Genomic DNA, 56,621 nt, shown 5'->3' on the forward strand with positions numbered 1-56,621 from the left:
TACCGGCCCTACAGCTGGGAGGAGGGCAGCCAGGTGATCGGCCTGGAAGTCGATCTGCTGGAAGAAGCCTTGCGCAAGCGCCTCGGAATCACCCTGGAACACAAGGTGCTGCCCTGGGAGCGCGCCCAGCAACAGGTCAGGAGTGGATTGGCGGACGCCTTCGTCGCCAGCCCAAGCCCGGCACGCCTGGTCTATGCCGTGGCCAGCCGCGAGCCGGTGTCCTACTGGGATCTCTCATTGTTCTTCCGCAAGGGGGACCGGCGCCTGGCTGGTATCAGATCGCTGGAGCAGCTCGCCCCCTTGCGCATCGGTACCCTGCTGGGCAATGCCTGGGTCAAGGACAAGCTGGGCAATCTGCAGGTGCAATACTTGGCGAAGATGGAACAGCTGCCACCCACGCTGTTGGCCGGGCGTTTCGACGTGATTCCCGACAATCCCTACGTGATACACCATCTCCTGAAGCGCGGCGGGTATGCCGCCGAGATCGGCGAGACATCGCTCTCCGGCCATCGAACCGAGATGCTGCTCTACATCGGCAAGGCGTCGAGTTTCGCGTCGCGGCTCGAAGAGGTCGACCAGGTACTGCAGGCAATGCGCGCCGACGGTACCTGGCAGCGCATCCATGCCCAGTACAGAGTCGACAATTGAGCGCGGCCAGGCGGCGGGCTTCTATCAGGCGGCTACGGGCTCAGCGCGGCTCGCTCGCGAGGATGGCGCCCGCCAGTTCCATGTCGCTGGCCTGCAGGTCCGGATGCTCGCGGCGCACCTGCTGCAGCGCCGCCTCCAGGTAGGGCCCGCGAATCTGCCCGGCGCTGGCGATAAAGCTGCTCGCATCGTCCTGGGCCGGCACGATCAGCTTCTTGTCCTTGAAGGTCAGGTAGGTCGAGGCCGTGGTCGCCCCGGACGAGAGAATGTCGCGCCAAGTGGTTTCGGCGAATGCCGGCGCGGTGGCCAGGGACAAGGCGGCAAGGAGGGGCAGGCTGAAACGGTGCATGCGAATGACTCCCGGGCGGTGGTGATATAGCTCAGAGTCCCAAGTGAGTCGCGGGTTCCGGCGGCATGACCAACTGCGCACTGTAGCCGGTTGAGGTTGGCTTTTTTCAGCGCGAACCGCTTTCCCAGGAGAGCTGGAGGTAGTGCTGATGCAGACCAGATATGTGCAAGTCGGCGCTCCGTTGAAAACCTAGGCGGTGGTATAGCGGCAGGTTTCGCGGCTCACCCGTTTCAAGGGCCACCGCGAGGCTGCCATGCAGCTTGCAATGGCTCAGGGTGTGATTGAGTAACAGGCCCCCGAGACCTTGGCCTCGGTGCTCGGGAGCCACTGCTATGAACTCGATTCGGGCGACGCCGGGCGAGCCCCCTTGCAAGTTGAATGTTTCTAGGAGATGGTCCAAGCGGGCCAGGCAGTCCTCGCCGCACTGCTCGCGAATGGTCATTCCAAGCGCTTCCGAGCTGGCCGCTTCGGGCTGTTCATTGCCCAGGCTGAAATAGCTCACGCCGAGCAGGTGATCGTCCTTCCAAGCGGCAAGGGCGGGTAATGCCTGGCCGTGATGGAAGCGCTGGTAGGCGGCGAGATAGGAGCGACGGCGTTGGTCGAAGCCAGGGCGCTCGCGAAACAGGAACCAGCCGATTGTTGGATCACGAGCGAAGGCCGTATCGAGCAGGTCGAGCGCCGCCGCATGCTGTATGTCCGACAGCAGTGTGAAACGTAGAGCCCTCATGCCGCCGCTTCGACCTTGAGCAGCACGCCCTCCTGGCCGATCACCTTGACCGTGCTGCCGGCCGGCAGGTCCGGGCCGCTGACCAGCCACAGCGAGTCGCCGGCCTTGATCTTGCCGCGCCCGCCGCTGATCGCCTCGTGCAGGACGAACCGGCGGCCCAGCAGTTCACTACCGCGATCGTTCAGCCCGGGCTGATCGGACGGCTTGGCCGCGGTGCGCTGGCGCCGCCACCAGAACACCGCGGTGAGCACCGAGAGGCTGCCGAACAGGAGAAACTGCACCGCCCAGGGCAGGGCCGGGAACAGGTAGGTGAGCACGCCGACGCCGGCGGCGGCCATGCCGATCCACAGCAGGTAGCCGCCGGCGCCGAATACCTCGAGGATCAGCAGCAGGGTGCCGAAGGCCAGCCAGTCCCAGAACGACAGGTGTTGCAGGTATTCCCACATCGCTTAGCCCTTCCGCTCGCCCGGGGCCGCCCCGGCATGGTCCGCCCCGGCGAAGGTGGCTCTGACGATCTCGCCGATGCCGCCCACCGCGCCGATCACCTGGCTGGCCTCCAGTGGCATGAGGATCACCTTGCTGTTGTTGGCCGAAGCCAGCTTGCCCAGGGCGTCGACATATTTCTGCGCGACGAAGTAGTTCACCGCCTGCACATTGCCGCTGGCGATGGCGTCGGAGACCACACGAGTGGCTTCGGCTTCCGCCGCCGCGGCGCGTTCGCGGGCCTCGGCTTCGAGGAAGGCGGCCTGGCGCTCACCCTCGGCCTCGAGAATCTGCGCCTGCTTCTTGCCTTCGGCGGTGAGGATCGCGGCCTGGCGCAGCCCTTCGGCCTCGAGGATCTGCGCGCGCTTGATGCGCTCGGCCTTCATCTGCCCGGACATGGCGGCCATCAGGTCTTCGGGCGGGCTGATGTCCTTGATCTCGATGCGGGTGATCTTGATGCCCCAGGGCGCGGTGGCCTCGTCGACGGTCTTGAGCAGGCGCTCGTTGATCGCATCGCGCTGGCTGAGCATGGCGTCCAGTTCCAGGGAGCCGAGCACGGTGCGGATATTGGTCATCACCAGGTTGCGGATGGCATGTTCGAGGTTATTCACCTCGTAGGCGGCCTGGGCCGCATTGATCACCTGGAAGAAGCACACCGCATCGATCTGCACGGTGGCGTTGTCGGAGGTGATCACCTCCTGCGGCTCGATGTCCAGCACGCTCTCCATGACGCTGAGCTTGCGGCCGATGCGGTCCATCACCGGCACTATGATGTTGAGCCCCGGTTTCAGCGTGGTGGTGTAGCGGCCGAAGCGCTCCACCGTCCACTGGGAGCCCTGGGGCACCACCTTGAAACCCATGAAGACCACGGCCACGGCGAGGCCGACGAAGAGAAAGATGACACTGCCGATTTCCATTAAACGCGAACTCCTTGTGCTGTGCGGATCGGGCGCGATTGTATGCCTATAGTCGCTGCTTTGCCGGAGCGCCAGGCCGGGCTGTGATTCAGTGCCCAGGCTTTTGCAGGGCGGCGAGCAGGCGGGCGTCGCGGGCATAGATGTCGTTGCGCAGAATCAAGGTGCCGTCCGGGTCCACGTGGGCGGTCCAGTAGGCCATGACGATCGGCAGGCGCCGCTTGATCGGGTAGTTCTGCGTGCGCTTGCTGGCCAGGCGCCGGAGGATCTCCGCGCAGTCCTCGGCCGGCAGCAGGGTCTGCAGCAACTGCAGAATCCCTTCGATGCGCACGCAACCCGAACTGAAGGCCCGTGGCGACTTGGCGAACAGGTGCTGGCTCGGGGTGTCGTGCAGGTACACGGCGAAGGGGTTGGCAAAGCGGATGGCCAGCTGGCCGAGCGGGTTATCCGGCCCGGCGTCCTGGCGCAGGATGATGCGCCCCGGGTTCTCCCAGTCGATGCCGGCCGGGTCGAGTGGATTGCCGGCATAGTCGAGCACGCGCATGTTGTGCTGTTGCAGATAGTCCGGGTCGCGGAGGATCTCCGGGACCTTGTCCTCGCGCAGGATGGTTGGCGGCACGCTCCAGGTGGGGTTGAGCGTCAGGCGGCTGACCAGCGACTTGAGCTGCGGCGTCTGCCGGTCCGCGCGGCCGACCACGGTGCGGCCCTGCCAGCGCAGCTGCCGATCGCGGTAATAGCTGAGCAGGCCGCCGGCGATATCCACCAGCAGGGTCTCCGCCTCGATGTCGCCGGCCAGCCAGCGCCAGCGCTCCAGGTTGACCCGTAACTGACCGAGGCGGTCGGCGGCAGGGGTGTTCAGCGCGCTCAGGGTGTAGGGGCCGACCAGGCCATCGGCCTGCAGGCCGTGGCGGCTCTGGAACTGTTCTACTGCCGCCAGCACGGCAGGGTCGTACAGCGCGTCGTCGGCCTGCGGGCGCTCCCCGAGGTAGCCGCCGGCCTCCAGGCGCGCCGCCAGCAGTGCCACCCGCTCGTCACGCATGCCCGGCCGCAGCAGGCGCCCGGGTGGAACCGGCGTCCATTCGTTCAGGGGCTGGCGCCGACGCTCGGCGTAGGCGCGACGCAGTGCCTGGTACTGCGCCAGTTGTGGGCGCGCGGCGGCGAAGGCCGCCGCCGGCTCATCCAGGCCGCGCCAGGCCAGCTCGAGCAGCGTGGGCTGCGGCGTTGGCGAGGCGCTCTGCGGGGCGCGCCAGAATGGCTCGAGGGCGTCCTGCGGCAGGCGCCCGCGCGACAGGTGCTGCAATGCCTGCAGGTAGCTGCGACTGGCCAGCAGCTCGGCGCAGGCGCTGTGCTGCTCGGCGGATGAAGAGGCCGGGGCGGCTCGGTCCAGGGGATAGTCAGCCGGGTCGAGACCGTCGTCGCGCAGCTGCTCCAGCTCGCGCAGCAATGCCGCTCGTCGGCTGGGCTCCTGCCAGAGCGGGGTGAAGGCGCGGCGCTGGTAAAACTCATGGAGCTGGCTTGAGACCCCTGGCTCGCTGGCTGCGAGCCAGGGCGCGCAGGCTTCGGCACGTTGTTCGAGCGTCAGGCGGATGCGCTCCTGCAGCGGCTCGCTGGCCGCGCAGGCGAGGGCGACGACGGCCAGCAGACAGCCGGTGATGAGGCCATGTGCGGTTTTTTTGTACACTTGTCGACTCCAGCCCATGGTTCGCTAGCAAGCCTAGTCGAACAGGCTTCCATCCATTACGCAAACCATGGCCGCAGTCGATCGGAGCCCGGCGCCCACTGGGGGCGGGACCAGGAGCAAGGCTTAGTTGGGGGGAGTGTGACCAGACTGCTTCGGCGCCTGTGCCTTTACGGTGCGTGGCTATTCCTGTTTTCGTCGCCACTGCAGGCTGGCGGAGTCCCGGCTGCCGGTCTGTCGGATAGCCTGGCACGGGTTGCCCCCGGCCTGGACCGTCAGGTTCTGCAACATGCGGTGGCGGCCATGCAGTGCGCGGTCAACCATGGCGCCGCCCCGGCGCGGCGCCTGGCGGTGATCGACTATTCGCTGCCGTCCACGGCCAAGCGCCTGTGGATCTTCGACCTGGAGCGCAAGAAACTGGTGCTGCACGACCTGGTCGCTCACGGACGCCAGACCGGGGAGAACCACGCCAGGCGCTTCTCCAATGTGGTCGACAGCTACCAGTCGAGCCTGGGCCTGTTCCGCACCGCCGAAAGCTACCGCGGCAAACATGGCTATTCATTGCGCATGGATGGCCTGGAGCCGGGGGTCAACGATCGCGCCCGGGAACGGGCCATCGTCATCCACGGCGCCGCCTACGTCGATCCACGCCTGGCCAGCACCCAGGGGCGCATCGGCCGCAGTCTGGGCTGCCCCGCGGTGCGCCCGCAGGTGGCGCGCCTGGTGGTCGACCAGCTCAAGGGCGGGCAGTTCATGTTCGCCTGGTATCCCGACCAGGGCTGGCTGCGCAGTTCCGCCTACCTCAACTGCCGGCCCCAGCAGCTCGCCACCCTGCGCTGATTCCGGCGTTCAGCTGTAGCTCGCCTGGGGGCCGCAAACCCGGTTACGGCCGTCCTGTTTGGCCTGGTACAAACGCTCATCCGCGGTGTTGATCAGCTGTTCCAGGTGGGGCTGCTGCTCGCGGCTGACCACGCCGAAGCTGGCGCTCGGGGTCAAGGGCGCATCGCGGCCATGCAGGCTCAGGCTGGCGATGGCCTGGCGCAGTCGCTCGGCCAGCACCAGGGCCTCGTCGAGGCTGGTATTGGGCAGCAGCAGCAGGAATTCCTCACCGCCCCAGCGCGCCAGCAGGTCGCCGGTGCGGCATTGCTGGGTGAGCAGGCGGGCGGTGGCGATCAGGCAACTGTCGCCCGTGTCGTGACCATGGCGGTCATTGATGTCCTTGAAGTGATCCAGGTCGAACATGATCAGCGCCAGCGGCTGCGCATGACGCCGCGTCGTGCTCCACAGGGCATTGCCCTGTTCGAGAAAGGCGCGGCGGTTGAGCAAGCCGGTCAGCGGGTCGGTGCGCGCCAGGGATTCGGCCTGACGCCGGGCGTGCTGGTGCTGGCGCATCTGGTAGGCCAGGGCCAGGGCCAGCAGGGTGGCTTCCAGGGCAATGCCGATATCCACGGCGCGGTAGGTCAGCTCGGTGAAGGGCAGCAGGCCCCATACGCTGAGATCGGTCAGGGCGGTCCCGAGCATGCCGCACAGGGTCGCCGCGAGGAAGTAACGGGCGGCTAGCCGACCGCGGCGCAGGCTGATGACGCCCAGAACCACCATCAGCAGGGTGTAGATCAGCACGCTGGCGAAGGCCAGCCAGAGGGCCGTGGCGTGCCAGTCGAAGGCGATGCAGGGCAACAGCAGTAGCACGCTGGCCGTGGCGCCACGACTGACGGCGCGGGCCAGACGCGGCGCATGGGCATCCAGGTCGAGGAAATGACGGGCGAAGTGCAGGCCGAGCCAGGCGACGGCGCTCATCAGGGCCGGGTTGGCGTAGCGTTTGAGCAGCAGAGAGTCCGGCCACAGCCAGGTCCCGGCATGGCCGGTGTAGGACAGGTTGAGCAGGATGAAGGCGGCGAGGTAGAGCGAGTAGTTGAGGTTGTTGCGATCCTTCAGGCCGGCATAGAGCATCAGGTTGTAGGCCATAAGCGCCAGCATGAAACCGTACAGGGCGCCGTAACCGTATTGCGTGCTGGTGCGCGCGTGCTCGAGGGCGCTGTCGCTCAGCAGGCGCACGGGAAGGATCAAGGGGTCCGCGCTGTAGGCCTGCACGTAGAGTTCCGAGCGCCCCGGCGGCAGCTCCAGCGTCAGCAGGTAGTCCATGCCGGGGGTGGCCTGCAGCCCCTGCAGTTGCCCGTCCCCGGCGTGCGTCTGATGCAGCACGCGGCCGTCACTCAGCAGGTGAACATCCAGCTGGTCGATCCAGGCCTTGCCCAGTTGCAGGGTGCGCCGCAGCGGCTGATCGGACGGATTGATCAGCGGCAGGTACAGCCAGTGGGCGGCTGCGCCGATGCCCAGGCGCGGCACGGCGTGCGGCGAAGGTTGGAAGGCGCCGGCCTGGCGGGCGCGGATGGCGGCCTCGAGGCCGATGGGCTCGGGCGTGCTGAGCAGGCTGAGGTGCCGGCCGAGGGGCTGCGTCTGCTCGGCGACTTCGAGCCAGGCCAGGGCCTGGGCTGGTAGACACAGCAGCCAGGCCAGGCAGAACAGCCGGAGCAGGTGTGCGCTCATGGGGCGCTCCGCCTGCTCATCAGCGCTGCTCGCTCTGCGGGGTGACGCGCAGCACTTCCTCGATGGTGGTCAGCCCCGCGGCGATCTTCTGCGCGCCGGACAGCCTCAGGCTGCGCATGCCTTCCTTGAAGGCCTGGCGGCGCAGGGCGATGAGATCGGTGTCGGCGGTGATCAGCGGCTTGATCGAGTCGCCGAGGAGCATGATCTCGTAGACCCCGGCGCGACCGCGGTAGCCGGTGTCGCGGCATTCCAGGCAGCCCACGGCCTGGTGCGCGCCGCTCGGCATGGGGGTTTTCCACGGTTTGGTCAGGCTCAGCCAGTCGCTCTCGTCCAGGTCGTGCGGCGCCTTGCAGTGCGGGCACAAGGTGCGCACCAGGCGCTGGGCCATGACCCCGAGCAGGGTGGCCTTGAGCAGGTAGTGCGGCACGCCGAGTTCGAGCAGGCGGGTGATGGCGCTGGGGGCGTCGTTGGTGTGCAGGGTGGAGAGCACCAGGTGGCCGGTGAGCGCCGCCTGGATCGCCATCTCGGCGGTCTCCAGGTCGCGGATCTCGCCGATCATGATGATGTCCGGGTCCTGGCGCATCAGCGCGCGTACGCCGCTGGCGAAGGTCAGGTCGATGTTGTGCTGCACCTGCATCTGGTTGAACGCGCCCTCGATCATCTCGATCGGGTCTTCGATGGTGCAGACGTTGACCTCGTCGGTGGCCAGCTGCTTGAGCGTGGTGTACAGGGTGGTGGTCTTGCCCGAGCCGGTCGGCCCGGTGACCAGGATGATGCCGTTGGGCTGGCTGGTCATGCTCTGCCAGCGCTTCAGGTCATCGGCGGAGAAGCCCAGCTGGTCGAAGCCCTTGAGCAGCACCTCGGGATCGAAGATGCGCATCACCATCTTCTCGCCGAAGGCGGTGGGCAGGGTGGACAGGCGCAGCTCGACCTCGCCGCCTTCCGGGGTCTTGGTCTTGACCCGGCCGTCCTGGGGCTTGCGCTTCTCGGCGACGTTCATCCGCCCCAGGCTCTTCAGGCGGCTGACCACCGCCATGGTCACCTGGGGCGGAAATTGGTAGACGGTGTGCAGCACGCCGTCGATGCGAAAACGCACGCTGCCCTGCTCGCGGCGCGGCTCGATGTGGATGTCACTGGCGCGCTGCTGGAAGGCGTATTGGAACAGCCAGTCGGTGATGTTGATGATGTGCGCGTCGTTGGCGTCAGGCTCCTGGTCCTGGGCGCCGAGGCTCAGCAGCTGCTCGAAGTTGCCGCTGCCGCTGATCTTCTGGTCCACCGCGGTGGCGCCGCTGACCGACTTGGCCAGGCGGTAGAACTCCACGGTGAAGCGCTGGATGTCCGCCGGGTTGGCCACCACCCGCTTGATCGGGCGCTTGAGCACATGGGTCAGGTTGGCTTCCCAGCTGTGTACCAGGGGCTGGGCGCTGGCGATGGTGACCTGCTCGCTGTCCACCGCCACGGCGAGGATCTTGTGGCGCTGGGCGAAGGCGTAGGACATCAGCGGGGTGACGGCGGCGACATCGATCTTCAGCGGGTCGATGCGCAGGTAGGGCTGGCCGGCGAATTCCGCCAGCCAGACCGTGAGGCTTTCCAGGTCGAGCTTCTTGCCCGGTCGCTTGAGGTCGTCGAGCTGCTGCGCGGCGAGGAACTCCAGGGGATGCTGCTGGTTCTTCACCGCGCTGCGGCGGATCGCCAGGCACTGCTCGGCGCTGTCCTGATCGACCCGGCCCTGGCCGACCAGCTCACGCAACAGGTCGTTGAGTTCGAGCACCCGGTCTTGGGTGGTGGGGGCAAAGGCGGACATGCGGGCTCCTCGGTAGCGCGGCCTGGGGTCAAGCATAGCCAGGGGGGGCGTCTTCCGTGGCTAGCGCTAGGATGCCCGAAAAACCCGGCTGGAGCGAAGTGCTGCGACGTGACCCATTACCCAGTGCGAGCGGCCCCCGGCGCCAGGCTGTGATCCAGGCGTCGCCAGTCGACCTGCCAGACGCAGACCAGGCCGCGCAGCTTGTTCGCCAGCACCCCGGCGCGGTGCAGCGACAGGCCCGGCAGCCGTAGCTGAACATGCAGGTCGCCGTCCTGCTGGTGTGCCTGCAGGTGCTGGGGCAGCAGTTGCAACTGGGCGAACAGGCCGAGCAGGCGGCACAGCACGTCGGCGTCGGCCTCGGTGCGCAGCCGGTATTCGATGCTGTGCTCGGGGCGCTCCTGCCAGGGATCGCGGCGATTGCAGGGGGTGGGCAAGGGCGTGGTGTCGGGCATGGCGGTATCTCGGGGTGACTTTTTTCCAGTTTCGTCCTTTCAGGGGCGAAAGTTCTGCCTGGTTATCTGTCATGCGGGCAGGTTTGTGGGTAGTCTTGCCGGATATTGTCGATTTCGAGGAAAATTTATGTCCGTTGTCCTGGATGCCTACGATCGGCGCATTCTCGCCCTGCTGCAGGAAGATGCCGGGCTTTCCACCGCGGAGATCGCCGAACGCGTCGGGTTGTCGCAATCGCCCTGCTGGCGGCGCATTCAACGGCTCAAGGAGGAAGGGGTGATCCGCCGCCAGGTGACCCTGCTCGAGCGCAAGAAGGTCGGCCTCAACGCCCAGGTGTTCGCCCAGATCAAGCTCAACGCCCACGGCCGCTCCAACCTCACCGAGTTCGCCGCGGCCATGGAGGAGTTTCCCGAGGTGCTGGAGTGTCACGTGCTGATGGGCTCGATGGACTTCATGCTGCGCATCGTCACCCGCGACATCGAGGCCTACGAGCGCTTCTTCTTCGAGAAGCTGTCACTGTTGCCGGGGATCCAGGAGGTCAACTCCATCGTCGCCCTGTCGGAGATCAAGTCCACCACCAGCCTGCCCCTGGGCTAGGGCAGCAGAGGGGGCGGCGCCCCCCCTTGGCGAGAGGGCGCCGGCGTGCGCCTGGGCGCAGCGTGCGGGGCTACCTGACCAGCGCTTTCCAGGCCTTCAGGCTTTGCAGGATCTGCGCCTGGCTGGCGCGCAGCTGGCGCTGCTCCTCGTCCAGCGGCTGCAGGGCCAGCAGGTGGTACTTGTTCAACTCGCCGTACAGGCGGTCGACCTCCGGCACCTCCAGCAGGTCCCTGGCCAGACGCAGCCAGACGAGCAGGCGCTCGATGCGCGGCAGCTGCTCGCCGAGGTCTTCCGGCTGCTGCTGGTAGCGCTTGAGCTGCAGCGCGGCGCCTTCCTCGGCGACCAGTGTCGGCAGCCAGTTGCCCAGCGGGGCGGCGCCCTGACGGTTGCCGCGGTTGTTGCGCTCGGCGGTCCAGCTGCGTGCCAGCAGCCAGCGCGAGGCGTGCAGGGAAAACTGGCCCCAGCGGGTGTCGTCCAGCTCGGCGGCGAATTGTCCCGGCGCGTTCTGCCGCACGGTCTCGTCGTGCTGGCCGGCCAGCAGCCGCGGGCGCCAGTCATTCAGCAGGGCGTCGAGACGCTGGCGCAGCTCGCTGCTGCTGGCTCGCGGCGCCGCCTGACCAAGGCTGCCGAGCAGCGCGCGCAAGTCGACCAGCTGCTCCAGCCAGTCCACCAGCAGGCGCCAGTGGCCGTTGAAGCGGTATTGTTCGGCCAGGCGCTGGCTGCTGCCCAGCAGGTGCCAGGCCAGGGCGGCGAAGCCATCGTCCAGGCTGGTTTCTGCCGTCAGTTGCGGTGCCGGCAGGCTGAGGGCGTAGCTGCCGGCATCGAACAGCCGGTAGCCGCGCTCGGCCTTGCTGATGTCGCACGGCATCAAGGGCAGGTCGGCCGCCAGCTCGGCGGCCAGCTCCAGCAGCGCGCCGGGCTCGCCCTGGCGCAGCTCCAGTTCCAGTTCGCAGATTTCCTCCTGCTGGTCGCCGGCGACCACCTGGCCGAGGTCCAGCGCCGCCTCGATCACCACCTTGGCCTTGCCGCGGCCCCAGGCGATCTCGGCGCGCTGGCGGACGAAGTCGGTGGTGAACAGCGGCTTGAGCTGTTGCTTGTCGAGTTCGGCCAGGCTTGCCGGCCAGCAGCTGTCGTCGAGCTTCTTCAGGTCCAGCTTGGCCTTGCCCAGGGACCAGTCCCACTCGTTGCGCTCGGACAGCCCGGCGACGCTCTGGCCACGGGTCTTCAGGGTCTGGATGAACTGCTCGCCATCGCGGCGCAGGCGCAGCGCGACCTTGGCCTGGGCCAGCGCGCGCTCGGGGGTGTCGAAGTACTGGTTGAACAGCTCGCACTGCTCCCAGCCGCTCTTGTTACGCTTCTTCAGCAACGGGTGCTCGCGCAGGGCGGTCAGGGTGTCGCGGCTGACCCGCAGTTTGATTTCGGTTTCTTTGACCATGGTGGGAAACTTAAGCGCCTACTATGAAATTGTGACGGTGCGATGACGTGCGATGGCGGGCACCGGGAACGATCCGTATACTTGCCGCCTTTGGAAAAACCAGGGTTCACCCTATGCCAGTCAATCCCTTTGTCAGCCTGTTTGGTCGTTCGCCGATCGGACCGATGCAGCAGCACATTGCCAAGGCCCACGAGTGTGCGGCGAATCTCGTACCCTTTTTCGAGGCCGTGATGGCCGAAGACTGGGCCAAGGTAGAGCAAGTGCAACAGGACATGTCGCGCCTGGAGCACGAAGCCGACAAGCTCAAGAAAAGCGTGCGCCTGCACCTGCCCAAGAGCCTGTTCCTGCCCGTACCGCGCTCGGATCTGCTCGAGCTGCTGAGTGTACAGGACAAAGTCGCCAACCGCGCCAAGGACATCGCCGGGCTCGTGCTGGGCCGCGAGATGATGATTCCTCAGGCTCTGCAGCCGATCATGCGCAGCTACGTGCAGCGCACCGTGGACGCCAGCGCCCAGGCGCTGAAGGCCATGAACGAGCTGGACGAGCTGCTGGAAACCGGCTTCGCCGGTCGTGAAGCGGTGTTGGTGGAAACCTTGATCGAGGAGCTGGGTGTCATCGAACAGGACACCGACAACCTGCAGATCGACGTGCGCCGCCAACTGTTCAAGCTGGAGAAGGAGCTTCCGCCGGTCGATGTGATGTTTCTCTATCAGATCATCGACTGGATCGGCGATGTAGCCGACCGTGCCCAACGAGTGGGCAACCGACTGGAACAACTGCTGGCGCGCTAAGCGCCAGTGTCCTTTCTGGGATCAACGGAATCTAAATTATGTCTCTGATTGCGGACTACGGCCTCGTACTCCTGTTGCTGGCCTGCCTGTTCGGCTTCTTCATGGCCTGGGGCGTGGGCGCCAACGATGTCGCCAACGCCATGGGCACTTCGGTCGGCTCCCGGGCGCTGACCATCAAGCAGGCGATTCTCATCGCCATGGTCTTCGAGTTCTGCGGCGCCTACCTGGCCGGTGGCCAGGTCACCGAAACCATCAAGAGCGGCATCGTCGACGCATCGATAATCAGCCCCGAGCTGATGGTGCTGGGCATGATGTCGGCGCTGCTGGCGGCCGGTACCTGGCTGCTGGTGGCCTCGACCCGCGGCTGGCCGGTCTCGACCACCCACTCCATCGTCGGCGCGGTGATCGGCTTCGCCGCCTTCGGCGTGTCCATGGATGCGGTGCACTGGAGCAAGGTCGGGCCGATCGTCGCCAGTTGGGTGGTCTCCCCGGTACTGTCCGGCGTGGTGGCCTTCGGCGTGTTCGTCAGCGTGCAGAAGCTGATCATCGACACCGACAAGCCCTTCCTCAACGCCAAGCGCTATGTGCCGGTGTACATGTTCCTCACCGGTTTCATGGTGTCGATCATGACCGTGACCAAGGGCCTCAAGCACATCGGCCTGAACCTGTCCGCCAGCGAGGGCTTCTTCCTGTCGCTGGCCGTCGGCGCCGCGGTGATGCTGCTCGGCATCGCCCTGCTCAGCCGGATCAAGATCGACATCGAGGCCGACAAGGGCTTCCATTACGCCAGCGTGGAGAAGGTCTTCGCCGTGCTGATGATCTTCACCGCCTGCTCCATGGCCTTCGCCCACGGCTCCAACGACGTGGCCAACGCGGTCGGCCCGCTGGCGGCCATCGTCGGGGTGATCCAGTCCGGCGGCGAAGCGGTCGGTGCCAAGGCAGCCCTGCCGAGCTGGGTGCTGCTGCTCGGCGCCATCGGTATCGTCATCGGCCTGGCCACCTACGGCTACAAGGTGATCGCCACCATCGGCAAGGAAATCACCGAGCTGACCCCGAGCCGCGGCTTCGCCGCCGAGCTGGCCACCGCCACCACCGTGGTTGGCGCCTCGGCCATCGGCCTGCCGGTGTCCACCACCCACACCCTGGTCGGTGCGGTGCTGGGCGTCGGTATCGCCCGCGGCATCGGCGCGTTGAACCTGGGCGTGATCGGCAAGATCTTCATGTCCTGGATCATCACCCTGCCGGTCGGCGCGGCCTTGTCGATCCTGTTCTTCCTGACCCTGCGCGCCATCTTCGGCGGCGTCTGATCCGACTCGGCGGTTTCATCTGTGCTGGCGATGGTCCTATGATGGGAGCATCGCCAGCGGAGACCGTCGATGACCCTGCCTTCCTTCAAAGAGCAATTCGCCGCGCTGATCGCCGCGCCCTCGGTGAGCTGCACCCAGGCGCAGTGGGACCAGTCCAATCGCCCGGTGATCGAGTTGCTGTCCAGCTGGCTCACCGATCTCGGCTTCGCCTGCGAAGTGCAGGAGGTCGAGCCCGGCAAGTTCAACCTGCTGGCCAGCTACGGCAGCGGCGCGGGTGGCCTGGTGCTGGCCGGGCACAGCGACACCGTGCCCTTCGACGCCGAGCTGTGGCAGACCGACCCGCTCAAACTGACGGAAGCCGATGGCCGCTGGTTCGGCCTCGGCAGCTGCGACATGAAGGGTTTCTTCGCCCTGATCATCGAGGCCGTGCAGCCCCTGCTGACCCAGCGCTTCCAGCAGCCGCTGCTGATTCTCGCCACCTGCGACGAGGAAAGCTCGATGTCCGGCGCCCGCGCCCTGGCCGAGGCCGGCCGGCCGCTGGGCCGCGCCGCGGTGATCGGCGAGCCGACCGGCCTGCGGCCGATCCGCCTGCACAAGGGCATCATGATGGAGCGCATCGACATCCTCGGACAAAGCGGCCACTCCTCCGACCCTAGCCTCGGCCACAGCGCCCTGGAGGCGATGCACGGGGTGATGGGCGAACTCATGCAGCTGCGCCGCGACTGGCAGCGCCAGTACTGCAACCCACAGTTCAGCGTGCCGCAGCCGACCCTCAACCTTGGCTGCATCCACGGCGGCGACAACCCCAACCGCATCTGCGGCCAGTGCTCCCTGGAGTTCGACCTGCGGCCGCTGCCGGGCATGCAGCCGGAGGCGTTGCGTGCGGCGATTCGGCAGAAGCTGCAGCCGCTGGCCGAGCAGCATCAGGTGAAGATCGATTTCGCGCCGCTGTTCCCCAGCGTGCCACCCTTCGAGCAGGCCGCCGATGCCGAACTGGTGCGCCTGGCCGAGCAGTTGACCGGCCATCCGGCGACGGCGGTGGCGTTCGCCACCGAAGCGCCTTATCTTCAACAGCTCGGCTGCCAGACCCTGGTGCTCGGCCCGGGAGACATCGACTGCGCCCACCAGCCCAACGAATACCTGGAGATGTCACGCATCGAGCCGAGCGTGCGTCTGCTGCGTGAACTGATCCAACACTACTGCCTGAGCCCGGCCCCTTGAGCCCGGCCCCGACCCTTGCCAGCGGAAGGAGAGAACGCGTGATGCTGCCCCAACTGCGACGATAAAGCGGGTGCCGCCGGCTGCTTCACCGGGCGCGTGCCGCGCTCCGTTCATGCGTTCCTTTCACGGCTTACAGGTTTCCTCAGCAATGCACGACTACGTCAACTGGCTCCGCCACGCCTCGCCCTATATCAACGCCCACCGCGACTGCACCTTCGTGGTGATGCTGCCGGGCGATGGCGTTGCCCATCCGAACTTCGGCAATATCGTCCACGACCTGGTGCTGTTGCACAGCCTCGGCGTGCGCCTGGTGCTGGTGCACGGCTCGCGACCACAGATCGAGGCGCGCCTGGCCGCGCGCGGCCTGACCCCGCACTTTCACCGCGATCTACGGGTCACCGACGGGGCCACCCTGGAGTGTGTGATCGACGCTGTCGGCCAGCTGCGCATCGCCATCGAGGCGCGCCTGTCGATGGACATGGCCGCCTCGCCCATGCATGGCGCCAGGCTGCGGGTGGCCAGTGGCAATTTCGTCACCGCCCGTCCCATCGGCGTGGTCGATGGCATCGACTACCACCACACTGGCGAGGTGCGCCGCATCGACCGCAAGGGCATCGGCCGCCTGCTCGACGAGCGCAGCATCGTGCTGCTGTCCTCGCTCGGCTATTCGCCGACCGGGGAGATCTTCAACGTGGCCTGCGAGGATGTCGCCACCCGCGCCGCCATCGACCTGGGCGCCGACAAGCTGCTGCTGTTCAGCCCCGAGCGCGGCCTTCTCGACGAACAGGGCAAGCTGGTGCGTGAACTGCGCCCGCAGCAGGTGCCGGCCTACCTGGCGCGCCTGGGCAACAGCTACCAGGCCGAGCTGCTCGATGCCGCCGCCCAGGCCTGCCGCGGCGGGGTCAAGCGCGCGCACATCGTCGGCTATGCCGACGACGGCTCGCTGCTCACCGAGCTTTTCACCCGCGACGGCGGCGGCACCCTGGTCGACCAGGAACAGTTCGAATCGCTGCGCGAGGCGACCATCGAGGACGTCGGCGGGCTGATCGAGCTGATCAGCCCGCTGGAAGAGCAGGGCATCCTGGTGCGCCGCTCGCGCGAGGTGCTGGAGCGGGAGATCGAGCAGTTCAGCATCGTCGAGCGCGACGGCATGATCATCGCCTGCGCGGCGCTGTACCAGATCGCCGACTCGGATTTCGGCGAACTGGCCTGCCTGGCGGTCAACCCGTCCTACCGCCACGGCGGCCGCGGCGACGAACTGCTCGAGCGCATCGAGGAACGCGCCCGCAGCCAGGGCATCAAGACCCTGTTCGTCCTCACCACCCGCACCGCCCACTGGTTCCGCGAACGCGGCTTCGTCCCCAGCAGCGTCGACCGCCTGCCGGCGGCGCGCGCCTCGCTCTACAACTTCCAGCGCAACTCGCAGGTGTTCGAGAAGGCGTTGTAGTCGGGCGGGGCCGCTAAAGCTCCGGCCTCTATACGTCCAGCCCGCGCTCGCGTTCAAGATCGATCAGCCGGGTGGTGGGGCCGTCGGGTTGCAGGCGCTCGGTGACGATCTGCGGCCAGCGGTTGCGCGAGCGGCGCTTGGCGACGTTGTAGGTGAACTCCTGAATCCAGTTCATCGGGTAGAAGAGCAGGTCTCCGAGGAACAAGGCGACATCGATCCCGCTGAGGTAGTTCTTGCTGCCTGCCGCCGCTTTCTTCTCCGCTATGGTCTTGCGCGAGTGCACCAGGAAACCCGTGGGTTTCGTATGGGCCGCCAGCTGGCTTTTGACAAAGGCATCCGACTCACTGTGGTTGCCGTCCTTGTCGAACCAGGGGCCGTTGTTCATATAGGCGCGGATGTATTCCCAGAAGCCTTTCTGCATGGCCAGCGACTTGCCCATGGGCGCGCCGAGGCTGACCATCAGAGCGTTGTCCGGCTCGCCGAGACGGCGCACGAGTAGCTCCAGGGACGCGTTGTTCATGCCGGCGGTGTAAGGGCCGACGATCTGAAACTCGCAGGCGACGGCTTGGATGCCGTCCCAGGGGCTGTGGTAGAGCTCGCCGTTATGGTCGAAATAGACCTCGCGGGTGCGGCGGTTAAAGAGGATAGGTAGTGGGAGGGGGCGGCTGATTTCCCAAACAAAGGGAATCACAAAGGCAGGGACGCAGAACCAGAGTGAGAAAGGTACAAGGCTCCATTTTCCGGAAAACAACGCTAAAACTAGTATGCAGAAAAAGAGCATGGCCCCTCCAATTCCGCCAAGTAAGCCTGTTGCCATGCCTCTATCACTATCGCCGCCTGCCTGTAATGTCAGGTAATGCTCGGTGTGTTCATCGGTGATAAACAGCTCCAGGGGCTGTTCGCCCGTGGCCTGGCTGGCCGTCAACACTACGCTAGGTACTTGGCCGTATCTTTCCCGCGCCTGCTGGATAAGGTCTCTTAGAGCCATGCGATGTCCTCGATGTCGACTGGGGGCAGGGTAAGGCCTTCCAGGGGTGAGTAACTTAGTTTGCCGCTGATTTTATTGAGATCGCGTCCGTCGCGGTCCTGATGGTAGACGCGCCTGTAGGTGGCGACGCCGGGTTCGGTGCTGACCCGGGTGCCCGCATGGCGGTCGAAGTCCTTGCCGGTCCATTCCACCGGCTTGCGCAGGCTGCCGAAACCGAACAGACCGCCCCAAATTTCTTCGCCCTTGAAGTGGAGCATATCGTCGGTCAGGGCGGCTTGGCCGGGCAGGCGCAGGATCAGGTAGGTGATTTCCTGTATGCCACGGTAGGGGTTCAGCTCATTCAGCCGGTAGGCGTCGAAATAAACGGGGAACAGGTCCTTGTGCAGCTTGCCGGGACACGATTGACTTTCATGTTCAGCCCCGGTGGATATTGTCGTAGTCATCGCCCTTGGGTGTGGCGTGGATGCCTTTGGCTTCCTGCTGGCGGTAATAGGTTTCGATGCTTAGGTTATGGTCGATCTTGGACTGAAGGATGCAGGGCTGCTCTTGCCAGTTGTAATCGCGGTTACGCTTTATCATCTCTGCACGGCCACGGCGCTCCCAGGCCCGATAAGGCATATCGCGCCAGCAGCGCGGGTCGCGTTTGCTCTGGCGGTCGTGTTCCGCGGTGGTGGGGTCGAGGTGGCGGAACTGTTCGAGTATGGGCAGTTCCGGTAAGGGTTGAGTTACGTCCATATAGCGTTGCAGGGTATCCCAGAACGCCAGGGCCTCTTCCAGACTCATGCCCAGGGATTGAATTTTGGCGCCGAGAAACACCTCGACCGAGGTATAGCGGTGGTGCAGCCAGATGGCGAAACCGCTGTTGCCGTGGGGGCCGGGGCGAAACTCCAGGGTGGCGTCGAACTCATAGAACGGCGCGCTGAAAGGCTTCTGAAAGCGCCGGCCAATAGTGAGCATACCGGTCTGGCGATTAAAGCCGCTGCCGTCATGGGCAAATACACGCAGGTAGAGGTCTTGTAAGTAGTCCCAGCCGATCAGGCCCATAAAGACGCTAAAGGCCATGAAGAAACATAACCAGAGACTAGTTGCATCTTCTAATTGTGGGAAATTAAGCAGCGATGCTAATAGAGCCACGACAAACCCTGCACAGGTCTGCGCCAAGTAGTTTTTATAGCGCGGCTTGTCCCGCCCCCAAATATACCAATGACTTAATCCAATCATTATGAATGCAAACAAGCCGAGCGAACTGAGTAAAACTGCTGGAGTTGTAGTGCCGCTCTGCGCTGTCATATTCTGAAGTTGCGGTGAGAATGCACCAGTCATGGCCCCCCCCATATGGCCCACGGGGCATATAAAATTGATGTCCATTTTAGGTACGGAAATAAAATCATCCATTTGCTGGCGCTATCAAAGTTCCAGCGCTTTTGATTGATATAAAGATCGTCTTCCTTTTTTTCGTCTAGATAGTCACGCATGCCGGACTGCAACTGGGCATCTACATTCTGCCACGGCTCCAGATTGGCGTAATGCCCCCAGAGCAACTGGGTGCGGGTTGGGCCAGTACGATTGGCATCCTGCGACCATTTATGCGGCGGCTGGGCGGGGATGGCATTGCTGCGATAAGCCGAAGCGGCATAGGCCGCTTCTGGAGTTATGGGGGCATTCATACTTTGGCAAAGTCCCTTTGGGTGATCAGCCAATAGGCTACGTCATCGGCGTCGTCGCGGTCTCTGGGTGTACTCGCAGCAAGCGGTTGCCAGTTGCGCGGTTTTGGTTGGGGCAAGGTGATGCGGTTATAACCGGGAAAGGGGTCGTCCGCACGGCACATTGCTTCGCCCAACTGGAACTGGCCGTAGACCTTGAGGCTGAATTCAATCGCCTGCCGGTAGCGCAACGGATCGCTTTCCGTGGGCACGGCGTAATGCGCGGGCAATACAAAGAGCAAGCGGTTGCCGTCCAGCACAACCGCCCCGAGTTTTTGCTTGGAAATGGGCTGATAACGATAGGACCAGCCAGAGGCATGGCTGCGGGTACGCAGTACTTCCCTCGCGAACAGGTTGAAGTCGACGCCATTGCGGAACTGACCGAGCAACGGGGTGCGCAGTTCCACCACCCAGTCTTTCGGCCTCAGGTATATGCGTGCTTCGTTCTGTGCATCTTGCAAGCGGGCATTGTCTGCCGCGCTGGCTTTTTCCTGCCAATGCTGCAAGCGCTCGATATGCACGCGGGGCTCACCCAGTGCGCCGAGCAGCTGTTGGTAGGCCAGCAGCGGATCGGTCATCTGTGGCAGGCGCTGCTTGGTGCCGAAGGGGCCGTGCTTGATGGCCTGTTCTACCGCGCTATCGGCCAGTAACACGCTGCCAATAACCCCGGCCACCAGCAAGCCGACCCCCAGCCCGAGCAACCAGGGGCTGGCCAGCAGGCCAATGGTATAGAGTGCCCAGATACCCGAGCCGCTGGCAGCGATCATATTGGCCATGGCGACATCGTCGTCGCCGTCACATAGAGCGCGCCCGGCGTCCCAGACAAACAAACCAGCGGTAAAAACGCCCATCGCGATAAATGAGCCGACACTCGACACATTGAGCCATGTGCTACCGGTGCGCTTTAGCAGGTTGTCTGCCCAGAAGCCGGATGTCTGGAAACGCCCCCGTTCCCAGAACACATGCCAGGGGTTTCCGGTCCTTTTTGCATCGGTTAGCAATTTAAGTGCAACGTTATTGGCAGCCAGGCCAAGATCAGCTAAGCCGCTCAAGAAGCCTCCCAAATAGCGGTAATCTTCCTTGTTTTTCAGTAGTGTCCTCGCTTCAACAGTATTGGCATACAAACTAAACCCCGCACACACGGTTGCCAGTACGGGTATCGACTTGCTGTTGGCGAGGGCCTTGGCCGTATCCAGGTGACCAGCCATGGCACGCCATTGTTTGTAGTCGGCGACCAGCGGATCGTTAGCCTCCGCAGCCACCACCATGACCTGCCCCAGGTCTTTCCGGGCAAAGCCCAAACGCTCCGCTAGCTTGTCGCTGCTGGTCGTCTGCACCTTGCCATTTTTCGCTTCTAGGTTGGCGTAGAGGTAATTGTCGCGTGTCAACGTGGCGCGTTCGGCCGCGGTGATGCCGAAACTGAAGCCGTCGCCGTGCACGCCCAGTACCACCATATTCTTGGCCAGGGCCTCGCCTTGAGGCATCAGTTTCAGCCTCTTGGCCCGGCTGTGCAGGTGGCTCAGCACATCGAAGGTCGGGGCGAAGCTGCGGTGCAGTTGTACCTGAGTAACGCTGCTGCTCGCACTGATGCGCTTGACCGCCAGCGCACTGGCCGTGGCGACATGGTTGAGCAACTCGTCGAGGGCTGCTGCCAAGTTCTGGCCGATATAGGCGTTGTTGAGAAAGCTCAGGGCACTCAGGCCTAAACGCTCAGGGTTGACGGCCATACCGCTGGCCGCAAGGGCCTGTAGGCGTTTGGCAGTTTCTGGCAGCTCACCCTGGGTATTGGCCAATAAACCTTTGGTTAGCGCATGGGTAGCTTTGATCAGCTGACGGCTGAGTTTCTCCACGTTAGCACTGACCTTCATATCCTGGGCTTCAATGCAGCGCGGGTCGCAGCCCTTGGGCGAGCGGTTGAGCACCTCCAGCAACTCGCTCAGCTGGGCATAGGGTTCCAGCAGACGTTCATCGTGGCTGTGGAGAAAGTCGTTCCACACTGCAGGCAGTCGTTCGACCACCTTGAGCACACGCTCCTGCTGACGATAGAGCTGCCCACGGGCTTGCTCGCGCTCAGCATGCAAGGTGGCTTTTTTAAGCGCGGCAATATCGATGTGCTCTTTGAACTCTTGCAGCGGACCGTTTACAGGCATGGCCTCGCTGTAAAGCACCTCGGCATAACGGCCGAAGGGCTGATGCGGAACCAAGGCGTTGAGGGTCTGCAACAGCTCAGCACATAACCGCGACTGAGCGACAGCATGGCGCAGGGCGAAAATGGGGTCATCGAGCATCACGCCAACCAGTTGCGGATGACCGCGCAACTGGTACTCCGCCAGCAAGTCTTTGCTGGGCGGCAGTACGGGCAATGGGTCGGGTGGCGTGGTCCGAATAAAACCTGCCAGTTCTTTCTGTCGCTGTTCAAGTTGTTTAACCAACGAGGTAGCTGGCAGCTCAGTGAGACCTGCATTGAATAGCAGAGGGTCTTCAAGCAGGGTTTCAAGATGCAACTCACGGGCACACATACCTTTGCTAATACGTGTGATCTGAATAATTGGCATCGCTTGAGTGGCTTTCCATTGCTCAGGACCTACAACAGCAGCAGCCCAAGCAGGTGCGATGTTCTGGCAACGTTGCTTGATCCGTCCGGAGCTGGCTTCTAGCCACTCGATGTACTCCCAAGTCCAGGGCAACTCGCTGTAGGCCATGGCAAGCTGGTCACCAACAAAACGCCCTTGTAACAACATGGGCACAAGAATCAGATGCTGCTTAGCCCCAACAGGCTTACGCTCATCCGCCTTGCCGCCGCTCTGTGCCGTTTTGCGCCAGTGCGCAACATCAACCTCAAACAGCTGGCCCTGACCATCACTTTCCAACTCGCGCCATAGCTTGCCCTGCCGGAAGATATATAGGCGACCTGGGCGCAGCAGTCCGCCTTTTGGGGCCTCATCGTATTTCTCATAACCCGGCAGCCGCGCCATGGGCACAACGGCGAGAAAGGTGTTCTGCTGAACCTCCGGCTCTTCTTCGTGACTGCGCATATCTGATTCAACGGGGATCTTCAGCGTGCCGCCATCGCTGCGCTCGATATTCAGAGCTAATCGAGCACGGCGCGTATTTTCGTACTCCGCACGTTTTCGCGTGCCCTGCTTGATGGGCTGATCTTTTAGCTCGCTCATGCATCACCTTCCGGGTCGAGCAGTTGTACTTGGCCACCCATGCCGGGGTCGCCCCAGACATCGACAATCAGTTGTTGTGCCCCTTGCTCGCCCAGGTTCGCCAGCGGCAACAGCGGATTGACGTTGGCCTTGCCGGTCTTTTCCCCGGTCGGTGCGGTATCGGCGGGCTTGGGAGTGATCGGTAATATCGGCGCTGCCCCCGAGCCACTGCCCGGCCCGCCGCCGGAGTTGATCTTGATCACCGGGCCGACCAGGGTGAGGCCGCCGGCATCCAGCTTGATAAAGCTGCCGGCGGCCTTGAGGGTCAGGTCGCTGCCGGCTTCGAGCACCACTTTCTGCCCGCTGGATAAATGAATCTCGCTACCGGCGTTGATAAATTGGCCGGTGCCGATCTTGATGTGCTGGTTGTTGCCGACGCTGAGGTGGTCGTTGGCCTTGATCTCGCTCTTGCGGTCGGCGTGGGTGGTGCGGTGCTCTTCGGCCTTGAACTCGCTGTAGCTGTTGGCCTCGACCGTGTCGTGGCGCTCAGAGCCGATGCGGATCTTCTGGTCGTGCTCGATGTTCTCGTCCCAGTCGCGCTGGGCATGGATATAGATCTGTTCCTGGCCCTTGCGGTCCTCGATGCGCAGTTCGTTGTAGCCGCCTCCGCCGGGACTGCTCAGGGTCTTGAATACAGTGCGGGTCTTGTTCGCCGGCAGGTCGTAGGGCACCACGTGTTCCTTGTGGTACAGGCAGCCGGTCACCAGCGGCTGGTCGGGGTCGCCTTCGAGGAAGGTGATCAGCACCTCCATGCCGATGCGCGGGATGGCGATGCCGCCGTAGCGGTCGCCGGCCCAGTTGCTGGACACGCGCAGCCAGCAGCTGGTCTTGTCGTCCGCTTGGCCGTGGCGGTCCCAGAAGAATTGCACCTTGACCCGGCCGTATTCGTCGCAGTGGATCTCTTCGCCCGCCGGGCCGGTGACCACGGCGCTCTGGCTGCCGAGGATGCGCGGCTTGGGGTGGCGCACGCGCGGGCGGTAGGGCACGGTCCAGGGCGTGGCGCTGAAGCGGTTGCGGTAGCCCTGCTGAAGGCAGCCCCGCTGGAAACCGTCGGCCTTATCGGTGTGGCTGGTCACGGCCTCTTCCAGCACCTGCGGCTGCTTGCCCTCGTGGTGCACTTCGGTGAGTAGCCAGAGGTCGTTCCAGCTGGGCCGTGGGTGGTCGGTGAAGGCCAGGAAGTGGCCGCTGACCAGCAGGCTCTGATCGCTCTCGCCCTCAGCCAGTTCGAAGTCGTGGCGGTGGCGTTCCAGGGCGCGCTGGCTGAGGTGCTTGCCGCGCTCACGTTCGACGAAGCGGCCGGGGTAGTCGTAGTCCTCGAGGTCGGGTACGAACGCACTCTTGGCGCCGGCCTCGAGCAGCAGCTTGGGCTTCTCGAAGTCGTAGTCGCGGCGCGTCACTCGATTCGTGCGGGTTTCCACGCGCACGCCGAAACGCTTGATCACCGGTTCGTCGGCCACCAGGCCGCTGTCCTGCTGGTAGGCGGTGGGGGCCAGTTTGGGGAAGGGCGTCTGGTCGTCGCCGAAGACCAGTACATGCCCGTCTGTGCTGTGCTGGAAGTGGTAGTGGATACCTTCTTCCTCGCACAGGCGCTGGACGAAGTGCAGGTCGGACTCGTCGTACTGCACGCAGTACTCGCGCTCGGGGTACACCGAGCCGAGTTGGAAGTGGTAGGCATTGGCCTGGATGCCGTGTTCCTCGAGCACCTGGCCGATGATCTTCACAACGGAAAGGTGCTGGAAGATGCGCTGGTTGATGCGATGGGCCAGGTAGGCCAGTTGCGGGCGCAGGCTGAGGTGGTAGCGGGTCAGGCGCTTGCCGGACTCGCCCTGGGCGATACGGTAGATCTGCCCGTGGATGCCGTTACCGGCTGGCGACAGGGCGAGGAAGGCCGGGCCATGCAGCAGGGCTTCCAGGTCGAGGTCGGGGCGTTCGCTGACCAGTTCCACCTCGAACTCGAAGGGCTGGTTGAGCGCCTCGCGGCCGCTGAACGCGAGGACCTGGAAATCGTGGGCCACGCCCGCGATCTCCAGGCTGAAATGGGTCTGGTTGGCCTGGGCGAACATCCGTTGTTCCTCTTCCATCGTTCCATGAGCCGCGTCAGTGCGCGCAGCGCCGCCGTTATAACCCAGGCGCAGCCAGGTGAACGTGCGGACTCGACTTTTTCGCGGATTTCCTTGCTGCTGAAACACCTCGGCCAGGACGATGCCTGGCCGAGGTCAGCATTACCGCTCGATCACCTTAGGCGGAGATCGGGGTACGCCAGTCGTCGGAGCCGGAGGTGCCGGAGACTTCGTGGGTCCAGACGATCTTGCGGTAGGTGAAGTAGACGTCTTCCAGGTGGGTGAAGTGGGACATGTTCGGGTCCTGGCAGTTCGGCATGCGCGACTGCACGTCGACGATCACCGCGTCTTCCAGTTCGATGGTGAAGTAGTGCTCCTGGGTACCGGTGGAGGAGGTGCGGTACCACTCCAGGCGGCACTTGCTCAGACGCTCACCGGAGGTCAGGGAGTTGAAGATCAGCGGCGAGGACTTGTCGAACACCTTGGTGATCATCAGCGGCTTGTGCACGCGCTGGCCGGTCGGCTGGCCGGACTGCGGGTCACGCGGGATGATCACCTGGTGGTTGAAGGCTTGAACCAGAATCTGATCTTCGTGACCTTCCTGGAAAATGTTGCCGACCGAGTCCTCGGTGAAGGTGCCAGCGGTGATCAGACCTTGTTTGGTGCCTTCGAGGGACAGATACGCGGGTGTTGGCATGAGTGCTCTCCTTGCCTGGTTCATGGATCCAGTTGATCCGGGAGCCGGGTCTATAGCGAGTACCGTGCCATCAATTAAAAATCATTTAAAAACAATTACTTGCGATATCTGTTCGATTGCCTTGCCAGGCTGTTGCGAAGGGCGTCACGAAATATTGCGCAGAGTCTGGCGCAGGCCTGCGCAGGAGCTTGCGCAGTACCGCTAAGGGGCAGCCAGGGCAGGCGCTCGGCGGGCTTATCCACAGTCTTGTGTGAGGTGGGGTGCGCAATAAATTGCGCACTCGGCGACAGCGCGGGGGGCTGTAGGTCTGCAGCTTGATGGGCCAGGGCGAGCGGCGTTGGTTCAGGCGCTCTTCTGCTGGCGCAGCAGTTGGCCGTGGCCGTCATCCCAGCCGGCCTCCCAGGCAGCGCTGGGAACTTCCGCGGTATAGGGCAGGTTGCTGGTGGGTTGGCCGGTCAGGCCGGCCATGTAGCCCTGCTGGTAAGCCTTGTTCAGGCTCTCCAGGCTCCACTGGCGGTCATCGTCGGGTTGGGCGTCGGACGCCATGGGCACAGCTCGCGTTACGTTCACTGTGCCCATGCTAGCCGCGCCGGCCGGTGATTACCGGGCCGCCGGTCCCGGTTTTGACGCCGCTGGCGTTTTTTGTGACCGGATCGACTAAACCGCCAGGGCCAGGATGCTGGCCTGGTAGGCCGCGGCGAAGCTGTCGAAGTCGCCTTCTTCCTGGGCCTCCAGCTCCGCCTGGTCGCGCAGCGATCGGGCGGTTGCCGCCTCCAGTGCGGCCTGTTGCTCGGCGCTCAGCGGCTGGCTACGGAAGTACTCGGCGTGCTGCTTGCTCTGGCGCAGGGCGAACTGGGTGAAGCTTTCGCCCTGCTGCAGCTGGGCCAGCACCTGGGCCGAGGGCGTCAGGCTGGTGTCGGCGACCTTGGCGCGCTGCGCCTGCAGGGCCTGTTCGTGGGCGTCGCCGCCCAGGTTGTGGTCGAGCAGTTCGGCCAGTGGCTGGATCTGCGCGAGCAGTTCCTCGGCCCACTGCTGCAGCGCCACCGGTTGGCCCTGGCGCTGCAGCTGCAGGCCGGGACGACGACCCTCCTTGACCACCGAAAGGAAGTTGTCGGTGCAGGCGTGGCACTCGTCACTCTCCAGCAGCGGGCTGTCCTGCAGGGCGCAGAACAGCAGGAAGGCGTCGAGGAAGCGCGCTTCGTTCAGGTCGATGCCCAGGGGCAGGAAGGGGTTGATATCCAGGCAGCGCACCTCGACGTACTGCACGCCGCGAGCCATCAGCGCCTGGATCGGCCGTTCGCCGCTGGCGGTGACGCGCTTGGGGCGGATATTCGAGTAGTACTCGTTCTCGATCTGCAGGATGTTGGTGTTGAGCTGCTGCCACTCGCCATCCTTGTGGGTGCCGGCTTCGACGTAGGCGGGGTAGGGCGTGGCGACGGCCTGGCGCAGGCTGTCGATATAGCTGCCGAGGTCGTTGTAGCAGGGCGTCAGGCCGGCCTGGGCGTTGCTCTGGTAGCCCAGGTCGCTCATGCGCAGGCTGGTGGCGTAGGGCAGGTACAGGGTGTCGGCGTCGAGCTGCTGCAGGCCATGGGGGCGGCCGCGCATGAAGCCGGCGTCCAGCGCCGGTGAGGCGCCGAACAGGTACATCAGCAGCCAGCTGTAGCGGCGGAAATTGCGGATCAGGCCGATGTAGCGCGCCGACTGGTAGTCGCGCGGGCTGCGCGGGTCGCCTTCGGCCTGCTGCAGCACGGCCCACAGCCGGTCTGGCAGGGAGAAGTTGTAGTGGATGCCGGCGATGCACTGCATGGTCTTGCCGTAACGCAGCGCCAGGCCCTTGCGGTACACGTACTTGAGCCGACCGATATTCGAGTCGCCGTAGCGGGCGATCGGGATCGTCTCCTCGTCCGGCAGGGCGCAGGGCATCGACGGGCTCCACAGGTATTCGCCGTCGAGCTTGCTGTAGGCGTAGCGGTGAATCTGCTCGAGGTCGGCCAGGGTGGTGGCCGGGTCGGGCTCGGCCGGGGTAATGAACTCCAGCAGTGCCTCGGAGTAGTCGGTGGTGATCTGCGGGTGGGTCAGTGCCGAGCCCAGTTTCTGCGGGTGCGGGGTCAACGCCAGCTGGCCGTCACTGTCGACGCGCAGGCATTCGCGCTCGATGCCGTGCAAGCACTGGGAAAGCAGGGAGAGGTTGGCGCGCTCGCCGAGCAGGGCCAGGCGGCGGGAGAACAGGTCGCTCAAGATTGCATTCCTTCACGCGTCGATCGGCCCAATATGGGGGTGGAACGCTTGCTCTACAAGGGGGAATCGGTAACGGCGATTTGCGCCGTGGCCCGCCGGAGCGGACTGCCGTCTGCCTACCCTAGACCAGCCGGGACGGATGCAGTTATACCCAGGCGAAGGTCGCTTGCGCCTCAGCGACCCGCTTCTCGCCCCGATCCATCCCGGCCCCAGGTGCGGCTCATTTGCAGATGAAGGTGGCCTGGGCCGTGGCGACCAGTTTGTCGCCCTGCTGCACCCGCGCCTCCAGCACATGCACCTTGCGCCCGGCATTGAGCACGCGGGCGTTGCAGGCGATCTCGCCTTCTTCGACCGCGCGGATGTAGTTGACCTTGCACTCCAGGGTCATGCTGCCGGCCTGGCCACCGAACAGGCTGTGGCTGGCCTGGCCGAGCGCGGTGTCGATCAGCGAGAACAGCGCGCCGCCGTGCATGCGCCCGTGCAGGTTGAGCAGGTGATCCTGCATGCTCATGCGCACCTGGGATTCACCGTTCTCGGCCTTGTCGATGGTCATGCCGAGCAGCTTGCTGAACGCGCTGTCCTGGCCGACCGGGGAGGTGGTGCTCATGGCTTACTTCCTCAATTGCTTGGCGTTGGCGAACAGCGCGGCCATGGCATTGTTGCCCTCGGCCGGCTTGTCCTGGCTGGAATGGCGCTCGCTGCGCGGCGTGTTGCCACGCTTGCCGCCACCGCGGGATTGCCCGCCACGCGTCCCGTCGACCTTCTCGCCGGGGGTGTCGCCCATGCGCATGGACAGGGCGATGCGGTTGCGCGGGATGTCCACCTCCATCACCTTGACCTTGACCACGTCGCCGGCCTTGACCGCCTCGTGCGGGTCCTTGATGAACTTCTCCGACAGCGCCGAGATGTGCACCAGACCGTCCTGGTGCACGCCGATGTCGACGAAGGCGCCGAAGTTGGTGACGTTGGTCACCACGCCCTCGAGGATCATTCCCAGCTGCAGGTCCTTGAGGGTCTCGACGCCTTCCTGGAACGCGGCGGTCTTGAACTCCGGGCGCGGGTCACGGCCGGGCTTCTCCAGCTCGGCGAGGATGTCGCCGATGGTCACCAGGCCGAAGCGCTCGTCGGTGAACTGCTTGGGGTCGAGGCGCTTGAGGAAGGCCGCATCGCCGATCAGCGAGCGGATGTCGCGGCCGGTGTCGGCGGCGATGCGCTGCACCAGCGGATAGGTTTCCGGGTGCACCGCCGAGGCGTCCAGCGGGTTGTCGCCGTTCATCACGCGGAGGAAGCCGGCGGCCTGTTCGAAGGTCTTCTCGCCCAGGCGCGAGACCTTCTTCAGTTCGTCGCGGGTCTTGAACGCGCCGTTGGCGTCGCGGTGCGCGACGATGTTCTGCGCCAGGGTCGCGTTGAGCCCGGAGATGCGCGCCAGCAGGGCGGCGGAAGCGGTGTTGACGTCGACGCCGACGGCGTTCACGCAGTCCTCCACCACGGCATCGAGGCTGCGCGCCAGCTTGAGCTGGGAGACGTCGTGCTGGTACTGGCCGACGCCGATGGATTTCGGGTCGATCTTCACCAACTCGGCCAGCGGGTCCTGCAGGCGGCGGGCAATGGACACCGCGCCGCGCAGCGAGACATCCATGTCCGGAAATTCTCTGGCGGCCAGCTCCGAGGCGGAGTACACCGAGGCGCCGGCTTCACTGACCATCACTTTGGTCAGCTTGAGGCCCGGCAGTTTTTTGATCAGCTCGGCGGCCAGCTTGTCGGTCTCGCGGCTCGCAGTACCGTTGCCGATCGAGATCAGGTCGACGGCGTGCTTGGCGCACAGCTTGGCGAGGACCGCCAGGGTGCCGTCCCAGTCATTGCGCGGCGCATGCGGATACACGGTGGCGGTTTCCAGTACCTTGCCGGTGGCATCCACGACCGCCACCTTGCAGCCGGTGCGCAGACCCGGGTCCAGCGCCAGGGTGGCGCGCGGGCCGGCCGGGGCGGCCAGCAGCAGGTCGTGCAGGTTGCGCGCAAAGACATTGATGGCTTCGTCTTCAGCCGCTTCGCGCAGCTCGCCGAGCAGGTCGGTTTCCAGGTGGGTATAGAGCTTGACCTTCCAGGTCCAGCGCACCACCTCGCCCAGCCACTTGTCGGCGGCGCGGCCGCGCTGCTCGAGGCCGAAGCGTTCGGCGATCATCACCTCGCACGGATGCAGGGTGCCGGGCAGTTCCTCGCCGACCTTCAGGCTGGCGCTGAGGATGCCCTCGTTGCGCCCGCGGAAGATCGCCAGGGCGCGGTGCGACGGCGCGCTCTTGAGCGGCTCGTCGTGTTCGAAGTAGTCGCGGAACTTGGCGCCTTCCTCTTCCTTGCCGGCCACCACCCGGGCGCTGAGGGTGGCGTGGTCCTTGAGGAAGCTGCGCAGGCTGCTGAGCAGAGTGGCGTCCTCGGCGAAGCGCTCCATGAGGATGTACTTGGCGCCTTCCAGCACCGCCTTGACGTCGGCGAAGCCCTTTTCCGCGTCGACAAAGCGTGCGGCTTCCTGGTCCGGGGTCAGGCTCGGGTCGTTGAACAGCGCATCGGCCAGTTCGCCGAGACCGGCTTCCAGGGCGATCTGGCCCTTGGTGCGGCGCTTCTGCTTGTAGGGCAGGTAGAGGTCTTCGAGGCGCGTCTTGGTGTCGGCCAGGTTGATCTCGCGGGCCAGTTCCGGGGTCAGCTTGCCCTGCTCCTCGATGCTGGCGAGGATGCTGGCGCGGCGATCGTCCAGCTCGCGCAGGTAGCGCAGGCGCTCTTCCAGATGGCGCAGCTGGGTGTCGTCCAGGCTGCCGGTGACTTCCTTGCGGTAGCGGGCGATGAAGGGCACGGTCGAGCCTTCGTCGAGCAGCGCCACGGCGGCGGCGACCTGTTGCGGGCGCACGCCCAGTTCTTCGGCGATGCGGTTGTTGATGCTGTCCATATAGAGCTACCCACACTGAAACGAAAAACCGGCCACGCAGACCACGGGCCAGACAAGAAGCGGCGCATTATAAACACCGCCCGCCAGGCTGCTGGGAACCGTTCGGGGAAAAATCTGCTAACAATGGCCGGCCCGCCGCGCCCGGTGGCTGAGCCATAATGCCGAGCATGCAAGCTGTCTGCGCCTCCCTCGGGCCAGACAGATCCCCGGTCAAGGAGCCTCTATGAGTAGCACCGCCCCCTCCCTTGAAGGCGAGAAAATCCTCGTCGTCGACGACGACGCCCGCCTGCGTCGCCTGCTCGAGCGCTTCTTCGACGAGCAGGGCTACCGGGTGCGCACGGTGGAGAACGTCGAGCAGATGGACCGCCTGCTGTCGCGCGAGCTGTTCAACCTGGTGGTGCTCGACCTGATGCTGCCCGGCGAGGACGGCCTGTCCGCCTGCCGCCGCCTGCGCGAGAGCAACAACCAGGTGCCGATCATCATGCTCACCGCCAAGGGCGACGAGGCCAGCCGCATCCAGGGCCTGGAACTGGGCGCCGACGACTACCTGGCCAAGCCGTTCAACCCGCGCGAGCTGCTGGCGCGGATCAAGGCCGTGCTGCGCCGCCAGGCGCCGGTGGTGCCGGGCGCGCCGGGCAGCGAGGACGAGACGGTGAGCTTCGGCGACTACCAGCTGTCGCTGGCCACCCGCGAGCTGAAGAAGGGCGAGGAAGTGCACATGCTCACCACCGGCGAGTTCGCCGTGCTCAAGGCCCTGGTGCAGCATGCCCGCGAGCCGCTGACCCGCGACAAGCTGATGAACCTGGCCCGCGGCCGCGAGTGGGACGCCCTGGAGCGCTCCATCGACGTGCAGATCTCACGCCTGCGCCGGCTGATCGAACCGGACCCGTCCAAGCCGCGCTATATCCAGACGGTCTGGGGCGTGGGCTATGTCTTCGTCCCGGACGGTAACAAGTAGTGCCGGGCGCTCCCTTCTTTTGCGTTGCGGGCCGCCGTCAGGCGGTCGTCGAACAGCCATGAAGACCCCGCTGTGGTTCCCGCAAAGCTTCTTCGCCCGCACCCTCTGGCTGGTGCTGGTGGTGGTGCTGTTTTCCAAGGCACTGACCCTGGTCTATCTGATGATGAACGAGGACGTGCTGGTCGACCGCCAGTACAGCCACGGCGCGGCCCTGACCCTGCGCGCCTACTGGGCGGCCGACCCGGAGGATCGCCAGACCATCGCCCGCGCCGCCGGCCTCAAACGGGTGGCCGAGCATCGGGTGCCGGCCAGCGAGCAGCACTGGCCCTACAGCGAGATCTTCCAGCGCCAGATGCAGGCCGAACTGGGCCCGGATACCGAGGTGCGGGTGCGTGCCAAGAGCCCGCCGGCGCTCTGGGTGCGGGCGCCGGCGCTGGGCGAGGACTGGCTGCGGGTACCGCTGTATCCGCACCCGCTGCGCGGCCAGCGGATCTGGAGCGTGCTCGGTTGGTTCCTCGGCATCGGCCTGCTGTCCACCGCCGCGGCCTGGATCTTCGTGCGCCAGCTGAGCGCGCCGCTCAAGCGCCTGGTGTTCGCCGCCCGGCAGATCGGCCAGGGGCGCAGCGTGCGCCTGCCGGTGAGCGACACGCCGAGCGAGATGACCGAGGTCTACCGCGCCTTCAACCAGATGGCCGAGGATGTCGAACAGGCGGCGCGCGAGCGTGAGCTGATGCTCGCCGGGGTGTCCCACGACCTGCGCACGCCGCTGACCCGCCTGCGCCTGTCCATGGAGTTCCTCAACAGCGACTCGGAGCTGACCGACGACATGGTCCGCGACATCGAGGACATGGATGCGATTCTCGACCAGTTCCTCGCCTTTATCCGCGACGGGCGCGACGAGCCCCTGGAAGAGATCGACCTGCGCGAGCTGATCCGCGAGGTGGTCGCACCCTACAACCAGCAGCGGGAGCTGGTGCGCCTGTGCCTGGAGCCGCTGCCGGTGATTCCCGTGCGCCGGGTGTCGATCAAGCGCCTGCTGGTCAACCTGATCGAAAACGCCCTGCGCTACGGCGGCGATGCGGTGGAGGTGGCCGCCTCGCTGTCCGGCACGCACAACGCGCCCTACGTGGTGCTGAGCGTGCTCGACCGTGGCACGGGCATCGATCCGGCGGAACTGAGCAGCATCTTCAATCCCTTCATTCGCGGCGACCGTGCCCGCGGTGGGCAGGGCGCCGGGCTCGGCCTGGCCATCGTCAAGCGCATCGCCGCCCTGCACGGCGGCAGCGTCGAGCTGCGCAACCGCTCCGGCGGCGGTCTGGAAGCGCGGGTGTGCCTGCCGCTGGGCCTGCTGCTGCCGCGCGACGCGGCGTGAGCGCCGGCAGAGCGCTGCAGCGACCCTGGAGGCGGGGCTAGCCGCGGCCCTTGGTGCGGGTCAGGTGCGGCATGGCGGTCTTTTCCATGTACTCGATGATCATCCCGGCGACGTCCTTGCTGGTGGTGGTTTCGATGCCCTCCAGGCCTGGGGAGGAGTTCACCTCCATCACCAGGGGGCCGTGGTGGGAGCGCAGGATGTCCACCCCGGCGACCGACAGACCCATGACCTTGGCCGCGCGCAGGGCGGTCATGCGCTCCTCCGGGGTGATCTTGATCAGGCTGGCCTCGCCGCCGCGGTGCAGGTTGGAGCGGAACTCGCCCGGCTTGGCCTGCCGCTTGATCGCCGCGATGACCTTGTCGCCGACCACGAAGCAGCGGATGTCGGCGCCGCCGGCCTCCTTGATGTACTCCTGCACCATGATGTTCTGCTTGAGGCCCATGAAGGCCTCAATCACCGACTCGGCGGCCTTCTGGGTTTCGCACATGACCACGCCGATGCCCTGGGTGCCCTCCAGTACCTTGATGATCAGCGGCGCGCCGTTGACCATCTGGATCAGGTCGGGGATGTCGTCCGGCGAGTGGGCGAAGCCGGTCACCGGCAGGCCGATGCCCTTGCGCGAGAGCAACTGCAGCGAGCGCAGCTTGTCCCGCGAGCGGGTGATGGCCACTGATTCGTTGAGCGGGAACACCCCCATCATCTCGAACTGGCGCAGCACCGCGCAGCCGTAGAAGGTCACCGAGGCGCCGATGCGCGGAATCACCGCATCGAAGCCTTCCAGCGGCTGGCCGCGATAGTGGATCTGCGGCTTGTGGCTGGCGATGTTCATGTAGGCGCGCAGGGTGTCGATCACCACCATCTCGTGGCCGCGCTGCTGCCCGGCTTCGACCAGGCGGCGGGTGGAATAGAGGCGCGGGTTGCGCGACAGGACAGCGATTTTCATGGGGCACCCGGAAGGTCGAGAAGCGAGGGTTTGTCTTGAACATAGGTCAGCGCCGGGTTGACCACCAGCTGGCCGTCGATCAGCGCCTTGGAGCCGAGCAGCACGCGGTAGCGCATGGTCTTGCGGCAGGTCAGGGTGAATTCCACCGGCCAGTGGCGGTCGCCGAGGATCAGCAGGGTACGGATCGTGTAGCGGCTCTGCACGTGGCCGGTGGAGCTCTTGATGCGCTTGACCGCCACCAGCGGCGCCTCGCAGCGATGGCGCCGCTGCACCAGGGTGCCGAGGTGCGCGGTGAAGCGCACCCAGTCGGCGCCGTCGCGCTCGAACGGCTGGATATCGCTGGCGTGCAGGCAGGAGGTGCTGGCGCCGGTGTCGATCTTCGCGCGCAGGCCGACCATGCCCAGTTCCGGCAGGTTGATCCATTCGCGCAGGCCGATCACGCTGAGATGGTCGAAGGTCTTCACACTGGGCAGATTCCGTTGGGCCTGACTGGCCTATGGTCCCGGCATTCTAGTTGTGCCCCGGGACAACTGCATCAGGCAGAATCGTGGCCTGGCAGCATTTTTTGATCGAGAGAGCGATGAGCGAGAAAGACGACGACAGGGTGCGCCTGGACAAGTGGCTGTGGGCGGCGCGCTTCTACAAGACCCGCGCCCTGGCCAAGGCGGCGATCGAGGGCGGCAAGGTGCATTGCCGGGGCGAACGCTGCAAGCCGAGCAAGGAGCCGAAGGTCGGCGATGAACTGCAGATCCGCAGCGGCTTCGACGAGCGTACGGTGGTGATCCAGGCGCTGTCGGTGGTGCGGCGGGGGGCGCCGCAGGCCCAGGAGCTGTACACCGAGACCGCCGACAGCCTTGCCCGCCGCGAGCTAGCCGCGGCGCAGCGCAAGGCCGGCGCCCTGGGCGTGCAGACCGATGGTCGGCCGACCAAGAAACAGCGGCGCCAGCTGCACCAGTTTCGCGGCAGTCAGGACGACTGAGGCGCGCCCGACTGTGGCGTGTGCTGCGGCGAAACCACCTGCAGTCGGTTGATCAGCGGCAGCCGTTGCAGCGGCGCCCATAGCGGCTGACAGGCCCATTCCAGGCCCCTGGCGATATGCCCGGCGAGCGGCGTGCAGTAGCCCCAGGCGAAGCTGACCAGGGCGATGAACAGCCCGCCGACCGCCACGTCCACCAGCCAGTGGGCGCCGGCGACCAGGCGCGGCAGCATGAACAGCACCACCAGTGCCAGGCTCACCGCCAGCTTCCAGCCACGGCTGAACAGGGCCATGAACAGGCCCCAGAGCAGCAGCACCGAGGCATGGTCGCCGGGGAAGCTGCGGCTGGAGCGGTCCTTGAGTTCGAACAGGCGCTCCAGCTCGGGGAAGGCGCCGCTCAGATGGAAGCTGCCAGGCACCTGCATCGAGGGGCTTTCGTGCTGCCATCCGAGCAGGGTGACCAGCTTGCTGAACACCACGCGCACCACCAGCAGCACCACCAGCAGGGCAATGAAGGTGAACAGCGCCGGGCGCAACTCGCCTGTGCGGAACGCCCAGCGCGTGTGCAGCAGCAGGCTGAGCATCAGGCCGCCGATCAAGGCGTCGCTGGGGCGCAGGCTGGTCAAGGCCCAGAACCAGTCCCATAGCGGGTAGTGATTGAGCGAGCCATTGAGGCTCTGGAACAGCCACAGGTCGGCGGCGTCCCACAGTGCGCGGGTGGCTGGCAGCAACCAGCTGGCGAGCAAGGCGGCGGCCAGCAGGTTGAGACCGAGCAGGGCCGGCCATCGCCAAGTGGCTTGGATACGGTTGTCTTTATTCATAGAATGTCGCTCCTTAATCTTCCCTGATCGTAATGGCGCCGCGCTTTATATAGATGCAGCGCCATTTTGTCATCTGTTGTTCACATCTGGTTGCCCCATGCACGATTTCGATCACACCCAGCGTTTCCTGTTCGACGATACCGATGTCCGCGGCGAGCTGGTCGGCCTGGGCGCGAGCTACCAGCATGTGCTGGCCAAGCACCCCTATCCGCAGCCGGTCGCCCAGTTGCTCGGCGAATTGCTGGCCGCGGCGTCGCTGCTGATCGGCACCCTGAAGTTCGACGGCCTGCTGGTGCTGCAGGCGCGCTCGTCCGGCGCGGTGCCCTTGCTGATGGTCGAGTGCTCCAGCGATGGCGAGTTGCGTGGCATTGCCCGCTACCACGCCGAGCAGGTGGCCAGCGATGCCGGGCTGGCCGAGCTGATGCCCGATGGCGTGCTGGCGATCACCGTCGACCCGAAGAATGGCCAGCGCTACCAGGGCATCGTCGACCTGGAAGGCGCCACCCTGGCCGACTGCCTGACCAACTACTTCGCCACCTCGGAACAGCTGCCCACGCGCTTCTGGCTGTGCGCCGACGGTCAGCGCGCCCGCGGTCTGCTGCTGCAGCAGCTGCCGGCCGACCGCCTGAAGGAAGCCGAGGCCCGCGAGGCCAGCTGGCAGCACCTGGTGACCCTGGCCAGTACCCTGACCACCGAGGAACTGCTCGGCCTGGACAACGAAACCCTGCTGCACCGCCTCTATCACGAGGAGGCGCTGCGCCTGTTCGAGCCGCGCCAGCTGTGCTTTCGCTGCAGCTGTTCGCGCGAGCGCTCGGCCCGGGCGCTGATCAGCCTGGGGCAGGCCGACGCCGAGCTGCTGCTCAGCGAGCATGCCGGGCGGGTGGTGATCGACTGCCAGTTCTGCAACCAGCAATACGGTTTCGATGCCGCCGATGTCGCCCAGCTGTTCGCCGGCGGCGGCAGCGAGGAACCCTCGGATACGCGCCACTGAGGCGATAGCGGGCGCCTATCGGCCCGCTTGGCGGATCGGGTACTGCCAAGGAATGTGCTTTCTGGCATACTCCCGCGACTTTTTATCGCTGTAGTAGTGCGCAAACCTTTACTACAAAACGTTTGGAAGACTCGGCCCGCGGGCCGACGGGGACTCACATGACGCAAGCCAACAACGCCGTGTACACCGACATCAGCGCCGCCCAACTGGTCGAAGAAGCCCTCCGTCGCGGCGAAGGCGAACTGGCCGCCAACGGTTCTCTGGTGGTCCGCACCGGCCAGCGCACCGGCCGCTCGCCGGCCGACCGCTTCATCGTTCAGGAGCCGAGCACCGAGGCGAAGATCGCCTGGGGCCCGATCAACCGGCCATTCCCGGCGGACAAGTTCGATGCCCTGTGGGACCGTGTGCAGGCGTTCTCCGATGCCCAGGACAGCTTCGTCTCCCACGTTCACGTAGGCTCCGCCGAAGCGCACTACCTGCCGGTCAAAATGACCACCGCCACCGCCTGGCAGAACCTCTTCGGCCGCTGCCTGTTCATCGAGCCGGCGCAGTACAACCCGGCCGCCAAGGCTGAGTGGCAGGTGCTCAACGTCGCCAACTTCGAGTGCGTGCCCGAGCGTGACGGCACCAACTCCGACGGTTGCGTGATCATCAATTTCGCCGCCAGGAAGGTGCTGATCGCCGGCATGCGCTACGCCGGTGAAATGAAGAAGGCGATGTTCAGCGTGCAGAACTTCCTGCTGCCGGACGCCGACGTGCTGCCGATGCACTGCGCCGCCAACATCGGCGAGGACGGCGACGTCACCCTGTTCTTCGGCCTGTCCGGCACCGGCAAGACCACCCTGTCGGCGGACGAGTCGCGCTACCTGATCGGCGACGACGAGCACGGCTGGGGCGAGGGCGTGGTGTTCAACATCGAGGGTGGCTGCTACGCCAAGTGCATCGACCTGTCGGAGAAGAACGAGCCGGTGATCTGGAAGGCCATCCAGTTCGGCGCCGTGCTGGAAAACGTGGTGCTCGATGAGCAGCGCAACCCGGACTACGCCGACGACAGCCTGACCCAGAACAGCCGCGCGGCCTACCCGCTGAGCCATGTCGAGAAGCGCAGCGAGCGCAACCTCGGCGGCGAGCCGAACGCGGTGATCTTCCTCACCTGCGACCTCACCGGGGTGCTGCCGCCGGTGTCGATCCTCGACGAAGAGCAGGCCGCCTACCACTTCCTGTCCGGCTACACCGCGCTGGTCGGCTCCACCGAAATGGGCTCGGGCAGCGGCATCAAGTCGACCTTCTCCACCTGCTTCGGCGCGCCGTTCTTCCCGCGCCCGGCCGGCGAGTACGCCGAGCTGCTGATCAAGCGCATCCGCGGCTTCGGCTCCAAGGTCTACCTGGTCAACACCGGCTGGACCGGCGGCGGCTATGGCGTCGGCAAGCGTTTCAACATCCCCACCACCCGTGGGGTGATCGCCGCCATCCAGAGCGGCGCGCTGATCGGCACAGAGACCGAGCACCTGCCGATCATCAACCTCAACGTGCCGAAGTCGGTGCCGGGCGTCGAAACCAACCTGCTCAACCCGCGCAACACCTGGGCCGACCAGAACGCCTACGACGAGGCCGCCAAGGCCCTGGCCAAGTTGTTCATCGACAACTTCCAGAAGTTCGAGGTCAGCGACGCGATCAAGAACGCCGGCCCGCAGCTCTAAGCCGTCAGCGCGTCACGGAAAACCGCCTTCGGGCGGTTTTTTTGTATGCGTCTGCCAGGTAGAGCCAGCACCGGAAGAACTGTTGCGGTGAATCGGTCGACAGCCTGTGCTGCCTATCACGCCGGGGTGTTGAACTGTCTGCCTCGCGACGGCCGTTGTCCGTTGCAGGGGGAGGCGCCGGGGCTTACTCAGCCAGCAGCTTTCTTAGCTGTTGCTCGCGGATCGCCGGCAGGGATTGCCAGATGGCCTGAGTCAGTTGCGGGTTCTGTTGCCGAAACTGGTGGGAGAACACCAGATAGGAGTCATCCTCGTAGTACGTCTGTGGCAGCAGCTTGACCTGCTCGGTGAGGCCCAGGGTACGCAGCATATTGAGGCCGATGCTGCGCTCGCTGACATAGCCATCCAGGCGGTTCAGCGCCACCAGCTGCAGGCCGATCTTCACCGAGCGCACCGTCTCGTCGAGTACGCCGGCCTTTTTCAGGCTGTGCCAGACCACATAGCCAGGCGGCGCCCCCAGGCCGGTCTTGATACCGCTGAACTGCTGGCCATCGTAGCGCAGCTCGCCGGCCAAGGGGACGAACACCCGATACTCCTCGCGCCACAGGCGCAGTTCGGGGTCTGGCGCGGACTGCGCCCGTTTATTGGCCTTAGGGAAGGCGCCCCAGGCGTCGCGCTCGCTCGACCAGAAGGCAGCCGCTATGGCATCGACCTGGTTCTTGCGCAGCATGGCGAGGCAGCGTTTCCATGGATGGCGCAGCAGCGTCACCGGCTCGGCGTGTTCGGCCGCCGCGGCGCGGGCGATGTCAGGCAGCAGGCCGGAACGGCCATCGATATCTTGTTTGAGCAGCAGGGGCAGGTAGTCGGCATCTTCGACGCAGAGGCTCAGAGCCTCGGCCGACAGGCTGATTGAAAAGCCCAACAGAACAACAAGCCAGGCCTTCATGGGCAGTCCCCCTGACGGGTGGTCAACAGCACAAGGTTAGTTGGCCATCTACCTGGGGTAAAGCCGCTGTCGCCCGGCTTCTGGCTGTCTGGGCGTGTGTGCCGGGCCAGCACCGGGGAATGCTCTTACAATAGCCGGGCGCCTGTTTCCGGCCAGCCACGAGGAATGCCCGATGTTGCTGCACAGCCTCGCCGAAGTCTTCGGCTTTCACCAACTGCGTCCCGGTCAGGAGGCGGCGATCGGCGCGGTGCTGGCCGGGCGCTCGGCGGCGGCGATCTTTCCCACCGGCTCCGGCAAGTCGCTGTGCTACCAGCTGCCGGCCCTGCATCTGCCGCACCTGACCCTGGTGGTGTCGCCGCTGCTGGCGCTGATGCAGGACCAGCTGGCCTTTCTCGCCCGTCACGGCATCAATGCCGCCAGCATCGACTCGGCGCAGAGCCGCGAGCAGACCGCCGAGGTGATGGAGCGCGCCCGTGCCGGCGAGCTGAAGATCCTGATGATCTCGGTGGAGCGCCTGAAGAACGAGCGCTTCCGTAACTTCATCGGCCAGGTGCCGATCTCCCTGCTGGTGGTCGACGAGGCTCACTGCATCTCCGAGTGGGGCCACAACTTTCGCCCGGACTACCTCAAGTTGCCCGACTACCAGCGCCAGTTCGCCATTCCCCAGGTGCTGCTGCTGACCGCCACCGCCACGCCGCAGGTGGTGGCCGACATGCAGCGCAAGTTCGCCATCGAAGCGCAGGACGTGATCACCACCGGCTTCTACCGGGCCAATCTCAACCTGCTGGTCGAGCCGGTGCGCGGCGACGACAAGCGCCGCCGCCTGGTCGAATGGCTGGCGCCCCGGGCCGGGCAGCCGAGCATCGTCTACGTGACTCAGCAGAAGAGCGCCGAGCAGATCGCCGAGCACCTGAGCCGGCACGGCATCGCGGCCAGCGCCTACCACGCCGGCATGGCTCACGAGCAGCGCGAGGCGATCCAGCGCCGCTTCATGGCCGGCCAGGACAGCTGCATCGTCGCCACCATCGCCTTCGGCATGGGCATCGACAAGAGTGACATCCGCAATGTGGTGCACTTCGACCTGCCCAAGTCGATCGAGAACTACAGCCAGGAGATCGGCCGTGCCGGGCGCGACGGCCGCCCCTCGGACTGCCTGGTGCTGGCCAATCGCGACAGCCTCAGCCTGCTGGAGAACTTCGTCTACGGCGACACCCCGGAGCTTGCGGGCATCGAGCGGGTGCTCGAGGAGCTGCTGGGCTGCGCGCAGGACGGCCAGTGGGAGCTGATGCTGAATGCCCTCAGCGAGCAGAGCAACATCCGCCCGCTGCCGCTCAAGACCCTGCTGGTGCAGCTGGAGCTGCGTGGCATCATCGCTCCGCGTTACGCCTATTTCGCCGAGTACCGCTTCAAGTACCTGATCGAGCCGCAAGCCCTGCTGGACCGCTTCGACGGCGAGCGCCGGCAGTTCGTCGAGGCCCTGGTCGCCAGCGCGACGCGGGCACGCACCTGGTGCACCCTGGACTTCGAGGCGCTGTATCAGCGGCACCGGGCCGAGCGCAGCCGGGTGGTCAAGGCGCTGGACTATTTTCAGGAACAGGGCTGGATCGAGCTGGAAAGCAAGCAGATGACCGAGGTCTATGCGCTGCTCGACCCGCACTTCGACCCGGAGGCGCTGGGCGCCGAGCTGCATCGGTATTTCCGCCAGCAGGAGGGCAGCGAGATCGCCCGCATCCAGGCCATGCTGGCGCTGTTCGAGAGCGCGCAGTGCCTGAGCCGGCGCCTGGCCGACTACTTCGGCGACGAGCAGGCGCCGGAGCGCTGCGGCCACTGTTCCGTATGCGCCGGCCGGGTCGCCCGGCTGCCGCCGCCACCGGATCTGCCGGCGCTGGCCGGGCAGGACCTCGACCGGCTGTGTGGCGATTTCATCCAGCGCTACCGCCAGGCCCGTGGCGAGGCGCCCAGCGGCGAATGCCTGACGCGCTTTCTCTGTGGCGTCAGCGCGCCGCTGCTGACCAAACTCAAGGCGCGCAGCCTGCCCGGCTTCGCCGCGCTGCAGGCCTACCCCTACGCGGCGGTGCGCGACTGGGTGCGGGACGGGCTGCAGCCGGCTGCCGACTAATCCCGGGCGCGGGTGGCCTGGCCCTGTTCCAGGGCCCACTGCACCAGCTGCGCGGTCAGCCGGTCCGCGGCCGCGCCGAGGGCGCTCACCATCGCCGCCACCGAGCGCCCGGACGCCGCCTGGCGCACTTCGAAACGGCGGCTGGCGAGGATGCGCCGGCTGCCGCCCTGTACCAGACGCGCCTCCAGGCGGATGTGGGCCTCGGGCCGCTGGCCGTGGTAGTCGCCTTGGAAGCTGCGCAGGTCGCTGTCCAGCAGGAGGTCGGCGCGCAGGCCGCTGCTGTCGCTGCTCAGCGCGGCCAGTCGGCCGTCGTCGCGAAAGCCATCTAGCAGCCGGTCGCGCAGCAGAAGGCTGGCGCGGTCGACCCAGCGCGCGCCCTGGTAGGCGCTGAGCCGGTCGCCCTGGGGCAGCACGGCGATCCGCGTGCTGTCGAGCAGGGCGCTGGCCGCGGGAGTGTTGACCCGCAATGCCCAGTCGCTGCGCACCCCGGCGTGCGCCTGGCTGGGCAGGGCGCTGGCCGGCAAGCGATAGAGGTCCAGCGGTTCGCTTTCGGGCAGTACCGAGCAGGCGCCGAGCAGGCCGCCCAGCAGCAGGGCGCAGAGCATCCGGCTCATGGCTGGAACTCCTGTAGCCGCTCGCCGCGCAGCAGGTAGCCGGCGGGGTCCTGCTCCAGGCGGCGGGAGAACGAGCGCAGCGCGCCGAGGGTGTCGCGCAGCTCGTGGATGGCCGGGCCCAGCTCGCCGAGGCCTTGCAGGCCGCTGTCGAGCGCCTCGCGATTGTCGCCGAGCAGGCGCTCGAGGTTCCGGCTGCTGCGCTCCAGCGAGGCCATCAGCCGCTCGGTGTTGGCCAGGGTCTGGCGGCCCGGGCCGTCCAGCAGCTGGTTGGCGCTGCGCATCAGCTTGGCCGTTTCCTGGCTGGCGGCGCCGAACTCTTGCAGGGTCAGGCGCAACTGGTCGCGTCGCTCGGCGACGCTGGCGGTGGTCCGTTCCAGGTGTTCGAGGGTGCGCGACACGCGCTCGATATTGGCGTCGGAGAGCAGCCGGTCGGCGCGTTTGAGCAGGCCGCTGAGGCTCAGCAGCAGGTCGTCGCCATTGCTCATCAGCTGTGCCAGTACCGAGCGTTCGGCGATGATCTGCGGCGGCTGCTCGCCGTCGCCCAGGAGCCTGGGACTCTGCGGCGTGCCGCCGAGCAACTGGATCACCGCGATGCCGGTGATGCCGGTGATCGTCAGGCGCGCGCGGGTGTCCTGCTTGATCGGTGCCTGGCTGAGCACGCGAATGCGCGCGTGCACCTTGCGCGGGTCCTCGGGATCGAGCTCAAGGCTGGCCACCTCGCCGATGGTGATGCCGCTGTATTGCACCGCGCTGCCCTTGGACAGGCCGCTGACGGTCTCGTCGAAGACCACCACGTAGTCGCTGAGCGCCTGGTCGACCGTGGACTTGTTCAGCCACAGGGCGAACAGCAGTGCGGCGGCGAGGCTCAGCACGGCGAACAGGCCGATCAGCACATGGTGGGCGCGCGGTTCCATTCAAGGGCTCCCCGGCGCGCCGGCGGCGGCCCGTTCGGCCGCGCGTCCACGCGGGCCGTGAAAGTAGTCGCGAATCCACGGGTCGTCGAAGGCGGCGACCCGCTCCAGGCGGTCGGCCACCAGTACCCGCTGCCGCGCCAGCACCGCCACCCGGTCGCACAGGCTGTAAAGCACGTCGAGGTCGTGGGTGACCAGCAGCACGCTCAGCCCCAGGGCATCGCGCAGGGTGCGCAGCAGCTGGTCGAAGGCGCCGGCGCCGATCGGGTCGAGGCCCGAGGTCGGCTCATCGAGAAACAGGATCTCCGGGTCCATGGCCAGGGCGCGGGCCAGGGCGGCGCGCTTGACCATGCCGCCGGACAGTTCGCCCGGGTACTTGCCGCCGGCCTCCAGCGGCAGGCCGACCAGCGCCAGCTTGACCCGGGCCAGGCGCTCGGCCGCCGGACGGGGCAGGCCGGCATGTTCGATCAGCGGCAGGGCGATGTTCTCGGTCACCGTCAGCGAGGAGAACAGCGCGCCGCGCTGGAACAGCACACCGAAGCGTCGTTCCATGCGCGCGCGCCGGGCCGGCGGCAGGTGCAGCAGGTCCTCACCGAACACGCGGATCTGGCCGGAAGTGGGCTGGCGCAGGCCGAGGATGCTGCGCAGCAGCACCGACTTGCCGGTGCCCGAGCCGCCGACCACGCCGAGCACCTCGCCGCGCAGCAATTGCAGGTGCAGGTCCTGGTGCACCACCTGAGTACCGAAGCGGTTGCACAGGTCGTGCACCTCGATGATCGGCTCGGCGCTCACCAGCCCATCTCCATCAGGAACAGCGCAGCCACGGCGTCCAGCACGATCACCACGAAGATCGACTGGACCACGCTGGAGGTGGTGCGTTCGCCCACCGACTGGGTGCTGCCGGTGACCTTGAAGCCTTCCAGGCAGCCGATCACCGCGATCAGGAAGGCGAACAGCGGCGCCTTGGCCATGCCCACCAGGAAGTGCCGCACGGCGATGTTCTCCTGCAGGATGGCCAGGTACATGCTTGGCGTGATGTCCAGGCTCAGGGCGCAGACCACGGCGCCGCCGAGGATGCCGCTGAGCATGGCGACGAAGGTCAGGATCGGCAGGGCGATCAGCAGCGCCAGCACCCGTGGCAGCACCAGCAACTCCAGGGGGCTGAGGCCGAGGGCGCGGATCGCGTCGATCTCCTCGTTGGCCAGCATCGAGCCGATCTGCGCGGTGAAGGCGCTGGCCGTGCGGCCGGCCATGAGGATCGCGGTGAGCAGCACGCCGAACTCGCGCAGGAAGGAGAAGGCCACCAGGTTGACCGTATAGAGGGTCGCGCCGTAACCGGCGAGCACGGTGGCGCCGAGGAAGGCCACCACGGCGCCGACCAGGAAGGTCAGCAGGGCGACGATGGGCAGCGCGTTGAGCCCGCTCTGCTCCAGGTGCACGACCAGCGAGGTGACGCGCCAGCGACGTGGGCGCCACAGGGTGGCGAACAGGGTGGCCAGGGTCAGACCGATGAAGCCGAGCAGGGCGCCGCTCTGTCGCCACAGCCCCTCGAGGGCCGCGCCTATGGTGCCGAGCAGCTCGAGCAGGGTCGAGGGCCGCCGTGCCGGCTGCCCGCCCGCCACGCCGGCCATGGCCTGGCACACCACCTGCAGCAGGGCGCGGCGCTCCTCGGGCAGCCCCGGGGCGCTGGCCGCCAGCTCGGCCAGGCGCTGGCTGCCGAGCAGTTCGACCAGCAGCGCCGCGCCGGCGGTGTCGAGCGCGCCCAGTCCGCCCAGCTCGACCGCCGCGGCGTCCGGCAGGCTGCCGCGCAGCGCCTGCACCTGGGCTTGCAGTGCGGTGTAATGGACCAGGGTCCAGTCGCCGCCGATCCGCAGGCCCGGTGCGGCGTGCCTACCGCGCGACTGGCACGGGGTGATGTACGGGGTGGTGCTCATAGGCCCAAGCTTAGTTCGCGGTGGTCACCTGCGACGGTTCGACGGTTCGACGGCATGCGGGGCTATCGATGGCGCCGTGGCCAGGGCACTTGCTTGCCGGCCGATGAGTCCTGCGCTCACCCGATTGGGGGACTTTGCCGGCGGCGGCGGGTCGGCTATCCTGCGCGACGTGCGTCACAACTCGGCCTGCTGCACGGCCGACCCACCTGTTCGATTGGCAATGGAAGAAAGGACTCGACCATGAAAGAACAACGCAAACTCCCGGCGCTACGCGCGCACATCGACCAACTGCTCGGCAAGGGCTGGGTCATTGCCGGCCGCAATCCGCTGGCGCTGCGCAAGGGCCGCAAGAGCTGGGTGGTCAACCACGGCATGCTGATCAGCGAAGACCTCGCCGCCTGACTTCCCCTCCCGAGCGCTGATGCACCCTGGCCTATGGCCGGCGGCGCCTCGGCGCTCGCTCCGGCCGATGCAATACTCGCGCAGCTGCGACCGCGAGATCTTCCTAACCCCGACGCATTAGCCCGGTCGCGGCGCCCGCAGCGGATGCCGGCTTCGCTGGGGTGAACATCGACCGTGCAACTCGAACAAAAAAGGGCATGCCGCGGGCGTGCCCTTTTTCGTTGGCGCTTGTGGCCGGCGGAGAGCTCGATGGTGGGCGGTCGATGGGCTGCGCGTTTCCAGGCAGTTGGGGGTCGACTTCAGACATTCGCGTCACGCGTTGCAGCGCTAGCTTAGCCGGGTGCTATTTCAGCCCGACAACGTGGAGCAGACATGCAACCGATCACCGTTCTTCGCGACACCACCCCCGTCCCGGTCCTCGACGCCTGCAAGTGGGAGCGCATCGGCGGCGACCCGCACACCGTCAACCTTAATGCCTACACCTCGGAAGACGGCAAGAAGATCATGGGCACCTGGATCTGCACCCCCGGCAAGTGGCGGGTGGCCTACGACAAGTGGGAGTACTGCCACTTCCAGGAAGGCTACTGCATCATCACCCCGGACGGTCAGGAGCCGATCCACCTCAAGGCCGGCGATATCTTCGTGGTCGAGCCGGGCATGACCGGCACCTGGGAAGTGGTCGAGACCGTGCGCAAGTACTTCGTCTTCGCCTGATTGGCTGGCCGAAGCGTCCGGCCCGGCGATTGCGGGTCGGCCGCTTGCGGCACTGGCTTGTTCGGCGCGCATCTGTTAATCATGGAGGCGTCGGTGTTTGTTGGCCGATTGCATCTGGCTAGAGCCGTGCGCTGCAGTCCCACGCAGCCGGCGCCGCGACAGGAGGGCATGCAATCGACTGTAACCCCGGCCCCGCAACACCTCGAACGAACACCCAGGTCAAAACGAGGAAGCCCTATGCAAGTACAAGTGAACATTCATCAGATCGAAGGCGACGCCCGACTTCAGAAGTGGATAGGTTCGACCCTAACCGACAGGCTCGAGCGCTACTCCGATCTGCTTACCCGCATAGAAGTGCACATCAGCGACGAGAACGCCCACAAGTCCGGGCCGGATGACAAGCGCTGCCAGATCGAGGCCCGCCCCAAGGGGCAGCAGGCGATCTCGGTGACCCACAAGGCTCAGGACCTGGAGCAGGCCGTCGACGGCGCCAGCGAAAAAATGCGTCACGCGCTCGAGCATCTGGTCGGCAAGCTGGAGGCCAGGGCGACCTCGGCCAAACGCCTCGATAACGGCGAAGAGGAGCCGGTCGACGCCTTGCTGCAGGAAGAGTTTCTGGCCAAGCAGGAAGAGTTGGACCGGGCGTAACGCGCCCCTTCCCAGTTATCCAACTGATTAGCAAGAGGGGTTCCCACGCAGGTGGGAACCCCTTTTTCATGGGCCGCCGCGTCGTTCCCTGGGCAGGACCTCCGCTGCACCCATGGAAGTGTTCCCTTCGGTGCTACGACCATTGACGGGTTGACGCCTTACGCACCGAACTGCAGACACTGTGCGGGGCGCGTACATAGCCGAGCGGCGCCCGCGGGAGCGCCGCGTGGTGCCTGGCCGAGCAAGGACCGACGCACTGTGGCGTCATCTGTCATGAATGGCATAATCATGGCGTCAATAATTTGCGTAACTTTGTTTACGCCAGGTCCGCCGTCTTGTGCTCCAACTGGCGGTCATGGCTCGAGGGTTTAGTCGATCTATAGAGCAGCAGGTGATAACAATGAAAGAACCAGAGCTGCCGAACAACGAATCCGAGCGCATGGCCGCGCTCCAGGCCACTGGCCTGCTGGACTCCCCGGCCGAGGAGCGCTTCGACCGGATCACCAGGCTCGCCGCCCAATTCTTCGACGTGGGCATCTGCCTGGTGTCCCTCGTCGATGCTGAGCGGCAATGGTTCAAGTCCAGGCACGGGCTGGACGAGGAGCAGACCCCCAGGCGCCTTTCCTTCTGCGCCCATGCCATTCTCGGCACCGATATTCTCGAGGTTCCCGATACCCTGCTCGACCCGCGCTTCGCCGACAGCCCGGTGGTGACCGCTGCGCCCTTCGTCCGCTTCTATGCCGGTGCGCCAATCAGGTCGCGTAGCGGCCATGCGCTCGGCACCCTGTGCCTGGTCGACAGCCGGCCCCGGCGGCTGAGTGCGGCGCAGCGGCGGGCGCTGCGCGACTTCGCCGATTGCGTCGAGCAGGAGATCAACCTGCTCAGCGACAACGCCCTGCAGCGACAGCTGGCCGTCAGCCGCGAGCGCAGTGCGGCGGTGCTGCAGGCCCTGCCCGACATCGTCCTGCTGGTGAGTCGCGACACCCGGCTGATCGAGTGCATGGAGCATCCGGACCTGCCGGCGGCGCCCGAACAGCTGATCGGCCGCACGCTCGCCGAGGTGCTGCCGCCCGCCGCTGCCCAGGTCCTTTCCAGCAAGCTCGACGAGGCCTTCGCCACGGGGCGACTGGTCTGCTTCGACTACGAGCTGGAGGTCGCCGCTGGGCGCGCCAGCTTCGAAGCGAGAATCACCCGTATCGATCCCGACGAGGCGGTGCTGATCGTGCGCAACACCTCGCACATCACCCGCGCCCAGGCCGAGCTGGGGCGCCTGTCCGAGGTGGCCCGGCAGACCACCAATGGCGTGGTGATCTGCGCAGCGGATGGTCGGGTGGTGTGGATCAACGAGGCGTTTGCCCAGCTCACCGGCTTCACCCTCGACGAGATGCTCGGGCGGCGTCCCGGCGATCTCCTGCAGGGGCCGGACACCGACCCCGACGCGGTTGTGCACATGCGCCAGGCCTTGCGGGCGCGGCGCAGCTTCAAGCTCGACGTACTCAACTACCACAAGAACGGCGCGGCCTACTGGGTGCGCATCGCCTGCAACCCCCTGCTCGACCGCCACGGCAACTTCGACGGCTTTATCGCCATCGAGTCCGACGTTACCCAGGAGAAGCGCGACGCCGAGCGGATCGCCAACAGCGAGCGCCTGCTCGGCGCCGTGGTGGACGCCAACAGCATCGGCACCTGGAAGGTCAACCTCAAGACCGGCGAGCTGACCGTCAACCGTATCTGGGCTGGCCTGCTCGGCTATACGCTCGAGCAATTGCAGCCGATCAGCATGGACACCTGGGAGCGCCTGACCCACCCCGAGGATGTCGCCCAGTGCAAGGCGCTTCTGCAGGGTTTTGGCCGGCAATCCGAGGATTACTTCCAGGCCAATGTGCGCATGCGTCACGCCGATGGACGCTGGGTGTGGATCAACATGCGCGGGCGCGTGGTGGCCCGGACGGCGGCCGGCAAGATCGAGGTCATGCTGGGCACGCACTTCGACATCAGTAGCCAGGTGCACGCCGAGCAGAGTCTGCGCGAGCAGTCCGAGCGCATGCGGGTCATCGTCGACAACATGCTCGATGGCGTCATCTCGATCGACGCCAAAGGCACGATCAAGTCGTTCAACGCCGCGGCGCAAGGGATCTTCGGCTACTCCGCTGCCCAGGTGCTGGGGGAGAACATCAGCATGCTGATGCCGGAGCACCACCACCCGCGCCAGGACTTCTACGTGAAGAACTACCTGGCCAACTATATGCGCGGCATCGCCGGGACCCAGTTGCAGCTGGACGGCGTGCGCGCGAACGGCCAGCGATTCCCCGCGGAAATAGGGGTGTCACAGGTTCAGCAGGACAGCGAGCTGCTGTTCATCGTGATAGTGCGCGACATCACCCAGCGCCGCCAGGACGAGCATGAGATTCGCCAGCTGGCCTTCTACGACGCCCTGACCATGCTGCCCAACCGCCGGCTGCTGCTGGACCGACTGGAGCAGGCCCTGGCGGCCAGCAAGCGGCACCGGCGCTACGGCGCCTTGCTGTTCCTCGACCTGGACAATTTCAAGAAGCTCAACGACACCGCCGGGCATGCCCAGGGCGACCTGCTGCTGCAACAGGTGGCCGAGCGCCTGCGCCGCGCGGTCAGGGAGGGCGATACGGTATCGCGCCTGGGCGGCGACGAGTTCGTGGTGATGATCGAGGAGCTCGGCGCCGATGTGGACGAGACGGTGAACCATGCCGAGCATATCGCGCAGAAAGTCCTCGCGGCGCTGAGCAGAAGTTTCGACCTGGCGGGTAACGAGTATCACAGCACCCCGAGTATCGGCGTCACCCTGTTCCAGGGCAGCTCCAGCAGCGAGGATGTGCTCAAGCAGGCCGACATGGCGATGTATCAGGCCAAGGCCTCGGGCCGCAACAGCATCCGCTTCTTCGATCCGGCGATGCAGGTCGCGGCGATGACCCGGATCAGTCTGGAAAGGGATCTCCACGATGCCCTGCAGCAGCGCCAGTTCGAGCTCTACTACCAGCGCCAGGTCGATCAGTCCGGGGCCACCGTCGGCGCCGAGGTGCTGTTGCGCTGGCGCCACCCGCAGCAGGGATTCGTATCCCCGGCGAACTTCATTCCGGTGGCCGAGGAAACCGGGCTGATCGTGCCCATCGGTCGCTGGGCGCTGGAGGAGGCGTGCCGCTGCCTGGCGCGCTGGGCGGCGGACGCGCGGAAATCGGCGCTGACCATCGCGGTGAACATCAGCGTGGCGCAGTTTCTCCGCGAGGACCTGGAGCAGACGGTGCTCGCCGTGCTGCGGGAGACAGGCGCCAATCCGGCGCGGCTCAAGCTGGAAATCACCGAGAGCCTGCTGGCCAGCGACATCCACCGGATCACCGCGCAGATGGCGGCGATCCGTCGCCACGGCGTGATCTTTTCCCTGGATGACTTCGGCACCGGCTACTCGTCGCTGACCTACCTGAAGCGGCTGCCGCTCAACCAGCTGAAGATCGACCAGAGCTTCGTGCGCGACATCCTCCGCGACAGCAACGACCTGGCCATCGCCCAGACCATCGTCGCCCTGGCCGAGACCATGGGCCTGGACGTGATCGCCGAGGGGGTCGAGACCCAGGCGCAGCGCGCCTTGCTGCACGAGATCGGCTGCAACCACTACCAGGGCTATCTGTATGGCCGGCCGCAGTGCCTGGCGGAGTTCGAGCAAGGCTTCAGCGCCGTCAGCTTCGCCGATTGAGGCGCCTCGACTGCCGGCGGCGCCGCCTGTGCGCGGGCTCCGGCGGTCCGGCGTCCCGGCGGTCCGGCGCTCCGGCGCCTTAGCCGGGCCCGACAAGCCCGCAGGTCTGGGCGGTGTCTTGGCGCGCCTCGGGTAGCGGCTGGCCGATCAGCTGCTCGATCTCTTCGGCCGGGCGCGGGCTGCTGAACAGGTAGCCTTGCAGCAGGTCGCAACCTTCGGCGAGCAGGAAGGACAGGTGGCTCTGGTCCTCCACGCCCTCGGCGACCACCTGCATGCCGAGCGAATGGGCCATGGTGATGATGGCCGAGAGGATCACCCCGTTGTTGTTCTCCTGCAGGTTGAGAATGAAGCTGCGGTCGATCTTGAGGATGTCGATCGGCAGGGTCTGCAGGTAGCTGAGCGAGGAATAGCCGGTGCCGAAATCGTCGAGGGCGATCTGTATGCCGAGCTCGCGCAGGGCGTGGAGGTTTCCCAGTACCTGTTCGCGGCCCTGCAGGACGGCGGTTTCCGTCAGTTCGATATAGAGCTCGTCGGCGCCCAGCTGGTGCTTGCGCAGGAGCCGGGAGATCTGCCTGGCGAAACCCGGCTGGGCCAGTTGCACGCTGGAGACGTTGACCGCGACCCGCAGCCGCGGCAGGCCGCGCTGTTTCCAGGCGACCAGCTGGCGCGCGGCCTGCTCCAGCACCCAGTCGCCAATGGGCAGGATCAGGCCATTCTCCTCGGCAATCGGAATGAACTGGTCCGGCGGCACCATCCCCAGCTCCGGGTCGTTCCAGCGGATCAGCGCCTCCACCGACTTCATGCGCAGGCTGCGGCTGTCGACTATGGGCTGGAACTGCAGGTGGAAGTTGAGCGCCTCCACCGCGCTGTGCAGGCGCTGGTCGAGCAGCACGCGCTCCTGGGAGCGCGCGGCGATGGCGCTGGAGAAGAACTGGTAGGTGCTCTTGCCGCGGGTCTTGGCCTGATACATCGCCAGGTCCGCATGCTTGACCAGGTCTTCCACGCTCCTGCCGTCGTCGGGGTAGATGGCGATGCCGATGCTGCAGCCGATATAGCACTCGCTGCCTTCGAGGTCGATCGGCTCGGCCAGCGCCGCGATGATGCGCTCGGCCACCGGGCCGGCCAGCTGATCGGCCTCCGGGTGGCAGAGCAGCAGGGTGAACTCGTCGCCGCCCAGGCGCGCCATGTCGCGGCCGACCTCGATGCCTACGGGGCGGCTCAGGTAGTCGTAGCCGCGCAGGTTGGCCTGGAAGATCTCGGTCACCTTCACCAGCAGGCGGTCGCCGGCGGCGTGGCCGAGGGTGTCGTTGACGTGCTTGAAGTTGTCCAGGTCGAGGAACAGCAGGGCGAAGCGCCCTCCGTGCTGGCGCGCCTGCTCGATCTCGCGGCGCAGGGTCTTGATGAACATCAGGCGGTTGGGCAGCCCGGTCAGGCTGTCGCTGTAGGCCAGGCTGCGGATCTGCTCGTTGGACTGGTACAGGGCCAGGCTCATCTGGTTGAAGGAGCGACTCAGCTCGCCGATCTCGTCGTCGTTCTGCACCGGCACCTGCACCAGTTGCTGGCGCTGGCCGAGCGATGCCAGGGCCTTGTTGAGGCGCTCCACCGGCCGCAGGAACTGGCTGCGGATCACCAGCAACAGCAGCGGCACGGACAGGCCGATGGCCGCCAGGCAGATCAGCAGCACCAGATTGCCGATGGTGCGCGATTCGTCGAGCAGCACGGCCTCGGGGATCAGCAGGTGGATCCACAGGTCATCGCTCAGGCGCCTGGCGCGGTGCAGGTAATCCTGGTCGGCGAGCTGGACCCAGCGCTCTGCGTTTTCCGTCGAGGTCAGCGGCGACAGGTCGAGCTGGCTCAGCCCCGGTAGATGCTCGATTTCCCGGGAGGCCGCCAGAGGCCGGCCACGGGCGTCGCTCAGGAGCATGCCGCCCTGGGGCCAGGGCGAGGGCGACAGGGTGTCGAGCAGCGCCTGCAGGCTGACGGTCAGGCTCAGGTAGCCGCGCAACTGCGGCGTGGCGTTATAGGAGTCGAGCGAGAGGTCGATCAGGTGGACGGCCCGCGTCACATAGAGCGCCAGCTGTCGATTGTCCGGGTTGATGGCGATGAGGTTGACGTTGGCGTCCCGCTTGGCGCCCCGCATGGCCAGGAAGAAGGGGCTCTGCCCTTCCTCTTCGGTCAGGTTGGCCAGCGCGCCGTCGTCGACGCGCAGGTCTTCGAAGCCGTCCGGCAACAGCACGCGGATCTCGTAGTACTGCGGGAATACCCCCTGGATGCTGCTGAGCTTGCGCTGCAACGGTCGCTGCAGCAGGGCATAGCGCTCTTGCGCATCGCCGGCCAGCAGGTACTTCTGCAGCAGCGGGTCTTCGGCGAACAGCTGCACGTTGGCGCCGGCGCTGTCGATCAGCTGGCGCAACTGGGCGTCGACCCGATCCAGCAGCAACTGGGTCTGCTGGTCACCGCGCTGCTGGGCGCTGTGCTTGAGCTCGACAAAGGCCAGGAAGCCCGCCAGCAGCAGCGGGGCGGTGATCAGGGGCACGACCAGCAGGGGCAGGCGTATGCGCAGCTTCATCATGGCCTCACATGGCCGGAGCTTTAGGGTTCAAAGGCGCGGGCGCCTAGTTCAGAACGCGGGCACTGATCTGGTTGCGCAAACGCTGGGCGCGGGCTGGCTGCTCGGTATAGAACTCGGATGTGGTCAGGCTGCCGGCATCGGGATAGATGCTCGGATCGTCCAGCATGGCCTTGGGCAACAGGGCCCGGGCCGCGTGGTTGGGCGATGCGTAATGGGCGAACAGCGCCTGCCGGGCGGCCTGGGTCGGCTCGTTGAGAAAGTCGAGGAAGGCATAGGCCAGGTCGACGTCCTGCGCCTTGGCGCCCAGGGTGAAGTAGTCGACCCAGAGGTTGCCGCCCTCCTGGGGCAGCACGTAGCGCAGCTTGTCGTTGTATTCCCTGAGCATGAGTGCATCGCCGTTGTAGATGATGGTGGCGACGATCTCGCCGCTGAGAATCGGCGAGTGCTCGTCGAGGGACACGGCGTCGTAGGTGCGCACGTGGGGTTTCTGCTCGAGCAGCAGCGCTTCGGCGGCCTTGAGTTGCGCCGGGTCGCTGCTGTTGAGCGAGTAGCCGAGGGCCTTGAGGCTGGCACCGATGAATTCGCGGCCGTCCTCGAGCATGGCAATCTTGCCCTGCAATTCCGGGGCCGGCCGGAGCAGTTGCAGCCAGCTGGTGATCGGCGTGCTCACCAGGTCGCTGCGATAGAGGATGCCCAGGGTGCCCCAAAAATAGGGCACGCCATAGTCCTGCGCGGCGGGAAAGGCCTGCAGCCAGCGTGCGTCGAGGTGCTTGAAGTTGGGCAGGCGGGCATGCTCCAGCGGGGCGATCCAGCCGCGTTTGGCGTAGCTGGCCAGGTCGCTGCCGGCGACCAGAATCAGGTCGTAGCCCACCGCGTCGTTCTCCATCAGCAGGCGGGTGCGGTCGTCGTCGGAGCTGTACAGGCTCTCCACCACCTTGACCCCATGCGCCTTCTCGAAGGCCTCGACCACTTCCGGAGCCAGATAATCGCCCCAGTTGAGGATCGTCAGCTGGCGCTGGCTGGCCTGGCCGAGCAGCGGTAACAGCACCAGAATGGTGCATAGGAGGAAGCGGTTTTTCTGCATGCTTAGGCGTCCCTGTTATAGCTATCGGCGTTGTTCAAGCGTAGCTGCCTTTTTGCCACCTTGGTCCAGCCCAGGGGGCTCAGCCCCGGTACCCCGTGGGTCAGCGGGCTGTCGCTGCGCTGACCGGCAGATCGGCCAGGGCGGCGCGGCGGCCACGCTTGAGGTCGACGCTGGCGAGGATCAGCAGGCCGAGGACGAAGTAGCCGCCGGTGATCAGGATCGCCAGGCGGTGGTCGCCGCCGGACAGCCAGCTGGTCAGGCCGTAGGTCATCGGGCCGAGGATCGACGACAGTTTTACCGCCTGGCCCCACAGGCCGAAGAACTCAGCCAATCGCGTCGGCGGCGCCAGCAGGCCGACGATGGCGCGCCCCGCCGACTGGCTGGCGCCCATGCACAGGCCGGCGATATTGGCCGCCAGCCAGAACAGCGGCGGCCCCTCGGCGGCCCAGGCCAGGCCGACCATCAGCAGCCAGCCGAGCAGGGTAAGGGCCAGGGTGGCGCGATGGCCGAGACGGTCCTGCAGATAGCCGAACAGCACCGCGCCGATGGAGGCGGTGACGTTGACCAGCAGGATCAGCAGCAGGGTGTCCTGGGTGGAGAAGCCCATCGCCTGGTTGGCGTAGATCGCCGCCAGGGTGATTACCGCGGCGATGCCGGCCTGGTAGCAGACGGTGCAGGCGAGAAAGCGCAGCAGGTCGCGGTAGCGCCGGGTCTCGCCCAGGGTGCGGGCGAAGCGCCGCCACGCCACGCCCGCGTCATGCCGCGCGCCGGGCTGCAGCTGCGGCAGGCTGCGCTCGCGCAGGAAGAGGAAGGTCGGCAGGCTGGCCAGGGCGAACAGCGCCGCGGTGATCAGCATGCACACCGGCACGAACTGGGCGGCCGTATGGCCCTGGGCCTGGGCCCAGGCGACATAGGCCAGGCAGCTGCCGAGGCTGACCAGGCCGCCGATATAGCCCAGGCCCCAGCCCCAGCCGGAGACCCGGCCGATGGCGTCCTCGCGGGCGATTTCCGGGAGAAAGGCGGCGATCAGGTTCTCGCCGCAGCCGAAGCAGAAGTTCGACAGCAGCAGAAAAAGCAGCGCCAGGCCCAGGGCGCCCGGTCCGGCCAGCGCCAGGGCGGCGGTGCCGGCGACGCAGCCCAGGGTGCTGTACAGCAGCAGGCGCTTCTTGCAGGCGAAGGCGTCGGCGTAGGCGCCCAGCAGCGGCGCGCCGATGATCACCAGGGCGTAGGAGAGCGACAGGCCGCTGGTCCAGGCCAGGGTCGCCCAGCTGGCGCCACCCGCGACCACGGCGACGAAATAGGCGCTGAACACCGCGGTGATCACCACCGTGGTGTAGCCGGAGTTGGCGAAGTCGTACATCGCCCAGGCCCAGGCTTCTCGGCGGTCGACGCCGCGGGCGAGGCTGGCTGACATGGGGAATCTCCATTTGGCTGCGGCGATGGGGCAAGCCTAGCCGCGGCTGACGCAGGCGGCGAGAGGGGCTGCGGCTATAACCACGGGCCTGTTATGGGCCAGAGTTATTATCGCCCTGGCCGGCAAAGGCTTATGGTGCTTAGGCGAGGGTGTTCGCCAACGACCGCCCATTGCTGAGGAGTCGCCGATGAGTCGCCTGCCTCATGCCACAGCCAACGATGCGGATGACCGAGGGACGGCGCAGAAGCTGCTGGAGATAGTCCGGCAAACCGTGCTCGAGTTGCGCCCGCATGCCGCCGATGAGGCGGCCATCAGCCTGCACAGCGTGCTCGATCGCGACCTGGGCCTGGACAGCCTGGGCCGGGTCGAGCTGTGGTCGCGCATCGAGCGCGAGTTCGGCGTGCGCCTGCCCGAAGCGCTGTTCGCCAGCGCTGACACCCCCCAGGACCTGCTCGTGGCCCTGCGCGTCGAGCGCGGGGTGGTGCCCGAGCCGGAGCCCGCCAGCGAACCCGAGAGGGTCGCAACGGCGGCGGATCGGCGCACCCCGGAGCAGGCGCAGACGCTGATGGAGGTGCTAGACTGGCATGTGCGCGCGCATCCGCAACGCTGCCATGTGCGCCTGCTGGGCGACGGCGAGGCGAGCGACGACATCAGCTACGCGGCGTTGCAGCGGGGTGCCCAGGCGGTCGCCGTCGGCCTGCAGCAGCGCGGCCTGGAGGCCGGGCAGCGGGTGGCGCTGATGCTGCCGACCGGGCGCGACTTCCTCTTCGGTTTCTTCGGCATTCTCCTGGCCGGTGGCGTGCCGGTGCCGATCTATCCGCCGATGCGCCTGTCGCAGATCGAGGACCACCTGCGCCGCCAGGCCGCCATCCTCGGCAACGCCGAGGCCAGCATGCTGATCACCGTCAGCGAGGCCAAGCTGCTCGCCCATCTGCTCAAGCCCCAGGTGCCGAGCCTGGGCGAGATCGCCAGCGTCGCCGAACTGTCCGCGAGCAGCGGCGCCCTGCGCGCCCAGCCCCGCCAGGCCGGGGACCTGGCCTTCCTGCAGTACACCTCCGGCAGCACCGGCCAGCCCAAGGGGGTGATGGTCAGCCACGCCAACCTGCTGGCCAACCTGCGCGCCATGGGCAAGGCCCTGAAGGTCGACGCCGAGGACGTGTTCGTCAGCTGGCTGCCGATGTACCACGACATGGGCCTGATCGGTGCCTGGCTCGGCAGCCTGTATTACGGTTTCAACCTGGTGCTGATGTCGCCGCTGGCCTTCCTCGCTCGCCCGGCGCGCTGGTTGCGGACTATCCACCAGTACCGCGCGACCCTGTCGGCGGCGCCGAACTTCGCCTACGAGCTGTGCCTGAGCAAGCTCGATGCACGCGACCTCGAAGGCCTCGACCTGAGCAGCTGGCGCCTGGCGCTGAACGGCGCCGAGCCGGTCAATCCGGATACCCTCAAGCGCTTCGCCGAGCGCTTCGCCGGCTACGGCCTGTCACCGGCGGCGTTGATGCCGGTCTATGGGCTGGCCGAGGGCACCCTGGGGGTGACCTTCCCGCCGC

The 56,621-nt window shown here is 66.1% G+C and carries 49 protein-coding genes (2 of these 49 only partly in view); 18 read left to right on the forward strand and 31 right to left on the reverse strand.

The window, feature by feature from the left end; genetic code table 11:
- On the forward strand, nt 1-648 hold the 3' portion of the coding sequence (locus LPB260_RS06695; RefSeq protein WP_208707920.1) for an ABC transporter substrate-binding protein. It extends 105 nt beyond the left edge of the window; only the last 648 of its 753 coding nucleotides appear in the window; the start codon falls outside the window, past its left edge; the stop codon is at nt 646-648.
- A gap of 40 nt (nt 649-688) precedes the next feature.
- Here LPB260_RS06695 and LPB260_RS06700 read toward each other — a convergent pair whose 3' ends face one another.
- The 5 genes from LPB260_RS06700 to LPB260_RS06720 form a co-directional block, all read right to left on the reverse strand.
- Entirely contained in the window at nt 689-994 is a 306-nt protein-coding gene (locus tag LPB260_RS06700) for a DUF2388 domain-containing protein (RefSeq protein ID WP_371926116.1), read from the reverse strand.
- 106 nt (nt 995-1,100) lie between these two features.
- Nucleotides 1,101-1,721 carry a GNAT family N-acetyltransferase gene (locus LPB260_RS06705; protein ID WP_208707921.1) on the reverse strand — a complete coding sequence of 207 codons (621 nt, stop codon included), beginning with the start codon at nt 1,719-1,721 and terminating at the stop codon, nt 1,101-1,103.
- A complete protein-coding gene (locus LPB260_RS06710) occupies nt 1,718-2,167 on the reverse strand; it encodes an NfeD family protein (protein ID WP_208707922.1) in 450 nt (149 codons plus the stop codon). Before LPB260_RS06710 ends, LPB260_RS06705 begins: the two co-directional genes overlap by 4 nt.
- 3 nt (nt 2,168-2,170) lie before the next feature.
- Nucleotides 2,171-3,121: an SPFH domain-containing protein gene (locus LPB260_RS06715; RefSeq protein WP_208707923.1), complete on the reverse strand. Its 951-nt coding sequence runs from the start codon at nt 3,119-3,121 to the stop codon at nt 2,171-2,173.
- A gap of 88 nt (nt 3,122-3,209) precedes the next feature.
- Nucleotides 3,210-4,799, reverse strand: coding sequence for a murein L,D-transpeptidase (locus LPB260_RS06720; protein WP_256625534.1), 1,590 nt, complete (start codon nt 4,797-4,799; stop codon nt 3,210-3,212).
- 138 nt (nt 4,800-4,937) lie between these two features.
- Between LPB260_RS06720 and LPB260_RS06725 the strand changes: the two genes are divergently transcribed.
- Nucleotides 4,938-5,636 (forward strand): murein L,D-transpeptidase catalytic domain family protein, encoded by a 699-nt coding sequence (locus LPB260_RS06725; RefSeq protein ID WP_208707925.1) that lies wholly within the window; start codon nt 4,938-4,940, stop codon nt 5,634-5,636.
- A 9-nt stretch (nt 5,637-5,645) separates the two neighbouring features.
- Here LPB260_RS06725 and LPB260_RS06730 read toward each other — a convergent pair whose 3' ends face one another.
- The 3 genes from LPB260_RS06730 to LPB260_RS06740 form a co-directional block, all read right to left on the reverse strand.
- Nucleotides 5,646-7,343: a diguanylate cyclase gene (locus LPB260_RS06730; RefSeq protein ID WP_208707926.1), complete on the reverse strand. Its 1,698-nt coding sequence runs from the start codon at nt 7,341-7,343 to the stop codon at nt 5,646-5,648.
- A 19-nt stretch (nt 7,344-7,362) separates the two neighbouring features.
- Nucleotides 7,363-9,147: a GspE/PulE family protein gene (locus tag LPB260_RS06735; protein ID WP_208707927.1), complete on the reverse strand. Its 1,785-nt coding sequence runs from the start codon at nt 9,145-9,147 to the stop codon at nt 7,363-7,365.
- 116 nt (nt 9,148-9,263) lie between these two features.
- A complete protein-coding gene (locus tag LPB260_RS06740; RefSeq protein WP_256625535.1) occupies nt 9,264-9,599 on the reverse strand; it encodes a hypothetical protein in 336 nt (111 codons plus the stop codon).
- A gap of 127 nt (nt 9,600-9,726) precedes the next feature.
- On the opposite strand from LPB260_RS06740, the gene LPB260_RS06745 reads away from it, so the two are divergent.
- The gene (locus tag LPB260_RS06745) at nt 9,727-10,194 is read left to right on the forward strand and encodes an Lrp/AsnC family transcriptional regulator (protein WP_208707928.1); all 468 of its coding nucleotides are present in this window, start codon (nt 9,727-9,729) and stop codon (nt 10,192-10,194) included.
- Between the two features lie 70 nt (nt 10,195-10,264).
- On the opposite strand, the gene LPB260_RS06750 is transcribed toward LPB260_RS06745, so the two are convergent.
- Nucleotides 10,265-11,629, reverse strand: coding sequence for an inorganic triphosphatase (locus tag LPB260_RS06750; protein ID WP_208707929.1), 1,365 nt, complete (start codon nt 11,627-11,629; stop codon nt 10,265-10,267).
- A gap of 113 nt (nt 11,630-11,742) precedes the next feature.
- Here LPB260_RS06750 and LPB260_RS06755 point away from each other — a divergent pair, with 113 nt between their 5' ends.
- The 4 genes from LPB260_RS06755 to argA all read left to right on the forward strand — a co-directional run bounded on the left by LPB260_RS06755 (nt 11,743) and on the right by argA (nt 16,395).
- The gene (locus LPB260_RS06755; RefSeq protein ID WP_208707930.1) at nt 11,743-12,420 is read left to right on the forward strand and encodes a TIGR00153 family protein; all 678 of its coding nucleotides are present in this window, start codon (nt 11,743-11,745) and stop codon (nt 12,418-12,420) included.
- A 38-nt stretch (nt 12,421-12,458) separates the two neighbouring features.
- Nucleotides 12,459-13,727 (forward strand): inorganic phosphate transporter, encoded by a 1,269-nt coding sequence (locus LPB260_RS06760; protein WP_208707931.1) that lies wholly within the window; start codon nt 12,459-12,461, stop codon nt 13,725-13,727.
- A 69-nt stretch (nt 13,728-13,796) separates the two neighbouring features.
- Nucleotides 13,797-14,948: an acetylornithine deacetylase gene (gene argE, locus LPB260_RS06765; protein WP_208707932.1), complete on the forward strand. Its 1,152-nt coding sequence runs from the start codon at nt 13,797-13,799 to the stop codon at nt 14,946-14,948.
- Nucleotides 14,949-15,096: 148 nt separating this feature from the next.
- Nucleotides 15,097-16,395, forward strand: a complete 1,299-nt coding sequence (argA, locus tag LPB260_RS06770; protein ID WP_208707933.1) for an amino-acid N-acetyltransferase — start codon at nt 15,097-15,099, stop codon at nt 16,393-16,395.
- 28 nt (nt 16,396-16,423) lie between these two features.
- Here the strand turns inward: argA and LPB260_RS06775 are convergent, their stop codons facing one another.
- The 11 genes from LPB260_RS06775 to LPB260_RS06825 form a co-directional block, all read right to left on the reverse strand.
- Nucleotides 16,424-17,383, reverse strand: a complete 960-nt coding sequence (locus tag LPB260_RS06775) for a hypothetical protein (RefSeq protein ID WP_208707934.1) — start codon at nt 17,381-17,383, stop codon at nt 16,424-16,426.
- Nucleotides 17,374-17,826 carry a hypothetical protein gene (locus LPB260_RS06780; RefSeq protein ID WP_208707935.1) on the reverse strand — a complete coding sequence of 151 codons (453 nt, stop codon included), beginning with the start codon at nt 17,824-17,826 and terminating at the stop codon, nt 17,374-17,376. The genes LPB260_RS06775 and LPB260_RS06780 overlap by 10 nt, the downstream gene beginning before the upstream one ends.
- Nucleotides 17,798-18,706 (reverse strand): hypothetical protein, encoded by a 909-nt coding sequence (locus LPB260_RS06785; protein ID WP_256625536.1) that lies wholly within the window; start codon nt 18,704-18,706, stop codon nt 17,798-17,800. The genes LPB260_RS06780 and LPB260_RS06785 overlap by 29 nt, the downstream gene beginning before the upstream one ends.
- Nucleotides 18,703-19,050, reverse strand: coding sequence for a hypothetical protein (locus LPB260_RS06790; protein ID WP_208707936.1), 348 nt, complete (start codon nt 19,048-19,050; stop codon nt 18,703-18,705). Before LPB260_RS06790 ends, LPB260_RS06785 begins: the two co-directional genes overlap by 4 nt.
- On the reverse strand, nt 19,047-22,259 hold the full coding sequence (locus LPB260_RS06795) for a hypothetical protein (protein WP_208707937.1): 3,213 nt from the start codon (nt 22,257-22,259) through the stop codon (nt 19,047-19,049). The genes LPB260_RS06790 and LPB260_RS06795 overlap by 4 nt, the downstream gene beginning before the upstream one ends.
- On the reverse strand, nt 22,256-24,361 hold the full coding sequence (gene tssI, locus LPB260_RS06800) for a type VI secretion system tip protein TssI/VgrG (RefSeq protein WP_208710108.1): 2,106 nt from the start codon (nt 24,359-24,361) through the stop codon (nt 22,256-22,258). Before tssI ends, LPB260_RS06795 begins: the two co-directional genes overlap by 4 nt.
- A gap of 175 nt (nt 24,362-24,536) precedes the next feature.
- Nucleotides 24,537-25,055 carry an Hcp family type VI secretion system effector gene (locus tag LPB260_RS06805; RefSeq protein WP_108490538.1) on the reverse strand — a complete coding sequence of 173 codons (519 nt, stop codon included), beginning with the start codon at nt 25,053-25,055 and terminating at the stop codon, nt 24,537-24,539.
- A gap of 342 nt (nt 25,056-25,397) precedes the next feature.
- Entirely contained in the window at nt 25,398-25,601 is a 204-nt protein-coding gene (gene rmf / locus LPB260_RS06810; RefSeq protein ID WP_208707938.1) for a ribosome modulation factor, read from the reverse strand.
- Between the two features lie 111 nt (nt 25,602-25,712).
- Complete coding sequence (gene gshA, locus LPB260_RS06815) at nt 25,713-27,293, reverse strand: glutamate--cysteine ligase (protein ID WP_208707939.1); 1,581 nt, start codon at nt 27,291-27,293, stop codon at nt 25,713-25,715.
- A gap of 220 nt (nt 27,294-27,513) precedes the next feature.
- Nucleotides 27,514-27,900 carry a PaaI family thioesterase gene (locus tag LPB260_RS06820; protein ID WP_208707940.1) on the reverse strand — a complete coding sequence of 129 codons (387 nt, stop codon included), beginning with the start codon at nt 27,898-27,900 and terminating at the stop codon, nt 27,514-27,516.
- A gap of 3 nt (nt 27,901-27,903) precedes the next feature.
- A complete protein-coding gene (locus LPB260_RS06825; RefSeq protein WP_208707941.1) occupies nt 27,904-30,231 on the reverse strand; it encodes a Tex family protein in 2,328 nt (775 codons plus the stop codon).
- Nucleotides 30,232-30,454: 223 nt separating this feature from the next.
- Here LPB260_RS06825 and ompR point away from each other — a divergent pair, with 223 nt between their 5' ends.
- Nucleotides 30,455-31,189 (forward strand): two-component system response regulator OmpR, encoded by a 735-nt coding sequence (gene ompR / locus LPB260_RS06830; protein ID WP_208707942.1) that lies wholly within the window; start codon nt 30,455-30,457, stop codon nt 31,187-31,189.
- Between the two features lie 58 nt (nt 31,190-31,247).
- The gene (locus LPB260_RS06835) at nt 31,248-32,561 is read left to right on the forward strand and encodes an ATP-binding protein (RefSeq protein ID WP_208707943.1); all 1,314 of its coding nucleotides are present in this window, start codon (nt 31,248-31,250) and stop codon (nt 32,559-32,561) included.
- A 37-nt stretch (nt 32,562-32,598) separates the two neighbouring features.
- Here the strand turns inward: LPB260_RS06835 and rimK are convergent, their stop codons facing one another.
- Together rimK and LPB260_RS06845 are read right to left on the reverse strand one after the other, a co-directional pair.
- Nucleotides 32,599-33,504, reverse strand: a complete 906-nt coding sequence (rimK, locus tag LPB260_RS06840; protein ID WP_208707944.1) for a 30S ribosomal protein S6--L-glutamate ligase — start codon at nt 33,502-33,504, stop codon at nt 32,599-32,601.
- Nucleotides 33,501-33,935, reverse strand: coding sequence for an ATP-dependent zinc protease (locus LPB260_RS06845; RefSeq protein WP_256625651.1), 435 nt, complete (start codon nt 33,933-33,935; stop codon nt 33,501-33,503). Before LPB260_RS06845 ends, rimK begins: the two co-directional genes overlap by 4 nt.
- Nucleotides 33,936-34,084: 149 nt before the next feature.
- On the opposite strand from LPB260_RS06845, the gene LPB260_RS06850 reads away from it, so the two are divergent.
- A complete protein-coding gene (locus LPB260_RS06850; protein ID WP_208707946.1) occupies nt 34,085-34,483 on the forward strand; it encodes an RNA-binding S4 domain-containing protein in 399 nt (132 codons plus the stop codon).
- On the opposite strand, the gene LPB260_RS06855 is transcribed toward LPB260_RS06850, so the two are convergent.
- Nucleotides 34,471-35,301: a phosphatase PAP2 family protein gene (locus LPB260_RS06855; protein ID WP_208707947.1), complete on the reverse strand. Its 831-nt coding sequence runs from the start codon at nt 35,299-35,301 to the stop codon at nt 34,471-34,473. The genes LPB260_RS06850 and LPB260_RS06855 overlap by 13 nt on opposite strands.
- A 97-nt stretch (nt 35,302-35,398) precedes the next feature.
- On the opposite strand from LPB260_RS06855, the gene hslO reads away from it, so the two are divergent.
- Together hslO and LPB260_RS06865 are read left to right on the forward strand one after the other, a co-directional pair.
- Nucleotides 35,399-36,292, forward strand: coding sequence for an Hsp33 family molecular chaperone HslO (gene hslO / locus LPB260_RS06860; RefSeq protein WP_208707948.1), 894 nt, complete (start codon nt 35,399-35,401; stop codon nt 36,290-36,292).
- A gap of 158 nt (nt 36,293-36,450) precedes the next feature.
- Complete coding sequence (locus tag LPB260_RS06865; RefSeq protein WP_208707949.1) at nt 36,451-37,992, forward strand: phosphoenolpyruvate carboxykinase; 1,542 nt, start codon at nt 36,451-36,453, stop codon at nt 37,990-37,992.
- Nucleotides 37,993-38,176: 184 nt separating this feature from the next.
- Here the strand turns inward: LPB260_RS06865 and LPB260_RS06870 are convergent, their stop codons facing one another.
- Nucleotides 38,177-38,935, reverse strand: a complete 759-nt coding sequence (locus LPB260_RS06870; protein WP_208707950.1) for an ABC transporter substrate-binding protein — start codon at nt 38,933-38,935, stop codon at nt 38,177-38,179.
- Between the two features lie 172 nt (nt 38,936-39,107).
- On the opposite strand from LPB260_RS06870, the gene LPB260_RS06875 reads away from it, so the two are divergent.
- Nucleotides 39,108-41,054, forward strand: coding sequence for an ATP-dependent DNA helicase RecQ (locus LPB260_RS06875; protein WP_208707951.1), 1,947 nt, complete (start codon nt 39,108-39,110; stop codon nt 41,052-41,054).
- Here LPB260_RS06875 and LPB260_RS06880 read toward each other — a convergent pair.
- From LPB260_RS06880 to LPB260_RS06895, 4 genes are read right to left on the reverse strand one after another with little or no spacing between them, the layout of a single operon-like run.
- On the reverse strand, nt 41,051-41,668 hold the full coding sequence (locus LPB260_RS06880) for an ABC-type transport auxiliary lipoprotein family protein (protein ID WP_208707952.1): 618 nt from the start codon (nt 41,666-41,668) through the stop codon (nt 41,051-41,053). The two genes, LPB260_RS06875 and LPB260_RS06880, sit on opposite strands and share 4 nt — an antisense overlap.
- Nucleotides 41,665-42,582 carry an MlaD family protein gene (locus tag LPB260_RS06885; RefSeq protein ID WP_208707953.1) on the reverse strand — a complete coding sequence of 306 codons (918 nt, stop codon included), beginning with the start codon at nt 42,580-42,582 and terminating at the stop codon, nt 41,665-41,667. Before LPB260_RS06885 ends, LPB260_RS06880 begins: the two co-directional genes overlap by 4 nt.
- Nucleotides 42,583-43,371: an ABC transporter ATP-binding protein gene (locus LPB260_RS06890; protein ID WP_208707954.1), complete on the reverse strand. Its 789-nt coding sequence runs from the start codon at nt 43,369-43,371 to the stop codon at nt 42,583-42,585.
- Entirely contained in the window at nt 43,368-44,513 is a 1,146-nt protein-coding gene (locus LPB260_RS06895; RefSeq protein ID WP_208707955.1) for an ABC transporter permease, read from the reverse strand. Before LPB260_RS06895 ends, LPB260_RS06890 begins: the two co-directional genes overlap by 4 nt.
- Nucleotides 44,514-44,753: 240 nt before the next feature.
- Between LPB260_RS06895 and LPB260_RS06900 the strand changes: the two genes are divergently transcribed.
- The 4 genes from LPB260_RS06900 to LPB260_RS06915 all read left to right on the forward strand — a co-directional run bounded on the left by LPB260_RS06900 (nt 44,754) and on the right by LPB260_RS06915 (nt 50,001).
- On the forward strand, nt 44,754-44,915 hold the full coding sequence (locus LPB260_RS06900) for a hypothetical protein (protein WP_208707956.1): 162 nt from the start codon (nt 44,754-44,756) through the stop codon (nt 44,913-44,915).
- 372 nt (nt 44,916-45,287) lie between these two features.
- Nucleotides 45,288-45,629 (forward strand): cupin domain-containing protein, encoded by a 342-nt coding sequence (locus tag LPB260_RS06905; RefSeq protein ID WP_208707957.1) that lies wholly within the window; start codon nt 45,288-45,290, stop codon nt 45,627-45,629.
- 237 nt (nt 45,630-45,866) lie between these two features.
- Nucleotides 45,867-46,277: an HPF/RaiA family ribosome-associated protein gene (locus tag LPB260_RS06910; protein ID WP_208707958.1), complete on the forward strand. Its 411-nt coding sequence runs from the start codon at nt 45,867-45,869 to the stop codon at nt 46,275-46,277.
- Nucleotides 46,278-46,677: 400 nt separating this feature from the next.
- Nucleotides 46,678-50,001 carry an EAL domain-containing protein gene (locus LPB260_RS06915; RefSeq protein WP_208707959.1) on the forward strand — a complete coding sequence of 1,108 codons (3,324 nt, stop codon included), beginning with the start codon at nt 46,678-46,680 and terminating at the stop codon, nt 49,999-50,001.
- A gap of 79 nt (nt 50,002-50,080) precedes the next feature.
- Here LPB260_RS06915 and LPB260_RS06920 read toward each other — a convergent pair whose 3' ends face one another.
- The 3 genes from LPB260_RS06920 to LPB260_RS06930 all read right to left on the reverse strand — a co-directional run bounded on the left by LPB260_RS06920 (nt 50,081) and on the right by LPB260_RS06930 (nt 55,071).
- Nucleotides 50,081-52,573, reverse strand: a complete 2,493-nt coding sequence (locus tag LPB260_RS06920; protein WP_208707960.1) for a bifunctional diguanylate cyclase/phosphodiesterase — start codon at nt 52,571-52,573, stop codon at nt 50,081-50,083.
- Nucleotides 52,574-52,616: 43 nt separating this feature from the next.
- Entirely contained in the window at nt 52,617-53,657 is a 1,041-nt protein-coding gene (locus tag LPB260_RS06925) for a spermidine/putrescine ABC transporter substrate-binding protein (RefSeq protein WP_208707961.1), read from the reverse strand.
- 100 nt (nt 53,658-53,757) lie between these two features.
- Nucleotides 53,758-55,071: an MFS transporter gene (locus tag LPB260_RS06930; protein ID WP_208707962.1), complete on the reverse strand. Its 1,314-nt coding sequence runs from the start codon at nt 55,069-55,071 to the stop codon at nt 53,758-53,760.
- A gap of 187 nt (nt 55,072-55,258) precedes the next feature.
- Here LPB260_RS06930 and LPB260_RS06935 point away from each other — a divergent pair, with 187 nt between their 5' ends.
- A protein-coding gene (locus LPB260_RS06935; RefSeq protein ID WP_208707963.1) for an AMP-binding protein crosses the window boundary here: on the forward strand, nt 55,259-56,621 show its 5' end (the start). It continues 1,475 nt past the right edge of the window; 1,363 of the gene's 2,838 nt are visible here — the first part of the coding sequence; the start codon lies at nt 55,259-55,261; its stop codon lies off the right edge, out of view.

The organism is Pseudomonas sp. LPB0260, from assembly GCF_013388395.1.

Coding starts and splice junctions, on each gene's coding strand:
- LPB260_RS06700 (WP_371926116.1), bottom strand. CDS start 994: ATGCACCGTTTCAGCCTGCCCCTCCTTGCCGCCTTGTCCCTGGCCACC.
- LPB260_RS06705 (WP_208707921.1), bottom strand. CDS start 1,721: ATGAGGGCTCTACGTTTCACACTGCTGTCGGACATACAGCATGCGGCG.
- LPB260_RS06710 (WP_208707922.1), bottom strand. CDS start 2,167: ATGTGGGAATACCTGCAACACCTGTCGTTCTGGGACTGGCTGGCCTTC.
- LPB260_RS06715 (WP_208707923.1), bottom strand. CDS start 3,121: ATGGAAATCGGCAGTGTCATCTTTCTCTTCGTCGGCCTCGCCGTGGCC.
- LPB260_RS06730 (WP_208707926.1), bottom strand. CDS start 7,343: ATGAGCGCACACCTGCTCCGGCTGTTCTGCCTGGCCTGGCTGCTGTGT.
- LPB260_RS06735 (WP_208707927.1), bottom strand. CDS start 9,147: ATGTCCGCCTTTGCCCCCACCACCCAAGACCGGGTGCTCGAACTCAAC.
- LPB260_RS06740 (WP_256625535.1), bottom strand. CDS start 9,599: ATGCCCGACACCACGCCCTTGCCCACCCCCTGCAATCGCCGCGATCCC.
- LPB260_RS06745 (WP_208707928.1), top strand. CDS start 9,727: ATGTCCGTTGTCCTGGATGCCTACGATCGGCGCATTCTCGCCCTGCTG.
- LPB260_RS06750 (WP_208707929.1), bottom strand. CDS start 11,629: ATGGTCAAAGAAACCGAAATCAAACTGCGGGTCAGCCGCGACACCCTG.
- LPB260_RS06755 (WP_208707930.1), top strand. CDS start 11,743: ATGCCAGTCAATCCCTTTGTCAGCCTGTTTGGTCGTTCGCCGATCGGA.
- LPB260_RS06760 (WP_208707931.1), top strand. CDS start 12,459: ATGTCTCTGATTGCGGACTACGGCCTCGTACTCCTGTTGCTGGCCTGC.
- argE (WP_208707932.1), top strand. CDS start 13,797: ATGACCCTGCCTTCCTTCAAAGAGCAATTCGCCGCGCTGATCGCCGCG.
- argA (WP_208707933.1), top strand. CDS start 15,097: ATGCACGACTACGTCAACTGGCTCCGCCACGCCTCGCCCTATATCAAC.
- LPB260_RS06775 (WP_208707934.1), bottom strand. CDS start 17,383: ATGGCTCTAAGAGACCTTATCCAGCAGGCGCGGGAAAGATACGGCCAA.
- LPB260_RS06780 (WP_208707935.1), bottom strand. CDS start 17,826: ATGACTACGACAATATCCACCGGGGCTGAACATGAAAGTCAATCGTGT.
- LPB260_RS06785 (WP_256625536.1), bottom strand. CDS start 18,706: ATGACTGGTGCATTCTCACCGCAACTTCAGAATATGACAGCGCAGAGC.
- LPB260_RS06790 (WP_208707936.1), bottom strand. CDS start 19,050: ATGAATGCCCCCATAACTCCAGAAGCGGCCTATGCCGCTTCGGCTTAT.
- LPB260_RS06795 (WP_208707937.1), bottom strand. CDS start 22,259: ATGAGCGAGCTAAAAGATCAGCCCATCAAGCAGGGCACGCGAAAACGT.
- tssI (WP_208710108.1), bottom strand. CDS start 24,361: ATGTTCGCCCAGGCCAACCAGACCCATTTCAGCCTGGAGATCGCGGGC.
- LPB260_RS06805 (WP_108490538.1), bottom strand. CDS start 25,055: ATGCCAACACCCGCGTATCTGTCCCTCGAAGGCACCAAACAAGGTCTG.
- rmf (WP_208707938.1), bottom strand. CDS start 25,601: ATGGCGTCCGACGCCCAACCCGACGATGACCGCCAGTGGAGCCTGGAG.
- LPB260_RS06820 (WP_208707940.1), bottom strand. CDS start 27,900: ATGAGCACCACCTCCCCGGTCGGCCAGGACAGCGCGTTCAGCAAGCTG.
- LPB260_RS06825 (WP_208707941.1), bottom strand. CDS start 30,231: ATGGACAGCATCAACAACCGCATCGCCGAAGAACTGGGCGTGCGCCCG.
- ompR (WP_208707942.1), top strand. CDS start 30,455: ATGAGTAGCACCGCCCCCTCCCTTGAAGGCGAGAAAATCCTCGTCGTC.
- LPB260_RS06835 (WP_208707943.1), top strand. CDS start 31,248: ATGAAGACCCCGCTGTGGTTCCCGCAAAGCTTCTTCGCCCGCACCCTC.
- rimK (WP_208707944.1), bottom strand. CDS start 33,504: ATGAAAATCGCTGTCCTGTCGCGCAACCCGCGCCTCTATTCCACCCGC.
- LPB260_RS06850 (WP_208707946.1), top strand. CDS start 34,085: ATGAGCGAGAAAGACGACGACAGGGTGCGCCTGGACAAGTGGCTGTGG.
- LPB260_RS06855 (WP_208707947.1), bottom strand. CDS start 35,301: ATGAATAAAGACAACCGTATCCAAGCCACTTGGCGATGGCCGGCCCTG.
- hslO (WP_208707948.1), top strand. CDS start 35,399: ATGCACGATTTCGATCACACCCAGCGTTTCCTGTTCGACGATACCGAT.
- LPB260_RS06865 (WP_208707949.1), top strand. CDS start 36,451: ATGACGCAAGCCAACAACGCCGTGTACACCGACATCAGCGCCGCCCAA.
- LPB260_RS06870 (WP_208707950.1), bottom strand. CDS start 38,935: ATGAAGGCCTGGCTTGTTGTTCTGTTGGGCTTTTCAATCAGCCTGTCG.
- LPB260_RS06875 (WP_208707951.1), top strand. CDS start 39,108: ATGTTGCTGCACAGCCTCGCCGAAGTCTTCGGCTTTCACCAACTGCGT.
- LPB260_RS06880 (WP_208707952.1), bottom strand. CDS start 41,668: ATGAGCCGGATGCTCTGCGCCCTGCTGCTGGGCGGCCTGCTCGGCGCC.
- LPB260_RS06885 (WP_208707953.1), bottom strand. CDS start 42,582: ATGGAACCGCGCGCCCACCATGTGCTGATCGGCCTGTTCGCCGTGCTG.
- LPB260_RS06895 (WP_208707955.1), bottom strand. CDS start 44,513: ATGAGCACCACCCCGTACATCACCCCGTGCCAGTCGCGCGGTAGGCAC.
- LPB260_RS06900 (WP_208707956.1), top strand. CDS start 44,754: ATGAAAGAACAACGCAAACTCCCGGCGCTACGCGCGCACATCGACCAA.
- LPB260_RS06905 (WP_208707957.1), top strand. CDS start 45,288: ATGCAACCGATCACCGTTCTTCGCGACACCACCCCCGTCCCGGTCCTC.
- LPB260_RS06910 (WP_208707958.1), top strand. CDS start 45,867: ATGCAAGTACAAGTGAACATTCATCAGATCGAAGGCGACGCCCGACTT.
- LPB260_RS06915 (WP_208707959.1), top strand. CDS start 46,678: ATGAAAGAACCAGAGCTGCCGAACAACGAATCCGAGCGCATGGCCGCG.
- LPB260_RS06920 (WP_208707960.1), bottom strand. CDS start 52,573: ATGATGAAGCTGCGCATACGCCTGCCCCTGCTGGTCGTGCCCCTGATC.
- LPB260_RS06925 (WP_208707961.1), bottom strand. CDS start 53,657: ATGCAGAAAAACCGCTTCCTCCTATGCACCATTCTGGTGCTGTTACCG.
- LPB260_RS06930 (WP_208707962.1), bottom strand. CDS start 55,071: ATGTCAGCCAGCCTCGCCCGCGGCGTCGACCGCCGAGAAGCCTGGGCC.